Origin of the sequence: Oceanobacillus sp. Castelsardo, assembly GCF_001659985.1 — a bacterium.
In the GTDB taxonomy this organism is placed as follows: Bacteria; Bacillota; Bacilli; order Bacillales; family Amphibacillaceae; genus Oceanobacillus.
On record NZ_LYCS01000008.1, the window covers coordinates 57,672 to 115,342 of the forward strand.

The window sequence follows — 57,671 nt, forward strand, 5'->3', positions numbered from 1 at the left end:
CGGTTAATAGTAATCTTTTCATTTTCTATCTCCTTTATTAGTCTTGTCTTTCCGTTAATTACCAATGCCCCTTCAGTTTATCCTACTATTTTACGTTCTCTACATAAATACCTCAATATAAACACCTCAAATATATACCCTTTTTTAATATATTTTTATTAAACGCACTTATGCTAAATAAAAGATGTCTGCTATTGTAGCATAACAGACATCTCACGTGTATTTTCAATCCAATTTTAGTCTAGCAGCTTCTAATACTTTAACGACCTTTTTACTTCTTTCCATTGCTTGTTTATACATTGTATCGTCGTTCTCCGAAATCATTTGAATAAACTCCTCTGCTTCATAGACCATGTCTTGTTCTGCCTGTTCCACAGCAAGCTCATTTATTTGCTTATTTTTACGATCATAGTGGGAAATTTTACTAATAGGGGCAATATGATCAATGGTTATCGTTCCTTCTTCCCCCTGAATTTCGGAAGGTATGATTGCTTGTGTTATTTTGGAACAAAGAATGGTTACAATAAAACTCTTATAATCTAAAACTAAGGTTCCACTACCATCAACCCCATTACCCAACATAACTGGATAATAATCTAGGTTACTAGGTTCCCCAAACATATCGATAGCCATACTTAATGGATAAACTCCTAAGTCAGTAAGAGCTCCCCCAGCAAATTCCTTTGAAAATACATTTGATTCTTTGCCCTCTTTTAATGCATCATATCGTGAAGAATATTGATTAAAATGAAGAATACAACTACGTAATGCCCCAACTTTTTCTATCGTCTTTTTAAATATTTCATAATTAGGAGAGTATAAATGTCGGTATCCTTCAAATACAAATACATTTTCCTGTTCAGCTAAGTCTGAAATAATTTGTAGCTCTTCTTCCGTTATCACCATTGGTTTTTCACAAAAAACATGTTTTTTTGCCTTTAACACTTTAATAATCTGCTCAAAGTGAACCGTATTTGGAGAAGCAATATACACAAAGTTGGTATCTTCCTTTAACATCTCATCTAATTCGGTATACCAACGTTCTACTCCATTTTTCGCTGCAAAAGACCTAGAGCTCTCCTCAGTTCTAGAGTAAACCGAAGAAAGCACTGCCTTTCCTGTTAGGTTAACTGCTTCAATAAATGATTCGGTAATCCAACTTGTCCCAATTGTAGAATAAGAAATCACGTATTATCCCTCTCTTCATTTTCATTTTGTTTATCTTCATCCGGGAGCGGATCAATTGTATGTTTATACGCATACCCCTTATTAACTTGAACAATTGCTAGCACTAAAATAAGGATGACAATAATGACAGATACAATAGTAATAATTGTTAAGGTACTCATTTTCAATCCCCCTACTTCACATATCTAAGTATAAATTATAATACCATTCTTTTCTTTCTAAATAAGAGTTTCCCGAACAAATTTTTAGTATTTAAGAGAATAACAGATTATTTGCTAGGATATCTTTGGATACACCATTTGTTCTCGTTTAATAAAAAGTATTCACTAATAATCCAGTATTTTCAGAAAATACGGGGTTTGAATCCATTTATTAACACTACTATCATTATAATCAGTAATATTTTTTAATAATACCCCCAGCCTTTTTACTCATTTTGCCTGAAGTTTTTCATTTATCCTAACTTTTTCTTGCCATGAATCCAGTGGTAAAAGTTCCAAGTGAACCATTTTCTTTATATAGAAATATGAATACACATACTTAATTTGAATTTAAAAGGGGAGGTCATTTAGAATTGAAGAAATTTTTATTAACTTTTGTAACAGTATTAGGTTTAATCGTCTTAGCTGCATGTGGTGGAACAGAAGATGCTGCTAGCAATGGTGATTCTGGTGAAGATGGGGGAAAAAGTAAATTAGAACAACTGCAAGAAAAGGGAACTGTAAAAATTGGTTTTGCCAATGAACCACCTTACGCATATGAACAAGATGGAGAATTAAAGGGGGCGGCCGTTGATATTGCAGCGGCGGTATTCAATGAACTTGGAATTGAAGAAATGGATTCACAACTTGCTGATTTCAGTCAACTAATTCCGGGTTTACAAGCGCAACAATTTGATGTCGTAACGGCTGGTATGGCAATTAATCCTGACCGTTGTGAAAATGCGTTGTTTGGGGAACCTGAAATGCAATATGGAGAAGGATTAGTCGTAGAAGCTGGAAATCCACTAGATTTACAAAGTTATAAAGATATTGCCGATAACCCTAAAGTAAAAGTAGTGGTTATGGAAGGTGCTACAGAAATTGAATTTTTAAAATCAGAAGGGGTAAGTGAGGACCAAATCACGACAGCTCCAGATATTCCAGCTACATTCTCTGCTGTTCAATCTGGACGTGCCGATGCAACAACGGGTACAGAAATGACAGTCAAAATGGCACTAGAATCTGCTAATACGGATGCTTTAGAGTTTGTTGAAACATTTGAACAACCTGATATTGAAGGAGTACCTAGTTACGGTGCTGCTGCATTTAATCTAGAAGATCAAGAACTAGTAGACGCATACAACGAAAAACTAGCTGAACTAAAAGAAAATGGAACAGTTACTGAATTACTAGAGAAAAATGGTTACAGCGCACAAATGAATGTCGTTCCTGCTGAAGTAACAACAGAAGCTGTTTGCAACGGGGAATTTTAAGAGCAAAGGCGGAAGCGCCCGTTTAGCAACGTACAAACTGGAGCACTCCGCAATGAGATAAAGGAAACACGACGAGGTACGAGTCGATGTTGACTTATCGTAGTGGAGGAGTGTGAAGTTTGCTAGTTGCTGGGCGCTGGAGCCGGACGTGGCCTTTCTAATGATAAGATTTAATAAGCTAACTTTGTATACTTTGCTTATCTTAAAATAAAACGATGACTCCATAGGGTCCGGTTCCCTCACCTAGGGGGCCAGACCCTATATTTTTTCCATCCTTATAACTAGACCTATAAAGGAGTGATGAAAATTAATGCAATCATAGATATTTTTCCGCAACTATTGAAAGGACTGGGCGTCACTGTTACCGTACTAATTGCATCCGCACTTATTGCTTATTTCATGGCTTTTATCGCTGGATTATGCCGCCTTTCTAATAATATAATCATCCGTAAAATCACAGGATTTTATGTAGAGGTATTCCGCGGAACATCTCTAATCGTGCAGTTATTCTGGTTGTTTTACGCCATACCAATGCTTTTCGGAATTCAGTTAGGTTCCAATTGGTGGACAGGGGTTATTGCAATTGGTTTAAATTATGGTGCCTATTTATCAGAAGTTGTACGAGGTTCAATACAGTCAGTTGCCAAAGGACAAACAGAAGCGGCTATTGCATTAAATATGTCAAGATTCCAACGAATGCGGATCATTATATTTCCGCAAGCCGTTCGGATGATGCTTCCCGAGTTTGGTAACTACACGATTCAAATGTTAAAAGGTACTGCGTTAGTATCCTTAATTGGTTTAAAAGACGTACTTTATTATGGCGATATTATGCGAAGTACAAATCTTTCCCAGGCACCACTTATTTATTTATTAGTTTTAGTATTTTATTTTATTCTAGCTCTCCCACTTATCTGGTTAACCAGGAAAGGAGAAAGCATATCTAGGAAAGGGGTGGCTAGTGGATGAATAGCACTTATTGGAGTTGGGATACATTCTCCGAGGCTCTCCCTATAGTTCTAAAAGGTTTAGGAATCACAGTAGGATTAACCATTACAAGTTTTTTATTCGCTTTAATTTTCGGTTTTGTTTGGACATTTTTACGAAGAATTCGAAATAAGCCGTTAAACTGGATTATTACTTGGGTTATGGAATTCATTCGCTCTACTCCGCCACTTGTACAACTTTTCTTTATTTATTATGCTTGGCCAATGATTCCTGGAATTGGTGTTACACTTAGCCCCTTTACCAGTGCGGTTATCGGTCTAGGTATTCATTTTAGTACGTATATCGGTGAGATCTATCGCTCGGGAATTGAAGCTGTAGATAAAGGCCAATGGGAAGCTGCTAAGGCACTTAATTTCTCTACAGTTGATAAATGGAGAAGAATAATATTACCACAAGCACTACCTCCAACCATACCAATGTTAGGAAACTATTTCATTATTATGTTTAAAGAGGTCCCTTTAGCATCGACTATTGGGGTTGCAGGTATTCTGTTAATGGCAAATACGTATGGGGCACAAAATTGGGCCTACCTAGAACCATTGACCATTGTTGGAATTATTTTCTTATTATTAAGTTACCCATCCGCTATTCTTATTAAAAAATTAGAAATAAAAATGAATACACGTTTTGATAAAAAAGCAACATTGGAAAATACGAAAAAAGGGGCGGTGATGTAATGGTAGAACCTATTGTAAAGTATCGTAATGTTCATAAAGCTTTCGGTGACTTTAAGGTCCTTAAAGGCATCGATTTAGACATTTTTCCTGCTGAAAAGATTGCAGTTATTGGTCCTAGCGGTTCGGGTAAAACGACTATTATTCGTATGCTAATGACTTTAGAGGAACCAACATCTGGCGATATCATTGTTGATGGAACGAATTTATGGAAAATGGAAAAAAACGGGGAATTGATTCGAGCGAATGAGAAACATTTAAGAGACGTTCGCGGAGATATCGGAATGGTGTTCCAGCATTTCAACTTATTCCCTCATATGACTATTTTAGAGAATTGCATGTCCGCTCCAATCCATGTTAAAAAAGAAGATAAAAATGAAGTACGTGAACGTGCCATTCAAATGTTGGAAAGGGTCGGTCTTGGTGACAAGCTAAACAATTATCCTAATCAGCTTTCAGGTGGACAAAAACAGCGCGTTGCTATGGCACGAGCATTAGTGATGAGGCCAAAAATTATGCTATTCGATGAAGTAACATCCGCTTTAGACCCCGAACTAGTCGGAGAAGTGTTAGAAGTTATTCGTGATATTGCTCGTAATGATGATATGGCAATGGTTCTCGTCACACATGAAATGGACTTTGCGCTAGATATTGCAGATAAAGTATTATTCTTAGATGAAGGAGTAATTGCTGAGCAAGGCACAGCAAGCGAAGTCATCGAACACTCTACCAATGAACGATTACAAACATTCTTGCATCGATTTAGAAGTGTGTAGAATTTAAAAAGTGTGAAATCCAACTGAGGAATTTAATATGTGGTTGTCCTAGCTTGTATGGTCGCTCATTAGAATGAGTGACCATTTTTTCTTGCTTTTTTAGCTTGTACGGTAACTCATCAACCTTATGAGTTGCGGTTTGATTGATTTTCCCACTTGCTCCGGCACTCATCAACCTTATGACTGCCGCTTTGTTTGATTTTCCCACTCGTTCCGGCACTCATCAACCTTATGAGTGCCGCTTTGTTTGATTTTCCCACTCGTTCCGACACTCATCAACCTTATGAGTGCCGCTTTGTTTGATTTTCCCACTCGTTCCGACACTCATCAACCTTATGAGTTATCACCTATCTATTCCCAACAAAAAAACAGCATACCGACCATTGGGTATACTGTTTCGCTTGAATAAAGCACTTCATTTTTTATTTATCTTCTCCAATAATTCGAACTTCACGTTCTAGAGCTACACCAAATTTATCTTTTACTGCATTTTGGACAAAATGAATTAAATCGATGTATTCACTTGCGGTGGCATGATCGATGTTGACGATAAATCCGGCATGTTTACGAGAAACCTGCGCTCCTCCAATTTGTTTTCCTTGTAAATGACTATCCTGAATCAATTTACCTGCAAAATATCCAGGTGGGCGTTTAAATACACTTCCACAAGAAGGATATTCTAAAGGTTGCTTTGATTCACGTCTGTAAGTCAAATCATCCATAATTGCTTTAATTTCATCGAATTTCCCATTTTTCAATGAAAATTCTGCTTCAAGAACAATATAGCTATTATCTGGAATATTACTTTTTCGATAAGCTAAATCCAATTCGTCAGCTGAAACTGTAAGAAGTTCCCCTTCTTTTGTAACGACAACTGCACTTGTTAATACATCTTTAATTTCACCACCATAGGCACCAGCATTCATATATAATGCACCACCGACAGATCCCGGAATCCCACAAGCAAATTCCAGACCGGTTAGTCGCCTTTCTAAAGCGTGTCTAGAAACATCAATAATTCTTGCGCCGCTTTGCGCAACGATGACATTTTCATCTGTCTTAATTTCATTTAACTTTTGTAAATTTAATACGATGCCGCGAATCCCACCATCTTTTACAATTAAATTAGAACCATTTCCTAATAATGTAAAAGCAGTATTTTCACGGTTAGCAAGTTTTACAATATCCTGTACTTCTTTATAGTTTTCTGGAGTAACGTAAAAGTCAGCATCTCCACCTAATTTCGTATACGTATGATTCCTAAGTTCCTCATTTACTAATACATTTTCTTTTGAAGTAATCTCAGTTAATTTATCATAAAGATGATGATTGATTTCCAAAAAAATCATTCCTTTTATTTAATAAATAAAAAAGTTTAACATTCAGCTTATTAAACCTTGTCATAAAGAAGGCCACGGGCGCTTGCGCTTTTGCTTCTACATTTTAACTATATGTTAAAAGTATTTAAAAAACCACCAAAGTATTTGGTGATTTTAAAATAGATAATTTCCTTTTATATTGTAAGTCATTGTGGCTCTTCTTGCCACAAAAAAGAATGAATAATTTGATCTACTTCCAGGCTTTCATGTAAATCACTATGTCCTAAATCATCATCCTGTATTATAATTTCCGTAAGTTGATTTTCAGGAACGATATTCCGGATTGCTTTCACACTTTTAGGATGGGCAACTAAATCACCTGTACTACCAATGTTCAACACTTCAACTGTATGGGGAATTCCCCCTTGGTAAAGCATTCTGAACGCTAGTGAATTTGGCTTCAAATCATCTGCAGCTGGATCCTGATGCTTTATAAAATATTCCTCATTATAAATACCATCAAATGGACTTCCAATCGCTACAAATCGTTGTACGTTAGGATAGGCTTCCGTATTATATTGTTGCATATAATAGACGGAAATGATACCTCCCATGGAATGTCCAACTAAATTAACCCCATCTACATTGTAATTATCCTTTAGATGGCGTAATGCATCAGAAAGCCATCTGGCACTATCTGAAAAATTAGCACGATTATTTTGCAGTATAATTTGAACAAACGTTTGATTAGGCTGTACCCCATTCACTTGATAATCCAAGATCCGTCCATTTGAAGAAATAAAATAGACCAAGCCTTTTTTTCCCCAGCCATTTCTTTCAAAACGTTCAAGCATCATATTGAAGGATTTTGCTGTCCCTTTATAACCATGTATAAACACAGTTGGTACACTATTTGTTGTTTCTGACCTTGCTTGATTAGGTATATAAATATATGCAGAAATTCCAGTTAGAAAAAGGATAAACAGAAATATACCGATAACTGGTCTAATTTTATTTTTCAAATTCTTCCCTCTTTAGGCGTGAGTTCAAAAGGAGGATAAAAGGGACCGAGAAGCTAGCCAAAGCTTCTTTAAAGGAAAGCCGTCTAAAAGCAGGCTTTGCGCCTAGATTACGCCTCCTCTTTTGAAGGGCATGTCATTTTTATCGGACTTTTTGAACTCCCTTTCAAGTTGTATGATTCTGTAATGTTTTTTGTTTTAAAATAAACCAAGTAAAGTATGCAGCGATAAGTAATAATAGTATTTTAACAAAGATTAACGGAACAACGAAGATAACTGTATATAACATTGAAACCCAAATCATCGTTACACCTATCACCTTTGCCTTTAAAGGAATCCCTTTTCCTTCTCGGTAGTCTAAAATATATTGACCGAAATGTTTATTCGTAATTAACCAATGATAAAGTCTTTTTGAGCTTCGGATATAACAAGCCGCTGCAAGTAAAAGCAATGGTGTTGTTGGGATTAATGGTAAAAATATCCCTATAATACCTAAGCCCAATGAAAAAGAACCGACAGTTATTAAAAAGAATCTTTTAATGGATTGCATATCTTACACCTTCTTTTTAAAGTGGTCTCCGTCCATTATAACATTTTTAATAACTATCAAATCCCTAATGTTTAGAACATTTTATGACTTCTTAAGATCGTTTCATCTCGGAAATCGAGTTAAATATTGGTTGTCCATCTTTAAATGTAGTAATGTATTTAAAACCAATTGATTCTAATAGATCAAGTGATTCTTTGAATTTGTATGCTAGAGTTGTTTCTACGTGAGAATCCGAACCTAATGTAATTATCTCTCCACCACATTCCTTATATAGGGATAAGATATCAGGACTTGGCATTCCAGCTTCAAGGCCATATCTATATCCAGACGTATTTAATTCCATTCCTTTTCCAGCCGGAATAATTTCTGCAAAGATTTCACGAATAATCTCATGAAAATTATTTTTACTTCTTTCTTTTGTATAACGCTTAACTAAATCAAGGTGACCCAAAATATTAAAGCCTTTAAAATGTTTGACACATTCTAGTAATTCCTCATAATACATTTCATATGCCTCATCCACGGTTTTATCTTTAAAAAAGTTTCCAGAATGAAGATCTTTTTCTTCTGTTGAGTGCATAGAACAAATAACAAAATCAAACGATTCTTCTTGCATTAACTTTTCATATTTGCCCAATAAGCGCGGTTCTACCCCAATTTCTACGCCCTTTTTTATTCGGATTTGCTTACGGTAAATTTTTTGTAAATCCTTTATCTTTTTATCATATTCCGTTAAATCAAACTCGAAGATCCATTCTTTATCCGGATAATCATAATCAATATGTTCAGTAAAGCAAATTTCCTCTAACCCAATTTCAATTGCCTTTTTAACTGTCTTTTCCATTTTTGTATCACAGTCTGCAGAAAAATCACTATGTATATGATAATCAAACATGTAAAAACGCTCCTTTTTTGATTGACTTTTATTCATTCCTTCTTTATAATACAATATAACTTTAATTAGATAAAGTAATAAAGCGATAAAGTTTTGTAATATATACCTTTTTCAAATATAATAAACTATTATTAAAATAGATGGAATTGAAACTTGTTAAAACCTTTAACGAAAAGGAGAATTCTCATGCAGAGATACGTGATGGATAACAATAAAAATACAAATGTGAAAGACTTTCAAATTAGAGATGAACTTATTAATAGTTTAAAAAATAGATTTACTACTTATGGATATAAACAAGTTCGAACTTCCACATTTGAATCCTATGACATGTACTCCAATATTATTGGAACCGTGAATAAAGACGAAATGATTAAAGTAATCGATTCTTCAGGGAAAGTCCTTGTATTAAGACCAGATGTTACGATTCCATTAAACCGAATGACTACATTAAATGGTCTTAATGAAGACAATCAACGCGTTTTTTACGTATTAGATGTTTTCCGTCAGTCTAATGAACAAGCAGATCAAAAGGAAAGTACACAGGCTGGTGTGGAGTGTTTTGGTGATCAATCAGCTGAAACTGATGCTGAAATCATTATGATGGCTATTCACACATTAAAAGATTTAGGCTTCCGTAATTTCAAAATAGAAATTGGTCATGCTGGTTTCTTCAAAGAATTAATTCAGCAAACAAACTTAACTTCAAATGAATTAGATGCTTTACAATCATTAATTCATTCAAAAAATTTAATTGAAATAGAACCATTTCTAACACAATTAGATATCGACGAAAATGTAAGAAAAGCGATTCAATCCATCCCAATGCTATATGGCAATCCCGAAATAGTTACGGAACAGGCAAAATCTATCATCCAAAACGAATCGATGCAATCTATTCTTCAAAGTCTTATTGATATTTATGAATTAATAAAAGCCTATGGAGAAGAAAATTCAGTAGTTTTAAACCTTGGTCTTATTAATAATATGAACTATTACTCAGGGGTTATATTCCAAGGATTTGTTGACAGTGTAGGTAAGCCTGTATTAATGGGTGGTAGATATGATCATTTAAGTGAACAATTTGGTCAACCTAACCCAGCAATCGGCTTTGCCTTTGAAGTAGATTTATTAATTCATGCACTGAAACAACAGGGACTAACTAATAATCAATCAACCGTAGCGGATATTATTATTCAGTATGATAAAGATGTACAAATAGAAGCACTTCGTTCAGCATATCTCCTTCGTGACTATGGATATCAGGTACTTACCTATTCCACTAACAGCAACAAGAATAGTAGTAATCTAGGGTCGAAGTTCACCATTGAGTTTTCTTCTGAGACATATCTATTACACGGGCAAGGAACAAAACAAGCTTTTTCCAACCAGGAAGAGCTAATGTCCTTGTTACAGAAGGAGGAGTTATAATTGGAGCCAATTACACTAGCATTAGCAAAAGGGAGACCAGCTAAAAGTACGATAGAATTGTTAGAAAAAACAGGCGAGCATTTTGTTGAATTACATGAAGACAGCAGAAAGCTTGTATTCTATAATGAAAATAAATCGATTAAAGTTATTTTCGTTAAAGCACTAGACGTACCTACCTATGTTGAAAAAGGAGCAGCGGACATTGGTATTGTCGGAAAAGATAACATTATGGAGTCCCAGGCTGATGTTTATGAACTACTCGATTTAAATATAGGGAAATGTAAGTTTTCTGTCGCCGGAAAGCCCAATCATGCTATCAAAAATAGTCGGAATATTACCATTGCAACCAAATATCCGAATGTAGCAAAAAAACACTTTCAGAAAAAGGGCCAAGTAATCGAAACAGTGAAATTAAATGGATCCGTTGAATTAGCACCTATTATCGGATTATCGGATTACATCGTTGATATTGTAGAAACTGGAAGTACGTTAAAAGAAAATGGATTAGTAGTATTAGAAGATATTGAAAACATTAGTACAAGATTAATCGTTAATAAAGCAAGTTTTGCAACGAAAGCAACAGAAGTTCAGAATTTCATTAATCAATTACAATCGGCAATGGAGTGATATAGATGAAGATAATAACATCCGAGGGTTTTTTCACTGAGAAAAAAAATACCTCCTCCACACAAATGAATGAGGAACAACTAGATCAATCCGTTTTAGAAATCATAAAACAAGTAAGAAAAGATAAAGATGTCGCTTTATTCCGTTATACAGAACAGTTTGACAATGTTAAGCTCGAAAACTTGCTCGTATCCGAAACAGAATTCAAAGAAGCGAGAGAAAAGGTAGATACTCAGTTTATCAAAGCAATTCAGGAGGCTAAACAAAATATTCATACTTTCCACGAGGCTCAAAAAGAGAGGTCATGGTTTATGGAATCGGAAAATGGGATTGTATTAGGTCAAAAAGTAACTCCCCTTGAAAAAGTCGGCGTTTATATCCCTGGAGGAAAAGCAGCATATCCTTCTTCTATTCTCATGAATGTGATACCAGCACAAATTGCAGGTGTGGAAAAGATTGTTATCACAACACCACCTCAAAAGAATGGGAAGATCAACCCATATGTATTAGTTACTGCTGAAGAAGTTGGTGTAACTAATATTTATAAAATTGGTGGAGCACAAGCTGTCGCTGCATTAGCTTATGGAACGGAAACGATTGAAAAGGTAGATAAAATAGTCGGTCCGGGAAATGCCTTTGTAGCAAGGGCTAAGAAATGGGTATACGGGGACGTTGCCATTGATATGATTGCAGGGCCTAGTGAAATTTGTGTCGTTGCTGATGAAACCGCACCAGCAAACTATGTTGCCGCCGACTTACTTTCCCAAGCAGAACACGATGAATCTGCTAGTGCCATTTGTGTAACAACGAATAAGGAATTAGCTAAGGAAATTAAAATTGAAGTTGAAAAACAACTAGAAAAACTAGATAGAAAAGCAATTGCAGAAGAATCTATTGAGCAAAATGGTAGAATTATCATCGCCAATGATGAAGAGGATGCATTCAGAGTAGTTAATGAAATTGCTCCAGAACATTTACAATTAATGATTCAAAACCCAACCGAAAAGGTTAATAAAGTAAAACATGCGGGCGCGATTTTCTTAGGTAATTATTCACCAGAACCATTAGGGGATTATTTTGCTGGACCGAACCACACACTTCCTACTAGTGGTACAGCGCGATTTGCTTCTCCATTAGGTGTTAATGACTTTGTGAAGAAATCAAGCATTATTCACTACTCACAAGATGCATTGTTAGAAGCAACGAACAAGATTGCAAAAATTGCTAACGTGGAAGGATTAACTGCCCACGCAAATTCAATAACGATAAGAAAGGATCATCCAAATGCGTAGTGCTAGGGTAACTAGAAAAACAAGTGAAACTGATATTAAATTAGAGTTAAATATTGATGGAACTGGGAAACCAAATATTAATACAGGTGTAGGATTTTTTGATCATATGCTGAATGCTGTGACAAAGCATGGATTATTTGACCTAGATGTGAAATGTGACGGCGATTTAGAGATCGATCAACATCATACAGTTGAAGATATTGGAATTGCTTTGGGACAGGCATTTTTGGAATCATTGGGAACAAAGGAAGGGATAACTCGCTATGCAACCGTAACGACTCCAATGGATGAGGCTTTATCAACGGTATCCATCGATATTAGCGGGCGCGCTTACTTAGTATTTAACGTGGAGGGGATGAAAGACAAAGTTGGAAATTTTGATACAGAACTTGTACAGGAATTTTTCCAGGCATTTGCTAGCAACGCAAAAGTAACTTTGCACATTAATCTTCAATACGGAGAAAATACACACCATATGATTGAATCTATTTTTAAAGGATTTGGTCGTTGTCTTGATCAAGCAACATTAAAGAACCCGCGCATTCAAGGCATCCCATCCACCAAAGGAGCGCTCTAGGCACCTAGAAAGGGGAAACCATAATGATCGCAATCATTGATTATGATGCTGGTAACATTAAAAGTTTACAATTTGCATTAGATAAATTGAAAGTTGAATCTGTATTAACAAAAGATCCTGCAACAATTAAAAATGCTAGCTCTATTATCCTTCCCGGTGTTGGTGCATTTAAAGATGCTATCACCTCTTTAAATAAATTAGGAATGACAGAGATTATTCGCGAAGAAGTGGCTAACGGAAAGCCTATTTTAGGTATATGCCTTGGTATGCAATTATTTTATGAAACTAGTTATGAAGATGGAGAATGGAAAGGAATTGGTTTACTAAAAGGGAGTGTCAATCGAATTCCTGATATCGTTAAAGTTCCACATATGGGTTGGAATACATTACAAAGACATCAAGAAAGTCCTTTATTCCAAAATATTTCTGATGATCCTTTTGTATACTTCGTTCATTCTTATGCAATCGGTGGCCCATATGAAAAGGAAACACTTGTCTCCAGTTCTGAATATGGAATGACAGTCCCAGCGATAGTACAAAAGGGAAATGTGACTGGTATGCAATTTCACCCAGAGAAAAGTGGAGATGTCGGGCTGCAATTACTAAAAAATTACCGGGAGATGATTTCATGATTCTTTTTCCAGCTATTGATATTCGTGGTGGAAAATGTGTCCGCCTAATACAAGGTGATTATAATCAAGAGAAAGTTTACAGTGATGCTCCAGCAGATATGGCAATCGAATGGCAAAGTAAAGGAGCAGATTTCTTACATGTGGTTGACTTAGATGGGGCAAAGACCGGAGATTCAATCAATCAATCTGTCATTAAATCGATTGCGGAACAAGCAAATATTCCTGTTCAAGTAGGTGGAGGAATTCGCTCCATTGATGTAATTGAAAAATACATATCTGCTGGAGTAAACCGTGTTATTATCGGTACAGCGGCAATTAAAAACAAGGATTTTTTAAATGAAGCTGTATCAACTTACGGTGATAAAATTGCGGTTTCTATTGATGCCAGAAATGGTTTTGTAGCAACTGATGGTTGGACAAAAGAAAGCAATATTAAAGCAACAGACTTAGTTAAAGAATTGGAAGCAATCGGTGTGAAGACGATCGTTTATACAGATATTCTAAAAGATGGAATGTTAAAAGGCCCGAATTTCGAGGAGCTTCAAATTATAAATCAAGCTACTACAATGGATGTAATCGCCTCTGGTGGGGTGTCAACGAAAGAAGACATTCAAAAATTAAGCGAACTTAATATGTACGGCGCTATTATCGGTAAAGCGTTATACGATGGTACATTGAAATTTGAAGAAGCATTGGAGGCGGAAAGTAGTGTTAGCTAAACGTATCATCCCATGTTTAGATGTGGATAAAGGTCGTGTTGTAAAAGGGAAAAAATTCAAAGACATTCAAGATGTTGCAGATCCAGTTGAACTAGCCAAACGCTACAATGATGCCGGTGCTGATGAATTAGTATTCTATGATATTACCGCCTCCAACGAAGAAAGGAATATTTTTCTCGATGTTGTCGAAAAAGTTGCTCGCGAGATATCTATCCCTTTTGCCGTTGGCGGAGGTATTCGTTCCATTGATGATATCAATAGCGTCTTACGCTCAGGTGCAGAGAAGGTTTCTATCAACAGCGCAGCCATTAGCAACCCTGAATTAATCAGTGAAGCTGCAACTAAATTCGGTAGCCAATGTATTGTACTCTCTATTGATGCCAAAGAAACGGATTCTGGAAAATGGGAAGTAGTCATTAATGGTGGACGTAAATATACAGGTATCGATGCAATAGAATGGGCGAAAAAAGGTGAAAAGCTTGGAGCTGGAGAAATCGTTATTAATGCGATTGATACGGATGGAGAGAAAAGCGGTTATCATTTAGAATTAACTAAAGCTATTGCCGATGCTGTGAATATTCCAATTGTTGCAAGTGGTGGAGCTGGTACGCTTGAACACTTTTCGACCGTACTAAAGGAAGCCAATGCTGATGCAGCTTTAGCCGCGTCTGTATTCCACTATGGGGAAATCCCTATACCTGAATTAAAGGCCTATTTAGAAAAAGAAAACATTATTGTTAGGAGGTAATCTAGTGGAAATAAACATTAAGAATCTATCCTTTGATCAAAATGGACTTATTCCAGCAGTCGTTCAGGATGCCGGAACCGGAAAAGTATTAACATTAGCATATATGAATAAAGAATCCTTACAGAAGACAGTAGAAACTAATGAAACATGGTTTTTTTCACGTAGTAGACAAGAGCTTTGGAATAAAGGGGAAACTTCAGGAAATAAACAAAAAATCAATAAGATAAGTTATGATTGTGATGCAGACGCCCTTCTAATACAAGTTACACCACTTGGCCCTGCTTGTCACAAAGGGGAAGAATCTTGCTTTCACAATGATTTATACGTAAATCAAGCTCCTTCACAGGAAATCATTCCTCAAGTTATTGCGAAAATAAAAGAACGCCGTGAAAATCCTGTGGAAGGCTCTTATACCAATTATTTGTTCAACGAAGGATTAGATAAGATTCTAAAGAAAATTGGCGAGGAATCGACCGAAGTAATCATCGGCGCAAAGAATAATGATAAACAAGAAATAACAAATGAAATTGCAGATTTAACTTACCATACACTTGTCTTAATGGAGTTACTTAATGTATCTGTTGAAGATATTAGAAACGAATTAAACAATAGACACGTAGAAACAGACAAAAAAAATAAAGAAGACTTGGTTTAGTGGAGTTTTAACTTTACCTAAAACTTAGTCGCCCTTATATCGAAGCTTGGCAGCACTTATCTCCCGCCTGTAGAGGTGGGAGTTTTAGTAACGCCGCGTAGATAAATCATAGAAAAAACATCTCCGTTGCGAGATGTTTTTCTATGAAAATACCTGAATTATATAAGCTGCTCTATTTCCGCTTTTTCTTTTAGTTCCGCTAATCGAGATTTAAGTTGATTTTTTAGCAAGAATAATTTAATATTTTCCTTCATTTCTTCTAACTCAGGGATTTCTTTATTTTCCTCTTTTAATTGATTATAATATTCCTCTACTTCTTTATCCGTAACTGCAAATTCATGTTCCATATATTTCTCTGTTGTTAAATCTTCTAAAAGTTGTTTTTCAAAGTCTTCTTCATTCATATTAAGTTGTTCTAAAATAGCAGAAAACTGATCTCCCGTTTCTTCTTTGATTGTTTCTAATTCTTTGCTTGCATCTTCTTCTTTGACTTTGATACCTTTATTCAATACTTCTTGATTAATTAATTCTTGTTCGATAAGGGCCGTTAACGTCCGTTCTTTTATTACATCTGGATTACTAACATCTTGACCACTTTGGTACATGATAGTTTTGATTTGTTTATATACTTGATTGTATTTCTTACCATCTAATTCTTGTCCATTTACATTCACAACTAAAGTTTCTGCATCAACTATTTCTTCATCCAAAATTTCCAATGATTCTTGGGTCGTTCCTTGATTTTCCTTTTCATTCGCTTTATCATCATCCCCACAAGCGGTTAAGAATAACAATAAACAAGATAAACATAATATGATACCCTTTTTGACCATGACATTCCCTCACTTATTTCATTGTCTTTCTTCATTCAAACATAAATAACAATGTTTTATCAACTATTACAATAATAAAAAAAGATGGAGATTAATATGTTATCTCCATCTTTTTTATTATTTTATTTTTTTTACCCTAAACTACTTTAGTTCATTTAAAATTTCTTCAACTTTTGCAAGTTCAGATTCCAAACCGCCACCACTTAAGTACCATAATGCACCATCCAAATAGATAATACGGTTATTTTTATTAGCAGTAGTTTTTTTAATAATATCATTTTCCATATCAGCTTTAATATTTGAATCTCCACCAACAGCAGCCGTACGGTCAATTACAAATAATACTTCTGGATCAAACTCTAAAATTGCCTCAAATCCAAAGTTTGAACCATGAGAGGAAGACTCAATATCTTCAGTCACTGGTTTGAAACCATAAATATCATAAATGTAACCAAAACGAGAGTTTGTTGAAAAACCAGATAGCTTACCTTCATTGTACATAGTAACTAGACTAGTTTCATAATCTCCAGCTAAAGCATTGACTTCTTCAATAGCTGAGTCAATTTTAGCAAGGTGTTCTTCAGCTTCAGCTTCTTTACCGAACATTTTAGCTGCAATATCTACAGAAGCTAAGAATGTATTCCAATAGTCATCTTGTTGTGTGCCTACAAATACAACATTTGGAGTAATCTCTTTCAACTGGTCATAAAATGTTGCTTGACGACCAGAAATAAAGATTACGTCGGGTTCTAGAGCTGCGATATCTTCAAGTAATGGTTCTTTTAATGTTCCGATATTTGTATACTCATCAGCTGAGTAATCTTCTAGGTGAGACGGTAAAGTAGAATCTTTAGCAACCCCTACAACCCCTTCGACACCAAGTGCATCTAGCGTATCTAAGAAACCATAATCAAATACGACAATTCTTTCAGGCATTGATTCAAAAGTTACATCCTCATAAGTATATGTTGCCTCCCCATCTCTGCTTTCACTTGAAGCAACTGTAGGTGAGACTGTCATTGGATATGTCGAATCAGCTTCATTATTCTCATTTCCAGCCTCTTCTGTATTTTGATCTTCATTAGCAGCATTATTACCCTCATCGGTAGATTCATCCGATCCACCACATGCTGCAAGAACAAAGATTAACATTGCAAAAATTAAACTAAGAAATTTCCAATTCTTCATTATGTATACTCTCTCCTTTTATTGTTAATTAATAATGATAATCATTATCATTTGTAACTATTTTCATTATAAACAGCTAATTGTCTTTCGTCAATACTGAAATGATAAGTTTTGCAAAACTTCTATCTATTTTATTAAATAAATAAACGCCTTAAACAAAAAGCCAATTAATATAACTCCTTGATTAAGACGTTTACATTTTATTCTATATTAATATTACGCATGGGAATTAAAATATACACAAATGCGACATCCATTTTGTTCTTGAACCGGAATATGCATATCATATATTTCACGGAGTGAAGCAGAATTAATAATTTCTTCTGTAGGACCATTTTTCAATAATTTTCCGTCTTTCAAAGCAACGATACGGTCAGAATAAACAGATGCAAAGTTAATATCATGTAAAACAATAATCACTGTTTTTCCAAGCTCATCTACGAGCTTACGCAAAATTTTCATAATTTGAACAGAGTGCTTCATATCCAAGTTGTTTAATGGCTCATCCAGTAATACATAATCGGTATCTTGTGCGATAACCATCGCAATAAACGCACGTTGTCTTTGCCCGCCTGATAGCTCATCGATAAACTGATCCTGCATATCATGTAGGTTCATATAATCAATGGCTTGATCCACATGTTTTTCATCGAGATCTGTTAGGTGACCTTTGGAATACGGATAACGACCAAATGAGATCAGTTCTCGAACAGTTAAACGTACATTCGTAAAGTTTGATTGTTTTAAAATCGATACACGTTTTGCAAACTCATTGGATTTCCACTTTTTCACGTCATTTTGATCAAGCAATACTTCACCTGTATCTGCTTCTAATAATCGACTCACCATTGACAGTAATGTTGATTTACCAGCACCGTTCGGACCAATAAATGATGTAATCGTTCCAGGTTCAATTGTCAATGAAACCTTTTCCACAACATTTTTTTTACCAAATCGCTTCGTCAATTTTTTAATTTCAATCATCCTGCAGACCTACTTTCTTTTAGTAATAAATAAATGAAGTAAATGCCCCCGATAAAGTTGATAATAACACTTAACGTCGTACGTAATTCAAAAACATGTTCTACAAGAAACTGTCCCCCCACCAAAGCAATAATACTAATTAAACTTGCACCTAAAATTAAAATAGAATGCTTGTATGTTACTAGAAACTGATAAGATAAATTTGCTACAATCAATCCTAAAAATGTTATAGGACCAACCAATGCTGTCGATGTGGCAATCAGTACTGATGATAAAATTAAAATATTCATTACCATGCGGTCATAGTTAATACCAAGATTGATCGCATTATCACGACCAAGTGACATAACATCTAGCTTACCCATAATGCGATAGCCATAAATAAACGCCATGACTAATATCACAATAGCAATATATAACAGCTCTACCTTAACCTTCGTAAAACTTGCAAATAGCATCGTTTGTAGGCTTAAATATTCTACAGGGTCAATTAATACTTGTAGGAATGTTACTAAACTACCTAAAAGCGTCCCAATTATCATACCAATTAATAGTAGTAGATAAATAGGATGCTTCTCGGAACGGAATAGAAAACGATATAAAACAAGTGCAAATAAAACCATTGCAATAATTGCCACACCAAAATTTAAATATCTATTTACAACCCAAATTGACATCGAACCCGCAAAGAAGTAAATCAAGGTTTGTACTACTTCATACATGGAATCCATTCCCATTATGGAAGGCGTCAATATACGGTTTTGGGTTATGGTATGGAACACGACTGTAGAATATGAAATAGCAATTCCCGTCACGACCATAGCTGCAATTTTTACGACACGTCTAGGAAACGCATAATCAAAGCCGCCTTTAATATCATAAAATCCGTAAAGTAGTACACAAATAACAGCTAATACAAACAAAAAGATCAATTTTGTACTATTTTTGCGCATATGCTCTCCCCCTAAATAACATAATTAGGAAGATCGCACTTCCGATTACGGCCACTGTTACGTTTACTGGTATTTCATACGGATGGATGATGATACGGCCGATTATGTCACATATTAATAGGAATACAACTCCAAGTACCATTGTATGGGGAATTGTTTTCCGTAAATTATCACCCATATAAAGAGAGACAATATTCGGTACAATAAGACCTAAAAACGGTATAACACCGACAGTCAGTACGACTGATGTTGAAATGATTGCGACAAGTACAAGCCCGATATTAAGTACAAACTTATAACTTAATCCTAAGTTTTTAGCAAAATCCTCACCCATACCAGCAACCGTAAACTTGTTCGCATAAAGGTAAGCTAATATAACAGCCGGAATACTTATATATAACAGTTCATAACGACCGGCAATAATGAGTGTAAAACTCCCCATTAACCAAGATGAAATGTTTTGGAGAATGTCTGCTTCGTACCCAAAAAAGGTAGTGATCGCTGACAAAATGTTCCCATACATAATTCCTATTAATGGAACGAAGATGGCGTCTTTAAATTTAATACGATCTAGAATTTGCATGAAAATTAATGTTCCAACTAAAGCAAATGCAAAGCTAAAAATAACTTGCTGTGTATACGTTACATTCGTAAAGAACATCATTGAAATTAAAATCCCTAGTTTTGCAGCGTCTAATGTACCAGCAGTCGTTGGCGATACAAATTTATTTCGACTTAAAGACTGCATAATTAAACCAGCAATACTCATTCCTGCTCCCGCCAATATAATCGCCATTAAACGTGGCACTCGACTGATTAAAAAAAGTTGAGTCTCATCCGAATCCAAATTGAGTAAGTCACTAACCTTGATATCAATCGCACCTATAAAGAGCGATACACACGACAGGACTATAGCTACAATTATTAACATCCATAGTCTCATTTGTAATCCTCATAATGTGTTATTCTCAGCATGAACATTGAAAGTGCTGTCATCCTGAGTACTAATTTGATCAGAAAAACAAAAAACTGATTAGAAAACTTGGCATTCACCAAACCTTTAGATGATTACCTTAGTTTCACTTATGCAAGAAGAAAGTTATATACAATCCAACCTTCTAAGTAATCTAAAAGGTAGATATTTTACCGATGACATATGTATCATTTTGAAAAATGGATGAAGCAAGTCTTGGAGATATTTTCCTCTTTTCCTACTATCCATCACATTCCTAGATACTATAACACTTACATAGGGTTTATAAGGGGAAGATAATAACACCATTAAATATTATCTGAAACAAATCTTGCTCCTAAAGTGAAACTTATTTTCCCAAAGAATTTTCTTTTATATTCATAGTGCAAATAAGAATAATTATTACCTTTTATACATTCTAATTAAGAATGAGATTCATTATCAATTAGCTTCTCAATTACAAGTATAACAGATTTGTAGGTGCAGTCAATAACAACTAGCCCAAAAAGTAAAATAAAAAACATGCTACCAACTTTCGTGTAGGTAGCATGCTTTTTAGGTCTAATAATTATTTTTCAATATTACACCCTTCATCCGTGCAATACGATGTTTCCGATTTATTAGGATTTAAAGATTGCAAGATTGGTTTTTTACTTTCTTCTTCCCATACTTTACTTAAAACTTGTGTAAATACTTCCTCTGGTTGTGCACCGGAAACTGCGTATTTTTCATTAAATACAAAAAACGGCACACCTTGTACACCTATTTGCCGAGCCACATTTATATCTTCACGGACTGCTTTCGCATAACGGTTAGATTCTAATATATCTCTTACTTCATCTTTGTCTAATTCAACTTCTTCGGCAAGAGAAATAAGTATTTCAAAATCACTCATTAATTTAGATTCAGTAAAATAAGCATGGAGGAAACGTTCCGTAACTTCCTTTCCCTTTCCTTTTTCTTCCGCATATTTGGCAACACGATGTGCATCAAAAGTGTTCGCATATTTCATCGTATCGAAGTTATAAGTTAACCCTTCAGTTTTTGCTTGTTCACCAATTTGTTGGTTCATCGCCTTCACTTGTTCCAACGGCATACCTTTTAATTCCGAAAATGTTTCATAAAAGTCTTTACCTGGAATGTGCTTTGCATTTGGATCTAATTGATAACTCTTATATTCTACAACAACTTTTTCTTTGTTTTCAAAGTTATCCAGTGCATGTTCAAGTCTTCTTTTACCAATGTAGCAAAATGGACAAACAAAATCAGACCACACTTCAATTTTCATACTATCCACCGCCTTTTTTCAAATATTGTAGCATAGCTTAATCTTGATTAAAAAATGATGTGCTTAACACTTGACACTTAATCTTCTAATAAAGACTTACCCATGACTCGAACACGCTTCGTATTTTTTAAATCATCTAAGTTTTTTGCACCAATTCCGAACATCGTCATTTTTAATTCGAATTCAACTTGCTCCATCGTTTCCATTACTTTTTCCGTTGACTCGGTGGCAGATTTCAATAAATGACGGGCAAAGCCAATAATATCCGCTCCTAAAGTAATAGCCTTTGCAGCATCCACACCCGTTTTCATTCCTCCACTCGAGACTAGTGGGATATTTGGCAACTTGTTTCGAACGGAAACGATACAATCCTTCGTTGGAATTCCCCAATTATTAAATGCCTCTGCAGCCGCTCTTCTTAATGGATCTTTAGAACGCAATTTTTCAACCTGACTCCAAGATGTTCCACCAGCTCCTGCAACATCAATATAGGATACACCCGCATTATAAAGTTTTTCCGCAACCGTTCCATCAATACCAAAACCAACTTCTTTTGCTCCAACCGGGACATTTACTACTTTGCAAAGTTCCTCAATTTTAGGAAGTAAATTATCAAAGTTAAGGTCTCCCCCATCTTGCACAACTTCCTGTAAACTATTTAAATGAAGGACGATGGAATCGGCATTCGTTAAATCCACAATTCGTTGTGCTTCCTCCGCACCATATCCATAATTTAGTTGAACTGCACCAAGATTAACGATAAGCGGGACATTTGGTGCATAATCTTTTATTAGAAAGGATTCTTTATGTGCATCACTTTCAAGCATTGCGCGGGTCGATCCTAATGCCATAACCCAACCTTTTTTTTCAGCTGCACGTGCAAGATTCTGATTGATAGTCGTTGCTAATTCCGAACCGCCTGTCATGGAACTAACCAAAAATGGCGTTTTTAAATCTTTTCCTAAAAAGCTCGTATTTATTTCTATATCATGAAAGTTAACTTCTGGTAATGCATTATGTATAAAGTCAATTCCCTCAAGACCTGTAGACTTATTAACTCCTTCTACATCCCCAGTCATACATAGGCGAATATGTTCAGTTTTCCTTTGGTTAATGCCTTTTTCCATTCGAATAGGTACCTCCAGATTATGTGATTAATTTTGTGTGTACAACCTTTAATAGTAATTGTTAATAGTTTACCCATTAACAAATAAAATTGAAAGCAAATAGGATTTTTGATTATATTTTTTATATACTAAAGGTAAAACATTTTACAAGGACGTGTTCATTTGATTGAAAAGGCAAGAGCATTTGCTACAAAGGCACATAAAGGTCAAACACGCAAAAATTCTAATAGCCCGTATGTTACTCATCCGATAAGAGTAGCTAAAAGATTACAGGATGCAGGCTTTAATGATGAACTAATATGTGCCGGCTTCCTCCATGATGTGGTGGAGGACACTTCCTATACTATAAACGATATCGAAGAAACATTTGGCCCAGTCGTTACAGAGCTAGTTGCAGCTCACACAGAAGATAAAACGAAATCTTGGCAAGAACGGAAGCAACATACGATTGATACCGTTAAAATTGCTCGTAAAGAAGTTAAGTATCTTATTGTAGCGGATAAATTAGATAATTTACTAGGTCTTGAAAAAGATTTACAAGAACAAGGGAAAAGAATTTGGAAAAACTTTAATGCTGGGTATGAAAAACAAAAATGGTACAACGACGCGATTGTTAAGAATATGTATGTTGGATTAGATATAGAGGATATTCCTGATTACTTTTTTGAATACGAAGAAGCAGTGAAAAGGTTTTTTCATTAATTAGATTTGTAGGGATTTAAAAAATACCAGATGAAACTTTATGTTCATCCGGTATTTTTCTTATTTATTATGAAATTCACTTGGTTTATTATTAATTCTAAGATTCTTATCTAATTCCGCAATTTTACCCATATCGGATTCATTCAGTTCAAAGTCAAACACATTTATATTCTCTTCAATCCGTGAAGGTGTAACAGATTTTGGTATGACAATAACTCCTGATTGTAAGTGCCAACGTAAGATAATTTGTGCAGGTGTCTTTCCATATTGTTCCGCGAGCTCTTTAATTAGTTCATCATGTAAAATGTCTCTTCCATTCATAAGTGGACTATACGCTTCTAACTTAATCTGATGTTGGTCACAGAATTCCTTCAATTCTTTTTGCTGTAAGTATGGATGGTATTCTACTTGATTGATAACTGGAACCACATCACACTCTTTTAAAATACGCTCTAAATGTTCGATATCAAAGTTACATACACCAATCGCTTTTACCCGTCCATCCGCATACAGCTTTTCAAGTGCTCTATACGTCTCAACATATTGATCAAACTTTGGCATTGGCCAATGAATGAGATACAAATCCACGTAATCAAGACCTAATCTTTCAAGACTTGCATCAAATGCCTTTAATGTATTTTCATAACCATGATCAGCATTCCATACCTTCGTTGTGATAAACAACTCTTCTCTAGGAATGTTTCTCTTAGCAATCGCTTTACCAACGCCCACTTCATTCCCATAAACTTTAGCGGTATCAATGGAACGGTATCCCGTTTCCAGAGCCTTTTCCACGGCAGGGGTCGCTTCTTCATCCGGTACTTTCCAAACCCCAAATCCTAATTGCGGCATAGTAAGTCCATTGTTTAATGTAATATGAATCATAATTTCACTCCTTTTAGAAGATGTTTAAAAAGTCCGGTAAAAATGACACTTCGAATTTCTTCGTTGGCTTGCTTTTCGGATACTCACGTATTTAGTGCATACGTTCCGTTCCTCAAAGCTTCGCCGCCTCGAACTTCTCGGTCCTTTTTATCCTCCTTTTTAAACACGCACTTTTAATAAATTTCTTCCTCATCTAATTCTATATCATTTTCATCGTAAGAAATCCAATCACTAAAACTACCCGGATATAGTTTGATATTTTTATATCCTAATGATTTTAGTGCTACAATATTTGGACAGGCTGAAACACCCGAACCACAAGAAACAATAATCTCCTTATCTTTTGGTAAAGAAGAAAAATGGTTAGATAACTGTTCTTTGTTCTTCCAGGAACCATCGGCGTTGAAAATATCTTTCCAAAAATAATTAACGGCGCCAGGAATATGACCAGCTTTGCTATAAAGTGGTTCCCATATACCTAAATACCTATCCTTATCTCGTGAGTCAATTAAAATCGCCTTTTTATTTTCAACTTTTTCTTTTACTTCCTTCATCGAAACCGTTTCATTCCCACGAATTTTCGCAACGAATTGTTTCTTTTTTAATGAAGGTGGTTCAGCTGTCACCTGATTTCCTTCTTCCATCCACTTTTTATAACCACCTTCTAAAATATAAACCTTTTCATGCCCTAAATAGTGTAACAACCACCACATTCTTGCTGCAAACATGTCGTTTTCCTCATCATAAATGACAACTGTTGTTTCATCATCAATACCAATATTCCCCATTTTAGCTGCAAATAACTTCATGTCTGGCAATGGATGTGCACCGCCATGCTTTGCTGCTTTGCTAGCTAGATCATGATTCAAGTCCAAATAAACTGCACCAGGAATATGCTCATTTAAATACAACTTTCTTCCAGCATCCGGTTCTGTTAATACGAAACGTACATCCACAATTACAGTACTATCCGTTTTATTGACCATTCTTTCTTTTAGCTCATCTATCCCCATTAAGAATGACATAGTAATCCCTCCAATTGTATCCCTTTCAAAATTATATACGACAAATGACATGTATATCCTCCATTATTTCAAAATCAAATCTATTTTGATAAGATATTAATAAGTTCAATTCGGTTTAAACTAAAACGTAAAGGAGCTAAGAAAATGAAAAATGAATTAATCAAGCGGTTTACATCCTATGTAAAAGTGGATACCCAATCAGAAGAGAATTCAAACACCACTCCTTCCACACCTGGCCAATTAAAACTTGCTGAAATACTGTCTAAGGAATTAAAGAATATCGGAATGACGGATGTTGAAATAGATGAAAATGGTTATTTAATGGCAACTCTCCCTTCCAATATGGATAAGGATATTCCAACAATCGGATTTTTAGCACATGTTGATACAGCTACAGATTTTACAGGCAAAGATGTGAAACCCCGGGTCATCGAAAATTTTGACGGTGAGGACATCGTATTAAATAAAGAAAGAAACGTTGTATTATCTGCTAAGGAATTCCCAGAATTACCTAGTTATAAAGGGCATACTATAATTACTACGGACGGCACAACTCTTTTAGGAGCAGATAATAAAGCAGGAATAGCTGAGATTATGACTGCGATGGATTATTTAATCCAACATCCAGAAATAAAACATGGAAGAATTCGTATCGCTTTTACTCCGGATGAAGAAATTGGTCGAGGTCCTCATAAATTTGATGTTCCAAGATTTGATGCTGCTTTTGCATACACCATCGATGGAGGCCCATTAGGGGAATTACAATATGAAAGTTTTAACGCTGCAAGTGCGAAAGTAACTTTTAAAGGAAATAATGTCCATCCCGGAACAGCAAAGAATAAAATGATAAATTCAGGTAAGATTGCTACCGAGTTTATTAATAAATTTCCGGAAAAAGAAGCTCCTGAATATACAGAAGGCTACGAAGGTTTTTACCACCTTATATCCGTCAATGGCGATGTAGAGCAAACAGAAGTTTACTATATCATCCGCGATCATGACCGAAATAAATTTGAAGAGCGTAAAAAGACAGTTGAATCCTATGTTCAAGAAATAAAAGAAAAATACGGCAAGGCTAACGTTTCATTAGAATTAAAGGACCAATACTATAACATGCGTGACAAAATCGAACCCGTGAAGGAAATTGTTGACCTTGCGGAAGATGCCATGAATAATTTAGATATCAAACCGATTATCGAACCTATTCGTGGCGGTACAGATGGTTCTCAACTTTCCTACATGGGACTCCCAACCCCTAATATCTTTACCGGTGGAGAAAATTTCCACGGAAAATACGAATATATTTCTGTTGATAATATGGAAAAGGCTACAAAAGTTATCATTGAAATTTGTAGATTATTTGAGGAAAGAAATTAATTTATCTATTGTCCTGGTTATTTGAACCTAACTATTTTTATTAAGGGAAAGCTTGGCATTCACAATTAGTTTGGTGAATGCCAAGTTGCACTTAAGGGAATATGGAGTTTTTAACTTCCTTAATTGCAAAAACATTCCAGGACCTTTAATCAATCATTTTTTAAAATTGCTATTGTTGCACCATACCTTCTGTGAGAAAATAAAGTGAAACTTATTAAAAGGAGAAGCTATTATGTTTAATAACAAAGCTTTATTATTCTCTATTATATTAATTGTTTTTCTTTCCGCATGCTCTTCTGCTTCTAATACAGAAATAAATGATCCAAATAATGAAGCTATCGAAACATCAACAAATAATAGTGAGGAATCTATTATTTCTGCTCCAGATGCATTTCTTCAAAAGATGGATGAAGGTGAACAAGTAGAACTGCTCCAGCAAGCTTTAAACAAAGCAGGATATGATATAGAAGTGAACGGTATTTATGACGAGGCCACTACTTGGGCAATTACAGATTTTCAATTACAAAATGATGAGCTTATGGCCGTTGGGGTTTATGATAAAAACACGAGACAGGTTATTAACCTATTTTTAGAAGATAATAAAACGATAGAACCTGGAAAAGAATTACCTTTTGTTGAGGAAGCCGTTTCTGATGATTTAGATACAAAGATTTTATCCAATCCGTACGATGTGTTAGCGATTGTTAATAAAGAATTTGCTTTACCAGAAAACTATGAACCTGAAGATTTAGTAACACCAAATGTTCGCTTTCCTTTTACGGAGGAATTGCCAAAAAAACAAATGCGCAAAGTTGCAGCAGATGCCTTAGAAAAAATGTTTGAAGCAGCTGACAAAGAGAATCTTGAATTATTCGCTCAATCTGGCTATCGTTCTTATGATCGACAAAAAGCCATTTTTGCTTCTAATGTAGAAAAACACGGAGAAAAAGAAGCGAATGTATTTAGTGCACGCCCTGGAGAAAGTGAACATCAATCTGGACTAACAATGGACGTTACTAGTCCAGAGGTTAATTTTGATTTAATTGTTGAATTTGGTGAAACAGCTGAAGGTAAATGGATAAAGGAACACGCCTCAGAATATGGTTTTATTATCCGCTACCCTGAAGGAAAAGAAGAAATTACAAAATATCAATATGAACCTTGGCACTTACGATATGTTGGGGAAAAAGCCGCAAAAGAAATAATGGAAAATAATTTAACTTTAGAAGAATATATTTTAAAAAATTAAAGAGGTTGAGACATAACTAAAAAATTTAACCTAAAAGACGAATAATGCACTATTTAAGCGTAGGAAATATACGTAGACTCCTACGGGAGGAAAGGCCTAGGTGAGACTACGTAGGGCAATAGCCCGGAGTAGGCTCAACAGCCGCCCGCGGCAAGGTAGACACTGCGAGGTCTTTTCGAGCAGATGTCGCCCCTGTACTGGATGTGAAAGCGAAGTATATTTCCGAAGCGATTATTCGCTCAATCATGTTAGGATTTCATGTGGTTAAAAAACTTTTGTCCCAGCCTCTTCTTTTAAAAGCGTGTGTTCATAATGGACCTATTGAACATCCTCTAAAACGGTTTTAATATCATCAGTGCAATAATGATAAGAAAAATAATATTTTCAATATGTTCTACAAAGAAAAGTTTTTTGGATAGTTGATTATATTCTTCTGGAATGTCTTCCTCTTTATATTCCCGAAGTAGTTCTTTTATAGGTTTTGATCTGGATTTAAGCAAAGTTGGTCCAAAAGCTAACGCAACTAAAAATAGAAATAGACTGCTTACATACCATCCTTGAGAAAACCAATACGTATTCAAAAACCCCATCCATATTCCAGTAATAAGCAGTAAGGTTCCTCCTACCATTGTTATAATATGCAATTTATTACGAATAGCAAAGGAATGCCTTAATTCCGTCATATTACTAGGGTTTGAGCGTGTCACCACAAAGCTCATTACAAAACCAGGCCCCATACCTAAAATAGCAGAAAAAATATGGAGAAACACAAGAAATTCATAGAACGTCATATTCTTACCTCCTACCTATGCCTATTTTACACCAAAAGACTATAGACAAGGTTGTGATTCTTATCACATCTCTCCTAAATATTTAATATATGGATAGTAGCAAGTGTTATAAAGAAGACTTGGTTTAGGTGGAGTTTTAACTCCACCTAAAACTTAGTCGCCCTTATTTCGGAGCTTGGCGGCACATATCTTCCGCCTGTAAAGGCAGGAGTTGTAGTAACGCCGCGTAGTTAAACGGGCATTATTTGCTTTTGCTAATGTATTTGAGTAAAATCTATGGTTAATGAACTCACTAGGGGGAAATAAAATGGAGAAAGAAAATGCATTGCTTCATATCATTCGTGAACGCCGCGCAATTAAAAAGGGATATACAGATAAGAAAGTAACAGAAGAAGTTGTTCGAGATTTATTAGACTCTGCAATCTGGGCGCCCACCCACGGGATGCGTCAGCCTTGGAGATTTATTTTTGTTGGCGAGGATGAATTGCCTACTTTTGCCAAGGAAGTTGCATCAACGTATCCAGAAGAGCGTAGACAGAATCGTGAAGATTATTTAAATGAGCCAAATGCAATCCTTGTTGCTATTATGGAAGACTCAGAAATCGAAAAAACAAGGGATGAAAACTTCGGCGCAATTGCATCCATGATTCAAAATTTCTGGTTATTAGCTTGGGAAAAGCAACTTGGTGTAGTTTGGAAAACAAATCCACATATCTATGATCCAAAGGTGAAAGAATTGCTCCACGTTGAAGATAATGAAAAAATTGTCGGGTTTATTCATTTAGGATATTTTGACCAAGCACCAGAAAAGAAAGAACGAATCTCTTTAAATGAAAAGTTTATTCGTTTTAACGAATTAAAAAAATAAAGCTGAGGGTTGCCTTAGCTTTATTTTTTATCCACAGTTAGAAATAAGTTAAATATTATCCACATTATCCACAAAATTACTCACAACTATCCACATATTACTGTGCATTATTATTTACTTTTATTATTATGATATTCCTATTTACCCACAACACTTTAATTTATGTGGATAATTATATGGTGATAACTTAATACTATAAAGAAAAAAAGATGTACGGAAAGAATTTTCAAACAACTATTGACAATTAAGATAATTTATTCTAAGATAAGCACAATCAATTAAATTATTAAGCAATGACGAAGAAGAGTAATCTATACTGACTCTTAAGAGAGCTGGTGGTTGGTGTGAACCAGTGTGATCATGTAGATGAATGGGCTTCCGAGCTTCCAAACCGAACCGAATTGACCGCAGTAGGCTTTGGCGATTTCGTCTCATCGTTACCCGAGACAATACAAAAGTTATAGTGCGTGTTCAAAAAGGAGGATGAAAAGGACCGAGCAGTTCGAGGCGGCGTAGTTTTGAGTACCGGAACGTATGCAATTAATACGTGAGGAACGGAAAAGCAAGCCAACGAAGAAATGCGAAGTGTCATTTTCACCGGACTTTTTGAACAACCTTTTATATTAACTTTGTATTGCTAAAGTTGAGCTACTTAGCTAATAAAGGTGGTACCGCGGTCCTTCGTCCTTTTAGGATGTGGGGCCTTTTTGTATTTAAATAATAAAATTGTTGAATAAGAGTAGTAAGCAAAATCATCGTGAAATAGAGAACTGGTGCCGGTGGAAATCCAGTACACGATCTTTGCTGAATGGACTTATGAGAGGTTTCCTGAAAGAAAGTGAATGTTCAAAAGAAGTCATTGGACTCTTTGAACAACCTTTAAAGTAGGGAAACACGTAATTCCGACGTTACACGGAAAGAGTGGAAAAGAGAGCTTCTTTTCAACTGGGGTGGCACCGCGACCAAATTCGTCCTCAGGTAAACATTACGAGTTGTTTACCTGAGGATTTTTTTATTTTAAGAGGTTGTTCAACGCGCATTTTAAATTAGAAAGGAATGACTAAATTGAGTACACCTACTTATAAATTAATAAAAATAAAAGCTAATTCCTTAACACCTACTGATATTTACAGAAAATTAACCGGGAAAAGAAAGTTTCTACTGGAGAGCACATTTCAACATGAAAAGAAAGGGAAATATTCGTTCATAGGAGAAAATCCTTACGAAGAAATTATCGGATATCACGGTCAAACAACTATCATCAATTATGATTCTCACTCACAAAAAGAAGTAGCACAAAATGCTCTAACCTATTTAAAAAATCATCTACCAAAATTAGATTTCCCTATTACCCTCCCCTTCTATGGCGGAGCAGTTGGTTACGCTGGATATGATGCCATTCGTCAGTTTGAAAATATTGGTGAAACATTACCAGACAATCGGAGCATGCCAGACATCCATTTTATGGTTTTTCGAAATACTATTATCTTTGACCATAACAATGATGAGATCTATCTTATTACGATTAACACGAAAGATGAGTCTGACTTTGTACTTGATAAGCGTTTAGAGACATTAAAGGAAAAGTTATATAGGAAAGTTAATATTAACGGAGCGAATGATGCTCCAATGAATTTTACACCAGAAATTACGAAAGAGGCTTTCATAGAAAAAGTAAACATAGCAAAAGAACATATCCAAAAGGGAGAGATTTTCCAAGTAGTATTATCCCAACGCTTGGTTGCTGATGTGGAAGGAGATGCTTTTATATTTTATAAAAAATTAAGAGAAGCGAATCCATCCCCTTATATGTTTTACATTGACTTTGAGGACTACCTACTTTTAGGCGCTTCACCAGAAAGCCTTGTACAAACACAAGGCGATGAAATAATAACAAATCCAATAGCTGGAACAAGGGCTCGTGGGAAAACCGCTCAGGAAGATATGGACTTAATGAAAGAACTACTTGAAGATGAAAAGGAAATTGCGGAACACAAAATGTTAGTGGACTTGAGTCGAAATGACCTTGGACGCGTCTGTGAAGCTGGCACGATTTCGATTCCCACTTATATGACAATAGAAAAATACCAACATGTCATGCATATTGTTTCTGAGGTGAAAGGAAAATTAAAAGCCAATTATTCTAGTATCGATGCATTAATTTCATGTTTACCTGCAGGCACTGTTTCCGGAGCGCCCAAAATCCGTGCCATGCAAATTATTAATGAATTAGAAGAAAAGAAACGTGGGGCATATGCAGGTGGCATTGGATTTATCAATTTTAATCATGACATTAACATTGCACTAGCTATTCGCTCACTTATTGTAAAAGACAATAAGGCTTACTTGCAAGCTGGGGCTGGAATCGTATTCGACTCTAATCCCGAATTGGAATATGAAGAAACATTAAATAAAGCCAGATCCTTAATGGAGGTGAGTAAGTATGATTTTGTTAATTGATAACTATGATTCTTTCACCTATAACTTATACCAGTATTTCTCAGAAGCTGACGTCGAAGTAATAGTGGTTAGAAATGATGTCATTACAGTACTTGAGATTGAAAAAATGAATCCTGAGGCCATTATCATATCACCTGGTCCTGGATTACCTAAACAAGCTGGAAATTGTCTTGAAATCATCCAACACTTTTATAAATTGATACCGATTTTGGGAATTTGTTTAGGACATCAAGCAATTACAGAAGCTTTTGGAGGTTCATTAAGAACTGCAAAAGAAATAAAGCATGGAAAAACATCTTTAATCACACACAATGGAAATGGGATTTTTAACCAGCTACCTAATCCTTTAGAGGTCATGCGATATCATTCTTACGTTTCACATGAGCTTTCAGATGAATTAGAACTAGTTTCCGTTTCAATTGAAGATGACGAAATAATGGCAATTAAACATAAGGAATATCCTGTTTTTGGAGTTCAATTTCATCCTGAATCGATTGGTACTAAAACAGGGAAATCAATGATTCTTAACTTTTTAGAGGAAATTCAAAAAGTCCGGTAAAGGAGACTATTCAATGAAAAGCTATTTAGAAAAGTTAATTAATCGTGTGGATTTAACACTTGAAGAAATGAAAGAAGTAACAGAATACTGTTTAACAGAAACCGTAACGGATTCAGAAATTGCCGCACTTTTAACGTCCCTACACAGTAAAGGGGAAACTGCGGAAGAAATTGCGGGGATTGTAGAAGTTATTCGTTCCAAATCAACTTTCCATACAGCACCAATCCCAGATGCAATTGATAATTGTGGGACAGGTGGAGACAAATCATTCAGCTTCAATATAAGCACAACATCTGCCTTTGTTCTAGCTGGTGCTGGAATTACGGTTGCTAAACACGGAAACCGAAGTATCACGAGTAAATCCGGGAGTGCGGATGTGCTAGAAGCATTAGGCGTCTCCCTAAGCTTAACCAAAGACCATGTGGAGGAGCTACTTCACGAGAATAAAATTGCATTTTTATTTGCACCAAATGTCCACGGGGCGTTAAGACCATTTACAAAAGTGCGAAAAGATTTAGGTATCCGAACTGTCTTTAATGTTATTGGCCCATTAACGAATCCAATTCCATTAGATACACAGCTTCTAGGTGTATACAACAAAGAGTTATTACCTGTTCTTACTGAGTCATTAAAAAAATTAGGCCGGCGTCGTGCTGTTGTTATTAATGGTGCTGGAAATGTAGATGAAGCAACATTATCCGGGGAAAACAACCTTATGGTCTTACATGAAGGACATATTGAAAGACTCACCTTAACCCCTGAAAGTGTTGGATTACCCACCTATACGAAAGAAGATATTATGGGCGGCGATGCTAAACAAAATGCGGATATTTTATTAAGTGTTTTACAAGGAAAAAAAGGCGCTTATTATGACACGATTCTTCTTAATGCAGGAATCGGCATTTTTACAAATGGAAAAGCAGAAACCATTCAAGATGGAATTGAGTTGGCAAGAGAAAGTATCGATTCAGGAGCAGCTTTAGAAAAATTAGAACGACTCATACAATATAGTAAGAAAAGATCAGGCGCCCGTTTAGCGACGTACGGACTGGACTGAGCCGCAGGAGATAAAGGAAACACGACGAACGGAGTGAGTCGATGTTGACTTATCGTACGGAGGTGAAGGAAGTCTCGCTAGTCGCTGGGCGCTGGAGCTAGACAAAAAAAATTCCAAGCGGGGTGTATTAAATGACTATTCTAGATAAAATTTTAAGAGAAAAGGAAAAAGAAATACAAAAATATTTTAAACAAACGTTTGATTCAATGGAATATGAACCTACTATTTCATTTAAGGAAAAAGTTCAATCATCTGATTCCATGTGTGTCATCTCAGAAATTAAACGCTCCTCCCCTTCAAAAGGAAATATTAATATGGAGGTCAATCCTGTTCAGCAAGCTAAGCAATATGAAGCTTCAGGAGCCACAGCTATTTCTGTCTTAACCGATCCGGCGTTCTTTAATGGAACAATGGATGATTTACGAGAAGTAAGGAAAGCAGTCAACCTCCCTATTTTGTGTAAGGACTTTATTATAGATACGATTCAAATAGACCGCGCTAAGGCAGCGGGTACAAATATTATTCTTTTAATTGTTGCTGCACTGGATGATACAAATTTGGAAAAACTTTATCACTATGCAAAGGGCTTAGATTTAGAAATTCTCGTCGAAGTGCATAATCAAGAAGAAATGGAACGTGCGTTAAAGTTAAATCCAGAAATTATCGGGATTAATAACCGAAACTTAAAAACATTTGAAGTTAATATAGCTACTACCGAAGAGCTAGCATCAATGGTAACCAATCCTGACACTATTCTAATCAGCGAAAGTGGCATGAAAACACAAAAAGATGTCATTCGCGCGAGAGATGCTGGTGCAAAGGTAATTTTAGTCGGAGAAACACTAATGTCAGCCGATAATATCGATGAAGCATTCCAAGAATTAAAAGTTCCCCTCCTATTGAAAGGGGCTAAATAATTCATGCTTGTTAAAATATGTGGCATCCAAACAAAAACCGCTGCAGAAGTTGCCGTTAAGAGCGGGGCAGATTTTATTGGCTTCGTTTTTGCTAAAAGTAAGCGAAAGATAGAACCGGAAGCAGCTGCTACAATTGCTGAATCCATTCCTGACTATGTGAAAAAAGTTGGGGTGTTCGTTAATGAATCCATCGATAGAATGATAGAAATCGCTGAAATAGTCGGGCTAGATTATATCCAACTACATGGAGATGAAACAGCTGATATCGCACGTAAACTTCCATATAAAGTGATTAAGGCCTTTGCCGTTGAACCTAAAAACATTTTTACTATTTCCGATTATCCTTGTGATTTTTACCTATTAGATAGTCCTAAGGGAAAGTATCGTGGTGGAAATGGAAAAACATTTAATTGGAAATTAATACATCAACTTACGATAGATTCGAGTAAAGTTTTAGTTGCAGGTGGACTATCTAGTGAAAATGTTCAAGAAGCGATAACTCTAGTCAATCCTGCTGGTGTCGATGTATCAAGTGGAGTTGAAACAGACGGCGTTAAAGATTATAAAAAGATAAAACAATTTATTCAGCTAGTAAAGCAAACTGGAAAGGATGAGAACATTGACAACTTACACCATGCCTGATAACAAAGGACGTTACGGAGAATTCGGAGGACAGTTTGTACCAGAATTATTAATGCCTGCTTTAATTGAATTAGAAAAAGCCTATGAGGAAGCTATGGTTGATCCTTCTTTTACAGAGGAATTAGATTACTATTTAAAACAATATGTCGGAAGAGAGACACCCTTATATTTTGCGGAACAACTTTCCAAACAACTAGGTGGTCCAAAGATATTTTTAAAACGAGAAGATCTAAATCATACTGGAGCACATAAAATCAATAACACGATTGGGCAGGCATTACTGACTCTAAGAATGGGTAAGAAAAAAGTGGTTGCAGAGACCGGTGCTGGACAGCATGGAGTTGCAACTGCTACTGTTTGTGCTCTTCTCGGACTTGATTGTATCGTATTTATGGGTGCAGAAGATATTAAACGTCAAAAGCTAAATGTATTTCGTATGGAATTACTAGGTGCAGAAGTACGTAGTGTTTCACAAGGTAGTTCCACCTTAAAGGATGCAACCAATGAAGCATTACGCTACTGGGCTAGTCATGTGAATGATACACATTATATTCTTGGGTCAGCTGTTGGACCGCATCCATTCCCTAAGATTGTCCGTGACTTACAATCTGTTATCGGTAAAGAAACGAAGCTCCAAATTATCGAACAAACCGGGAAGTTACCTGACGCTGTTGTAGCTTGTGTTGGCGGTGGTAGTAATTCCATCGGCATGTTTCACCCATTTATTGAAGACGAAAAGGTAAAACTATATGGGGTAGAAGCTGCTGGATTAGGAGTAGAGACAAATGATCACGCAGCTTCATTAACAAAAGGAAAACTCGGAATCTTTCACGGCACTTTATCTCACCTACTACAAGATGAAAACGGCCAAGTAAAAGAAGCATTTTCTATCTCAGCAGGATTAGATTATCCAGGAATCGGACCAGAACACAGTCATCTACACGATACAAAACGGGCAACCTACAAACCAATTACAGACGAGGAAGCACTAAAGGCATTTCAATTTTTATCTAAAACGGAAGGTATTATCCCAGCTTTAGAGAGTTCTCATGCTGTTGCACTTGCAATGAAGCTAGCAAAGGAAATGAGTGCTAAAGAAACACTAGTAATCTGCCTTTCAGGTCGTGGGGACAAAGACGTTGAACAAGTAAAATCTAGATTGGAGGCAGAATAAGATGGGGAGTCTTAAACTAGAACAAGTATTACAACAAAAACAAGCAGCCAATCAAAATTTGTTCGTACCTTATATTATGGCTGGTGATGGTGGTTTAGATATTTTGGAAGAAAGAATTAACTTTTTACAAGAAAGTGGAGCTTCGGCAATTGAATTAGGTATCCCTTTTTCCGACCCAATTGCTGACGGCCCAACCATACAAGAAGCAGGAATTCGTGCTTTAGCTAACGGAACGTCATTAAAATCTATTTTAGAGTTTTTAAAATCTACGAAGGAAGACCGCTCCATTCCGATTATTTTAATGACCTACGTAAATCCAATCTACCATTATGGAATGGAACAATTTGCTGAGGACTGTGCAGACTCTGGGGTGGACGGTATAATCATTCCTGATGTTCCCATGGAAGAAGAAGGACCGATTGCTACTCACTTATCAAACGAGAAAATAGCCTTTATTCGCCTTGCTGCAATGACTAGTCCTGAGGTAAGATTAAAAGAAATCGCTCGTAAATCAGAAGGTTTCCTTTATGCTGTAGCTGTGATGGGGACTACAGGTGTTAGAAGTTCCCACAGTGACAATGTTAAGGGCTATTTAGAGAACCTAAAAAAATATAGCTCCGTTCCAGTATTAGCAGGATTCGGTGTATCTAGTGTAGAACAAGCACATGAGCTAAGTTCCCATTGTGATGGGGTTATCGTCGGAAGTAAAATTGTAGATCTTTTATATCAGGGCAAACATGATGAGGTTAGAAATTTGATTCAAAGTAGTGTTAATTCTAAAGTTCAAGTTTAAACGTATAACTGAGAAAGCAGGTAGAAATAGTTCTACCTGCTTTCTGTATTCAACTACATGACAAGTATTTAATTTAATGCTGGATACCCTAACTTTTCAATCGTTTCTTTAATCTCCTCCACTTTTACTGATTCTTCATTAAAAGTTGCTTTTACCTTGCTTGAGTTAAACATAACTTTTACTTCTTCTACACCATTCATTTTACCTAGTCTAGTTTCAATCTTTTTAATACAAGATGGACAAGTTAATGGCTCTAATTGTAATTTTATTGTTTTCATATATATCTCTCCTTTGTTTTATTCTACCTTTATTATAAAGTGCTTATTGTTTCCTTTCCTTGACCTAAGTCAAATTTTGAAAGTTTACCTTATACTTCTGCCACTTGCACTTGTCGCTCCCTTTCGATATTTCTATGATTAAAACGAATGAGACGCATGGCATTTAAAATAACTAATAGGACACTTGCTTCATGAATGAACATTCCTGATGCTAGATGTACGGATCCCGCTAATACTCCGGCTAATAGAACAAACACAGTACCTACCGCGAAAAATGTATTTTGTTTCATATTACGAATGGTAGCTTTAGATAAAGAGTATGCATGGGAAAATTGCATTAGTTTATCCGCCATTAAGACAACATCCGCAGTTTCCATCGATACATCTGTACCACCTTCTCCCATCGCCAAACCAATATCTGCTGTAGCAATCGCAGGGGCATCATTAATTCCATCTCCAGCCATCGCAACAACATGTCCTTCTTCCTTTAATTTCTTAACCCATTCCACTTTATTTTCTGGAAGTAATTCTGCATGGAATTCATCTAATCCTAATTTTTTCGCAACTAGTTCTGCTGTGTGTTTGTTATCCCCTGTAAGCATGATCATTTTCTTAATTCCATTTTTGCGCATCCTGGTTAATGCTTCTACCGCATCTTCGCGAATTTGGTCAGCGATAGAAAAGATTCCAACAATCTTCCCGTCAATAGCTGCAAAGATAGCTGTATTCCCTAATTTTTCTCGTTCAATGGCATACGCGCTTACCTCGTCCTTTATATGGATTCCGTCTGCATCCATTAATTTTTTATTACCTATTGATAAATGATTGACTCCTATCGTTACATGAATACCATTTCCTTTCATAACTTCAACATTTGTCGGTTTAATGGACAGTTCCATACCTTTTTCGTTTGCTTTTTTTACAATCGTTCTACCTAAATGATGTTCAGAAACAGTTTCTGCCTGAGCAACTAATCGTAATACATCCTCTTCCTCATATTCACCAAATACTTTAATATCTGTTACTTCCGGCTTTCCTTTTGTTAATGTACCAGTTTTATCAAATACAATGGTATCCACTTTGGAGAACTTATCCATTACTTCTCCACCTTTTACAAGAACACCATTTTTAGCGCCATTACCAATTCCCGCGACGTTAGATACTGGGGCACCAATAACTAAAGCACCTGGACAGGCAACGACTAAGAAAGTAATCGCTATGTGTAAATCCCTTGTGATGAGGTACACAAGTACAGACAGAATAACAACTGCAGGTGTATATACATTGGCAAACTTATCAAGGAATTTCTCTGTTTTGGATTTAGAATCCTGTGCTTCTTCCATTAGCTCAATAATTTTAGCAAAAGTTGTGTCATCTCCAACCTTCTCTGCTATTATCTCCATGTATCCACTATCCACAATTGTTCCACTAAAGACCTTATCATCCTTACTTTTCATTTTTGGTACAGACTCTCCAGTAACTGCCGCTTCATTTAAAGACGCTTGCCCAGAAATGACACTTCCATCAACCGGTACCTTCCCACCAGAGCGAATAATGACGTGATCCCCTACTTCTACCTTGTCAATTTCAACTGTAACTTCTTCCCCACCTCTCCAAACAACCGCTTCTTGAGGAGCCATATCGATTAGCTCTTTTAACGATGAACGTGTTTTCTGTAATGTACGTGCTTCGAGATAGTCACCGAATAAAAATAAGAATGTAACAACTGCGGACTCAACATATTCACCGATAAACAATGCTCCAATTACAGCGATTGCAACGAGTAGTTCAATACTAAACACCTTCATTCGCAAAGCTTGAAATGCCTTTATGAAAATTGGAATTCCTGCTATCACTGTGGTGATAAGTAATGCTGCTTGTTTTAAAACGGTCAAATCCATAAAATGCGTAACTAACGCTAATACTAATAAGAAACCTGCAATTGCTGTAATATGATTTTTAAATTTGTTTATCTTTAATAACATGAAACCTCACCTTCCCTTTCTCTTCTTTCTAGTTCAATCATAAATCAGATGAGGGAAAAAGAACTTGACACCGGTCAAGTTTAGAGAGGTATTTTTATATTCATAAAAAAAAAAAAAACGGGAAAGCCAAGAAAATCTGGCCTTCCCAATATGAGAACGAATCATGGATCAAAGGAAATTACATTCTAAACAAATTCTTGTCTAGATGTACTATATTTATATTCATTTAAAAACTGCTTGTATAGTTTGTCTCCCCTAAGATATACGTACAATTTCCATTAAATCATATAGATTGATATACTAAATTCTAACGAATGAGGTGAAGAAATGGGGGAATTTGAAAATTTAACTAGTTTGGATAAGGTTGATACATTTATTCAAAGCTCCGAATTATCCTTTATATATATTTCAAAAAACAACTGTAGTGTTTGTCATGGACTTCTTCCTCAAGTACAAAATCTAATGAAAAAATACCCAAACATTACATTAGGTCATGTGAATGTAGATACGGTAGGAGAAATTGCCGGTCGATTTAATATTTTTACAGTTCCAGTGCTATTACTCTTTGTTAACGGCAAAGAGTATATAAGGGAAGCACGAATTGTTCATATGGATTTATTAGAACAAAAAATAGATAAAATATACAAAAATGTGGTTGGTCCATAACCAACCACATCCCCTTTATTCAAAAGCTAGGTCATTTAAATCTAGGTATACATTTTCCAATTCTCTGTCTGCGCTCAATTTTCCTTCATAAACTAGCTTTCCAGTCTTTTCGTCTAACACAAACAAGTTGTTTCCTTCTTCACTTGAATTAGGGATAAATATTTTTCCATCATGGAAAATCACGTTTGTATTTCCTTCATTTAGATTTAATGTAGTCGGAACTTCAATCGTATTTAATTCCCCATCATCCATTTGATAACGAATAAACTCAAATCCACTTTTCGTTTTATTCAAGAAATAAACGACCCCTCCATGAACATATGCAGTTTTCTCCACAAATAATCGTTCATTCGGTAAATTCATCTCTTTTAATTCATTTGTCTCGAAATGATAAGCGAAATAATCGGAACCATCCGCTTCAAATCCATATTCTTTTTCTTTCATATGATCCAATCGGAAGACAAAATAGTCCTCTTTTCCGATTTCCATATCATTATTTACTTCAATTAACTCAGTCCATCCTTTATCGGAATGATCTACTTTATTTTCATAAATGATTTCATCACCAATTAAGGACCCATTTTCTATATTAATACGGTATACATGGAAACCCTCTTCTGTTTCAGATTCATTTGGATTATGCGTATAGAAGTTTCGTGTAGTGATGATAACTTCCTTTTCATCCGCTTGAACATCTACCACATTCATATAGTTAATGTTATTTTTAGGTATCTCCACTTGAAAGTCTGTCGTTTCATTGACTTCTTTATCCAACATTTCGATTCTAAAACCTATGTCAGATTCTATACCTAATGACCCTGCATAGATTAACCGTTTATCATCCTCAAAGAAAGCTGATGAACCCTCATTTTTTCCACGCATGAATTTGCGATAATCTGATTGTAATCTTCTTATCGTTGAGTCTTGGAAAACTTCTGTTAAATAATCAAAATAAGAAAGTTCACTTTGATAAATAGTATCTTCGGATGTAATCTTAACATTTTCCCCAATCTCTTTGTAGTTATCAAAATAGTTTCCCATAAATGTTAAGCCATTCACGACATCCTCATCACCGCCCACCTTCTCTAAATGAAATTCTGGGTAATCAGAATTAGCAAAGGCATTTTGAATATAATAGGTTCCAATACCCAAGATAACAATTGCCGCAAGTACAATTACTTTCCAATAACGCATTTATCTCGCCTCCTTTACACCGTTACTTTACGATTTAGAAGATAATGACTAACCCAAATCGAAATCCCTGTTACAATAATGCCTAAAATAACTTCTATAATGAATAATTCCTCTGGATAAAAATAGCCAAATTCAGAAAACACCATTTCTAAACTAGATGGTAATAAAAAGATAACTAGTGCAATAATACAGTAAACTACACCAAAGATAATTCCTTTTATGCGATAACTTCTTTCAAAGAGAATGGCAGTAAACAATGTAAATACCGTCATAAAGCCAATTCCGTAATGGGCAAAAAATTGAACTAAGCTATTAGGTAGAAGCATTTGTAAACTTGCGAATCCATTAGAACTATTAATTACCTCCCTTATAGTCATATCCACTCGTAAATCTAAGGGCACAATCGTCTGAAATATGATATTTTCAATTGGTAGAAGGATTAATTGAATGCTTACTAAGCCTAAAACCATTAAGAAAATAGCACTTGCTTTTGCTAACAAAATGTTAATTCTTGCTGTCGGGAGCATTAGTAAACGATAGATAAACGTGTTTTTTCCAAACCAATCACGGTACCAAATAAAGAAGCAGTAAAAGATTAAAGCTGCTGCACTCAATCCCACTGGTAAGATAAACCAACCAGAAATCAGAATACGAGACATGGTTAACGGCCAATACATTTCTAAAAATTGGGTTAAGCTCATAGATCCCTCAAACATCTCTCTGTTTGCCATGTCCATAAATTGGTTGGATTCCACAATAACACCAACTATTTGTGAAATGATAACAATCCCAATTAAAGTTAAATAGATCTTCATAAATCGCTTCAACTCAAAATCAACTAACTTTACATAGTTTCTCATCTCTGATAAACCTCCCTCATTACATCCACGACGGACTTCCCTTCCAATTCCCGAACTTCTTCTGTACGAAATTCCCTTAACACTTTTCCATCATCAAGAAGTACGGCTTTATCAATTAAATGTTCAATGTCATTGATTTCATGTGTTGTAATAATGACCCCACGATCCTCTACTAAATGACTGGTGAATACTTCCGTAATCTGTTCCCTACTAAAAATATCAATTCCCGAAAATGGTTCATCCATTAATAAATAATCCACATCAAGCCCAAGACCCAGTAACAGATTGACCTTTGCTGTGTTTCCCTTTGATAAGCTCGATATTTTCTCTTCTTCTTTCAAACGAAAAAATGAAAGTAACTCTTTAGCACGTTCTTCATTCCAACTTTTATAAAAGTCCTTCATAAACTGTAACGCTTCACCTATCTTCATTTGTGGAAGCATCGTAATAGCATCAGGAATAAACGTAATCTTTTCATACGTCTCTTTTGTTAACCTTTCGCTATCAATTAATATTTCCCCACCTTTTATCGGGGTGAGATTCATAATAGCATTCATAATTGTCGTTTTCCCCGCGCCATTTATTCCGATTAAACAAGTGATTTCTCCCTTGTTAGCTGTAAACGAAACTCCCTTAAGTACTTTTTTCAGCCCAAAGTTTTTCTTAATATCCTTTACCTCAATCATATTCCTACCCCCTATCCTTCTACATATTTTTCTTTGAGTAATCCAATAACTTCATCCAATGAAGCATTAATTGGCCGAATAGCTGTTACAAAATTATCAATTGCCTCTGAAATCAATTCATCACGTATTCTACCAATCACTTCCTCATTCTTCGTGATTTTGCTTGGACTATTCCCCTCCGTAAAAATCAAACCAGCTTCCTCCATTTCTTTATACGCACGTTGCGCAGTATTAGGATTAATTTTCAATTGATTGGCTAATTCTCTTCTAGATGGGATTTCCTGTCCTGGTTCATAATGTCCTGATGCTATTTGTTGTTTAAAATGCCGAATAACTTGAATATAAACAGGATCCCTTTTATTAAATTTCATAAAAACATCTCCTAAGTATGTTTTAGTTTTAATGTATTATCCTCTTAATACACTTCATCCGTAAAAAATGTATTAAACGATTAGTACACTATAACGAAACTGATGTATTAGACACTTAATACATCCCTGTTGTGTATTATATGATTAATACACTTTCCTTGTCAACATTATTTCCATAAAATATTTCGACATAATATTGCCCAAGAAATATTATTTCAACAATTTATGATCATTCCCTATATTACCTTCATTCCATCATTCTTAATTGTGTTAAAATGTCTAATAATGCCTGTTCAAAAAGGAGGATGAAAAGGACCCAGCAGTTCGAGGCGGCCTAGCTTTGAGGCAGAAAAAAGGCATTTCTGCATAAGTGCAACTAAGGCATTCGCCGAAGAACATGGCGAACGCCAAGTTTTCTAAGAACGGAACGTATGCAATTAATACGTGGGTACGGACTTGCATAGGATGTGCTGACTTCTACGTTGCCCACAGAATAAGGAAAGCTTCCGCGGTCATACACCGCACGCAGAAAAAGCGTTTTTCTTTTTCAAGGACGTGGGCGTTCTTAGTAGAAGTCCCGCTATAGCCAACGAAGAAATGCGAAGTGTCATTTTCACCGGACTTTCTGAACAACCACTAATAGCTTGAAGGCAAAGGAGAGTTAATTGAATGAAACTAGTTTCATGGAACGTAAACGGATTACGCGCCTGTGTAAGAAAAGGATTTTTAGATTATTTCGAGCAAGTTGATGCAGATATCTTCTGCTTACAAGAAATAAAACTACAAGAAGGACAAATAGACCTTGAATTAGATGGTTATTATCAATATTGGAATTACGCTGAAAAAAAGGGGTATTCTGGAACAGCGGTTTTTACTAAACAAAAACCATTGTCAGTTTCCTATGGCGTTGGTGACAATGAAACAGAAAATGAAGGTAGAATCATTACGTTAGAATTCGATACCTTTTATTTAGTAAATGTATATACACCGAACGCTAAAAGAGATCTATCTAGATTAGATTACCGCTTGGAATGGGAAGATGAACTATACCATTATTTAAAACAATTGGACGAGAAAAAACCGATAATATATTGCGGAGATTTAAATGTTGCTCATCAGGAAATTGATTTAAAAAATGACAAAACCAATCACGGTAACTCTGGTTTCACAACTGAAGAACGTGGAAAAATGACGCGTTTATTAGAATCCGGCTTTACTGACACGCTTCGTTACTTTTATCCAGATAAAGATGATATATACACATGGTGGTCCTATATGAAAACCATTCGTGAGCGGAATATAGGTTGGAGAATTGACTACTTTATTGTTTCCGAACGAATGAAGGACCTTTTAAAAGATTCCCATGTTCATTCTCATATATTAGGAAGTGATCATTGTCCAATTATGTTGGAAATTAAGTCTTCAAACCAAGATTAGAACAATTAGAAAAAAGGATACTGTTAATGGAGGTTGAAAAAAATGAAAAAACTTATTCCGCACGTTCGCATTGAAAATTGTAAAGAAGCCATTGAATATTATCAACATATATTTGGTGGGGAAATTAAGAATACACAGTTAGCAGATGGAATTGAAATGTTTAAGGGACATGAAGGGAAATACATCCACGCAGAATTACACATGAATAAAGATTGTATTATCTATTTTGCAGACTCACTAGGCAAACAAATGATAAATGGAAATAACATTCTCTTCGGACCTGATTTAGAAAGTGAAGAGGAGATAAATAAAATTTACAATGATTTATCCCAAGAAGGTGAAATCCAAATGGAGTTACAAGACACCTTTTGGGGCGCTAAACATGCAATAGTGAAAGATAAATACGGAATCGCATGGGAATTAAACTATACGAAAAAATAATTTGGAAAAGCACTCAATTCTTATTCTTGAGTGCTTTCATTTATCACTGTTTTATTTTTTGAAAATAATCAATGATTCCTAAAGCACATACCTGCATATCTAAGTTGATAATAATATATACTTCATGTTCATCAGGAATCCCTAATTTTCTTAACTCAAGCTTAATTTTCCCTAATAACCTCCGAGCTAGAACATCATAACCCTTTCCTTCAGCTATAACCTGTTCCCCTTCCTCTACAAACACTTCCAACCAATGCGATACCTGACTTAAAGCATCATCTACTTTTTCAGACCAACTAAAATGGCTGTAATAGATTCGGCTAACGTTCATTTCTTTTATCTTATTAATTGACTTTTCCATTGCGTCTGGATCGAAATGATTCGGTGATGTAGATGGTAAGAAAAAGTCAATACCTAATGGACTAAGTTGTTCATACCGAATTCCAACTGTATCTCCAGTAAATATCCCATTACTAACAGGATCTAATATACTAAAGTGATGTTTGGCATGACCAGGTGTATCGAAAAATTCCAATATACAATCAGGGCCTATTTGTAACGTATCCCCTTCTGTTTTGACAATAATCTTATCTTCAGGAACAGGTATAATGGGATCGAATAATTCAGAGAAACTGTCACCATACACTGCCCTAGCCCCTGCAGCTAATTTCCTAGGATTAATTAAATGACTTTTGCCTTTTGGGTGAACGACTACTTTTGCATTCGGACAATCCCTAATTAATAAACCCGCTCCCCCTGAATGATCAAGGTGAATATGTGTGACTATAATATATTTTACTTGATCAAGTGCAAACCCAAGTGATTCCAATCCTTTTTTGACATATTTAATGGACGGACTTGGCCCTGTTTCAATAAGAGTAAGTTCTTCCTCATCTATTACATAAGTTCCCGTTCGATTCTCAATATCCAAATCAAAACCATCAATAAGCGAAATTCTGTCATCTATTCGAATTGGATCTTTTTCTTTCATCAACCTTCCCCCCATTTTACATTTATCTAGCCTTTATGTTAGCACAAAAACACGTATACATTTACATTAAAACCAATTTTTGTATCTATTAGCATTTTTAAAATCGAATAAGTCTTCCTTGTTCGTTAATAATAATCGTGACTAAATTCAAGGAGGTCATTTTATTGCATACTCAACAAAACCAAAATCTACAGGGTTCATCTCAAATTCCAGATCAGTTTAGTCATGGTGGGCATGAACTTATTGAGGCCCACGGAGCTATCGGCGGAATACTTGGGGGAATGGAACAGTACATGCTTTATCAGCAACATGTACAAGATCCCGAATTAAAAACGATGATGACAAAGCATAAAGCGTACCTCACACAAGTTTACAATTCACTAGTGCAAGCTTTGAAGACAGGGCAAGAACCAACAATCAAGACACAAACGTATAATTTTAGTCAAACAAGCAATAACACTATATACGGTATGCAACCATCCCAACCTAAAACCCCGGCACAATCTGTCAATGAAATTAATGATCAATGTGTAACAGGGTTTATGATGGGGATCTTAAAATCTAATGCCTCTGCCTTTACAATGGCTGCCCTTGAAGCTACAAACCCTGTAGTCCGTCGAGTTTTTGCCGATAGTGTACCAAATATTATTGAGATGGCTTATGAATTATTCCTATATGAAAACAGAAACCAATATTACCAAGTCCCACAACTAAGCCAAGAAGATATGCAAATTTATATGAACAGTTTTGGAGTAGTTCAAAGTCAAACTCATTAACAGAAAAACGTGCACTCTATTATTAGAGTTGCACGTTTTTTTAGCATAAAAGTATTTTCGCTAAAACCCAGTCTTTTCGTCACTTATATGCTGATAAATGCCGAAACACGGAAAAAATCCTGTCCTTCTGTTACTCATAGGGCTTATGAGTGACGATATGCAGAAAAAAATCAGTCTTTCCGTCACTCATAGAGCTGATGAATGCCTGAATGCAGGAAAAATTTCATCATTCCGTCACTCGTGGGATTGATTAACACTAAGCATTTCCTCAAAAGCTCGGCGACGACAAGTTTCAAAGTTTTTGAATCCTATTTCCATAGTAAAACGTATATAAAGTAAATAAAATTAAGGGGATGAAATGTAAATATGAATAACCATGAAATTGACTATAAAATATATGGGGATGATATGCAATTTGTTGAGGTTGAACTTGATCCAGATGAAACTGTAATTGCTGAGGCTGGTAGTTTAATGATGATGGACGACTCCATCAAGATGGAAACCATTTTTGGCGATGGTTCCTCTAATCAAGGAAGTGGTTTAATGGGGAAACTTCTAGGAGCGGGGAAACGTGTTTTAACAGGTGAAAGCTTATTTATGACAACTTTTACTAATTCAGGAGTAGGGAAAAAACATGTTTCATTTGCATCACCGTATCCTGGAAAAATTATTCCAATGGATTTAAGTCAAATAAACGGGAAACTTATCTGTCAAAAAGATGCATTTCTTGCGGCAGCAAAGGGAGTTTCTGTAGGCATAGAATTCCAAAAGAAACTTGGAACGGGTTTCTTTGGCGGGGAAGGATTCTTAATGCAGAAATTAGAAGGCGATGGAATGTCCTTTGTGCATGCGGGTGGTACAATTCATAAAAGAGAATTATCCCCAGGAGAAATGATTCGAGTAGATACAGGATGTCTTGTCGCTATGACAGGAGATGTCGATTACAATATTGAATACGTTGGTGGAATCAAAACAGCATTATTTGGTGGTGAAGGATTATTCTTTGCGACCTTACGTGGCCCAGGAACCGTTTGGATACAATCCTTGCCATTTAGCAGACTAGCTAGTCGTGTATTTGCTTCTGCTCCTCAGCGTACAGGATCCAGTTCTAAAGGGGAAGGAAGTATTGCTGGAGGTTTATTTGATATTTTAGGCGGAGACCGAAACTAATAATACCTTGTTTACCATAATGTGTCGCCCTTTTTAAGGTTTAGGAACAGACCATTTACACATACTATCTTTGTAAGATCCTTTAAGAAGGGTGGAGTTATCATGGGTGGAAGAGACGATCATAACAGCAACAGTAAAAATTTCTTAGCACAAACTCCAAAAAATCAAATATTAGATGGTCATGATATCGAGTTTTCACAAGAATTAGCTGATGCTGATGATGTGAAAGCACAAGAAAGAAGTAAAGCTGCTCACCAAAGAGCAAAACAAAGAAAAAAATAACTTAGCTACATTTAGGCGGTTCTATTTTGAATCGCCTTCTTTATTTAGTAAAATAGAAATAAATACGACAATAGAGGCGATAAACAAAATGAGTTCTAAAGAAGTAAACGATTATCTTACAGAAGGAATGTACGGTACACGATTACCAAAAGAAGAAGAGAGAAAAAAATATTTAGGTACGTTAAGGGAAAGAATCGTGCTAGCTCTTACAGTTGGACAAGTCATGTCCGATAAAGGAATCAATAAATTGGAAGAAGCAATGAAAGCAAATAAAGGGGCAAAACTTTTAATCAATGGGCATGTTTCTACTCGATTCATGACAGAGGAAAAGGCACTAGCAAACAAGTATAACATTCCCTATACAATCATTACGGATGAAACAAATGAAACGGATATTGGTGCAGTTTTAACATTTGATTATGCTGTTGATAAAAAGGATATATTTATTAAAGATACACAAGAGGAAGATGAAAGTAATAAAGTAGAAAAGAATAACTCTCTTTTCTCAAAAGTGAAGAATTTGTTTAAATAATAAGTCTGTTCCTATTCCTAAGGGACAGACTTTTTTCTAATATTTTTCCCATAATGAGAAATAATATTTAAAGGAGGTGTTTTGTAATGAGTCAAGCTTACCGTTGTCCTAATTGCAAAACAAACAGATCGCGTTTTAATTTAATTGAACAAGTTCCAAAACCAGTAAAATTAGACGCGAACACTGGTGAGGTTTTAAATGATTACTCAAATGACCATGTAGAAGTATTTCATAATCTATATAAAGGTCCTAAATACCGGATTCAATGTGCATATTGTGGATTAATAGAGGATGAACACACTTTTATACAGTACGCTAAGTATGATGGACAATAAAAGCTATTATCAAACATTGCTCATAAAAAAGCAATGTTTTTTCATGTAGACATAATATCATATTAATCGAATTAATAACGATAGTTTGATACACTTAAGATAAGTAATCATTTAAGGGGGAAAAAGATGCTTCTTAAGGATAAAAAAGTCATAGCACTCATTGAAGATGATTTTGAAGATCTTGAACTTTGGTATCCCGTGCTTCGTCTCAAAGAAGAAGGTGCAACGGTCCATTTAGTAGGAAATGAAGCAAATAAAAAATACATCGGAAAATATGGTGTACCAGCTGAATCTGACTTTGCATTTGAAGATGTAAACGCCGATGATTATCAAGCTATTTTAGTACCTGGTGGCTGGGCGCCCGATAAATTAAGACGCTATCCACAAGTACTAGAAATGGTACAGAAGATGGATAAGTCCCAAAAGGTAATTGGACAAATTTGTCACGCTGGATGGGTTCTTATTTCTGCAAATATCTTAAATGGAGTAAAAGTAACAAGTACACCAGGAATTAAGGACGATATGACAAATGCCGGAGCAGAATGGTTTGATGAAGCTGTAATTGCGGATAATCACATTATCTCAAGCCGTCGACCTCCTGATTTACCAGACTATATGAGAGTTTTTATTGAAACACTAGCTAATAAGTAATCTTACCTTTAGCATTTTTATTTTCCATAAACATATTATTTAGTAGAGGCAACTAGGCATTCGCTCGTATGATAAGCGTGTGCCTAATTTTTTTATTAGACTTTACTCCATATCGTTATATATAATAATTATAAATAGTCGAATAATTCCATGGAGGAGTGATTAAATTGAGCACAATTAAAGAAGGAACTCTATTATGGGAACCTACCGAAAAGCAAATAGAGAAAGCTAATATTACTAAATACATAAGCTGGTTAAAGTCACATAAAAACTTAAATTTCACTAATTATCAATCGCTTTGGCAATGGTCTGTCAATCACATTGAATCATTCTGGGCATCAATTTGGGAATACTTTCAGATTCAATCTAAAAATCCATATGAAACTGTTTTAACAACCCATACCATGCCGGGTGCAAAATGGTTTCCTGAATCTCTTATTAATTACACAGAACACATTTTTAAAAATAGAAGAGATGACCAAATCGCTATTATTCATACCTCTGAAAATAGAGAGAAAGCCGAAGTAACTTGGAAGAAGCTTTATGAGGATACAGCAAAAGTGCAGAAAACATTAAGAAGGTTAGGTGTAGTCAAGGGTGATCGTGTCGTTGCTTATATGCCAAACATTTATGAAACCGTAGTTTGTTTCTTGGCAACAGCAAGCCTCGGAGCAATTTGGTCCAGCGCTTCTCCTGATTTCGGAACCCAAAGTGTTATTGATCGCTTTAAGCAAATTGAACCTAAAGTAATGATAGCGATAGACGGATACGAATATGGTGGTAAGACATTCAATAGAATTGAAACCGTTGCCAAAATTCAATCTGAACTAACATCACTTGAAGCGACCATCGCTATTCCGTACTTAGATAATTCGAATGCTAATTTTAGTTCTTATAAAAATCCTATTCATTGGAACCAAGCTGTTTCATCTGACGAGGAAAAGTTGGTGCTCACCTATGAATATGTCCCTTTCAACGATCCACTTTGGATATTATTTTCCTCTGGGACTACTGGTAAACCAAAACCTATTGTTCAAAGCCAAGGTGGTATTTTATTAGAGCATTTAAAAGCATTAACATTCCACGTAGATCTCGGTAATGATAGTCGCTTTTTTTGGTTTACAACGACAGGTTGGATGATGTGGAATTTCCTTATAGGAGGGTTACTTACTGGCAGTACCATTGTTCTATACGATGGTAATCCTAGTTATCCCGATAAGAACCGACTATGGAAGTTAGCAGAGGAAACAAAAACAACTGTTTTCGGAACAAGTGCTAGTTATATTTCCGCTTCTATGAAAGATAATATGAAACCAGGAGAATCCTTTGATTTATCATCCTTAAAGAGTATAAGCTCGACAGGCTCCCCTCTTCCTCCAGAAGGCTATCAATGGTGTTATGATTATGTTAAGAAAGATTTATGGATAGCTTCTGTGAGCGGAGGGACAGACGTCTGTTCGGCATTTATTTTAGGTTCGCCCATTCTTCCAGTTCATGCTGGTGAATTACAATGCCGTGGTCTTGGCGCAAAAATTGAAAGTTTTGATGATAATGGTCTAGGGAAAATAGATGAAATTGGGGAACTTGTTTTAACGGAACCTTTCCCGTCCATGCCAATCTTTTTCTGGAATGATAAAGATGGATCACGTCTACATGAAAGCTATTTTGATGTATTTCCAGGAATTTGGCGACATGGTGATTACTTAAAGATTACGAATCGGGGTACTTGCGTCATCTACGGTCGCTCTGATGCAACGATTAATCGAGGGGGAATTCGGATTGGAACAAGTGAAATATACCGGGCAGTTGATCATGTTGATGAAATTGCTGATAGTTTAATGGTAGATGTACCAAATCAAAACGGAGACTCCACCACCCCACTTTTTGTTGTGATGAAGGATGGTAGTATCTTAACAAATGAATTAAAACAATCCATTAAAAAACAAATTCGTACTCAATGTTCACCAAGACACGTTCCTACAGGCATCTATGAAGTACCCGATTTACCTAGAACATTAAATGGTAAAAAACTAGAAGTGCCTATTAAGAAGTTATTAATGGGGAAATCAGTAGATCAAGTAGTCAATAAAGGGTCTTTAGCCAACGCAAAGGCATTAGATTACTTTATAGAGTTTGCAAAGAATTATGTAAGGAACTAAATCTTGAGATTTAGTTCCTTACCTTTACAAGCTCAACCGTTCCTTTCCATACATTAGACTAAACCCTATGTAAGCAATAAAAGATAAAAATAAGGAGGTTACAACAGTGTGCATTCCTAATGGATCTGGATTAAAGGTTTGAAATAGTACATAAGAAGCTATACCAACGACCATCGATGCAATTGCTCCATATTTATTTCCCTTTTTCCAATAAAGTCCCATAATAATCGGCCACATAAATGCGGCTTCTAGTCCCCCTATTGCAAAGAGATTCATCCAGATAATTAAATCTGGTGGATTTATCGCCATTAAAAACACAACAATCCCAAGTATTCCTGTTACCCCCATACTTAGCCGCTGTACATTTTTTCTAGGGGCATCTGGTTTAATATAGTTAATATAAACATCTTTCACTATGGTTGAACTTACCAATAATAATAAGGAGTCCACAGTAGACATAATCGCCGCTAGCGGGGCCGCTAACACAATACCAGCTAACCATGGAGGTAAGACTTCCAGTGCAATTAACGGCATTACCGTATCTCCAATTTCAATACCAGGCAGAATAGAACGCGCGAACACACCAATTAAATGCATATTTAACATAATAAACCCAACCACAATTGTTCCAATAATAAGTGCGCGATGAAGGGATTTTGTATTTTTATAAGACATCGCACGGACAGCAATTTGCGGAAGTGCTACTACACCAACTCCGACCAAAATCCAGTAAGAAGAAACATAGGTTGGTGTTAATGTTCCATTTGCACCAAATGGTGTAATAAGGTTCGGATTCTCCATTCGTAAATCCTGAATAATATTAGAAATTCCTCCACCAGCCCAAACAACAGCAATTAATAATATTAACGTTCCCACAAGCATAATTATTCCTTGAACCGCATCTGTTAATGTTACCGCACGAAATCCTCCAAATGTAACATATACTAATACCGTAAGAACAAAAATAAATAATGCCGAAGTATAAGGTAATCCGGTAAGAGACTCAATTAAGCGCCCTCCCCCTATCCACTGTGCAGCCATTGTAGAGAAAAGGAATACAACGATACTGAATGCGGAAAGTAACACTACCCACTTGGATTGATACCGTTCTTTTAGAAAGTCTACTATGGTAATTGCTTTGTATTGGCGAGTTATAATGGCGAAGCGTTTTCCCAATATCATTAAGGTAAAGTAACCAGTTGCCACCTGTGTTACCGATAAAAGCACCCAGCCTAATCCATCATTATAGGCAACACCTGGACCACCTATGAAACTACTTGCACTTCCATATGTAGCCGTCATCGTCATAGCTAAAACAAAGCCACCTAAACTACGCCCACCTAAGTAATAATCTTGTAGAAATGATTCCGATGACTTTTTTTGACGACTAGCAAATAACCCAACTAAAAATATTAAAATTACTGTTCCAAATAGAGTAATGGTAGCTTGCCAATTCATTTATTTTTTAACTCCTCATCCTCAAATGGTATATCTTTAAAGAAACCTTTTACAATGATAAATACTAATATAGACATGACGATAACTCCAAGTACACAACTATAAAAAAACCATGATGGAAATCCAAAAACATAGGAATACTGGGAGGGATCTTTACTACCCAGCCCATATGCAAAGGCAAACCACCATACAAAATTGAATAATAATAATCCCACACCAATTAAGGCTTCACGATTGCCTATTTTTATACGATAATCTCCCTCTTGATTCTTATTATCCTTACTCAAGGTTCATCCTCCTAATAAATATATATTCTATATAGTAATGCAATACTAAGATAGATGTAAATCATTTAGGCTAATTATTAAATGGATATTGAAATAAATAGTATTCCCATATATAATGGTAATAAATCGGGGCATTAGCTCAGCTGGGAGAGTGCTTGCATGGCATGCAAGAGGTCAGGGGTTCGAGCCCCCTATGCTCCATATAAGGATAGGATAATCGATAAATATTTCAATCGATTATCTTTTTTATTTTCTCTGTTTTTTTAATGTTCCCACCGTCATAACCTTTATCCTTTATACAAATAAAAAATAGCAAAGGGGCAAGGCCTATTTGCTATTTTTTCTAGTCATATTTTTTATTTTGGATCATTTCGGTCAGCATATACAGCCATCGCATCCCTCATAAATGCCGCAAGTCCTTCTCCAAACTTATCAATATTTTTAGTAAATCTTTCATCATCCACATACATTTGTCCAAGTCCTCTGAAAGCATCAAGGGAGTAATTACCAATTTTGTTTAAATAGATGTACCATAAATGAATCTTTTCCTGTGCTATATCTGAATCAGGAGACTCATTACGAACCTCAGCTAGTTTTCTATAAATATCATTAAATTCCTTTTCTAATGTTTCTTTCTCATACTTAGATAGTTTGTTTATTGTAGCATTAGATTCATCTACAACATTATCTCCCCATTTTTTTCTAGCTTCATCCTCATATGGGTTATGACTAAAATCAAACCCCTCAAATTTCTCTTTATCTGTCATCTTAATTTCCCCTTTCTGGTGTTGAATAGTCTTATCTATCGTTTGAATCATGTCATCAATGCGCTTTCTTTTTTCTATCAACATCCCTCTCTGAATCTCCAGCGCTTCTTCTTGCTTATAAAAAGGGCTATTCATAATCTCTTTTATTTTCTTTAAGGTAAATCCGATCTCCTTAAAAAATAATATCTGTTGTAATCTTTCCAAATTCTCTTCCGTATAAACACGGTATCCGGTAGTAGATATTTTCTCCGGACTTAACAAACCTATATTATCGTAATGATGGAGCGTACGGATACTTACTCCAGCAAGCTCGGATACTTTTTTTACATGCATTGTCTGGCCTCCCCTTAATCACACTATAAGGCATTACGTAACGTTAGGGTCAACTCTTTTTAAATGACCTTGTTATGGGTTATGGCCCAATCTTCACTATAACTATATCCATCTAGACTTTTCCCCATATAATGTAAAGAAATAATTTTAGGGGGGAATAGATATAATGAACCATTATCATCCTCATCAGCATTATTCACCATATTTTGATGATGAAAGGCAATTTAATTTACCATGGTTTTTATTTAATCAAATGTTTGGAAACACTGGGGGATACCCTGGAACGGGACCGGGATATCCCGGAGCAGGACCAGGATATCCTGGTGGAGGATTCCCGGGGGCCGGACCTGGGTTTCCTGGTGGAGGTTCTCCAACTGGCCCTGGACATTTCCCAGGACAACCAAATACGCCGGGTCAGGGAGAACAAGCAGGACCACCAACAGCACCACCACCTAATTTCACTCCTCAAAAATCGCAAACCCAGGTCTTTGCAATAGATCCTGGTGGAATACGTGGTTGCTTATATCGTTTCACTTATGTTTGGTTAAGAAGAGATGCTTTCTGGTATTACCCAACCTTTGTTGGAAGAAGATCTATAGCGGGTTGGAGATGGAATGGTTGGAGATGGGTATACTTCGGAATAGACCTTGACCACATAGAATCCTTTCAGTGTTTTTAACTAAATAGGAAATAGTTATTGGTGCAATCAAATTCCCTCCTTATTCATAACTTGGATTAAAAGGAGGGATAACCATGAACATTTTAGCCCTTTTATATTTAGCTGCAATAGCTGCTGGTTTTTCACTAATTGGAATAACAATGGTTACTTCACTCTTTACTGGTTCGTTTGCAACCTTAATTGTGTGGATTGGGGCAATTACAGTAATCGTATTTTCATTGGCTATCATTTTTCTCGGACTCCGCGCGCTCTTAAAAAAACACTTTTAATCTAGGTTATTTTAATTAGAATTAATAAAAAACCTTCACCTATTCCAACTTCGGCACAGGTGAAGGTTTTTTATATTTTAATATCTATTTACTTTCTTTCTCATTTCTCTTTCCCATATTAGACCTTGTTGTAGGGCCATTTTTCTAGCAATTCGTGGTGCGTTCCATAATGGCGGTAATATAAGAAGTGATACAGGTACTGCTGTTATGACTATCGAATTTTGAATAGCTGCAATACTGTTCTCTCCAATAGTCAAAATCATTACAGTAGTAAGACCGAAGATAACTGCCCAAAATACACGAAGCCATTTTTTCGGATGATCGTTACCTTCTAACGTTGCAGCTACGGTATAAGCCATTGTATCCGTTGTTGTTGCAACAAAAATAATAGAAACTAATAAAAAGGCTAGCCCAAATAATGTCGGCATTGGCAATTGACTCGTTATTGCCATTACTGCTGCCTCCATTCCACCTTCACTTAAGGCAGTAGAGATAACTCCCGGATTTTCGATTTCAAAGAACACTCCTGTTCCACCAACAATGGAGAACCAGAAGTTTGTTACTAATGGTGCAACAATAGAAACAGCAATAATTAGTTCTCGTATCGTTCTACCGCGAGAAATTCGGCTAATAAAAACAATTAACATAGGTGCATAACCGATAAACCAGCCCCAGAAGAAGATAGTCCATCCACCTAACCAATCATGATCACCACGATATAAACTCATTTCAAAGAAGTTTTGAAGATGAAACCCTGTTCCACCTATAAAGGCATCGAGGATGAAAGCTGTTGGACCAATAACAAGTATTATAAGTGCTATAAGTATAGTGAATTTAACATTATAATTACTTAAAATATAGATTCCACGATCAACCCCTGTTGCAGCTGAAATCCCAGCAATTGTTACTAAAATTAAAACAACAAGGATACTTATCGTTAATGTATTAGGAATACCAAATAGGTGATTTAAACCATACGATATTTGTAAACCTAAAAAACCTAAAGGTCCTAGAGTCCCTGCTACCGTTGCAATAATAGAAAAAGCATCTGCTGCGGTACCAATTACACTTTTATGATAAATTTTCTCTCCAAAAATCGGATACAATAATCCTCTCGGTCGTAATGGTAATTTCTTTGTGTAGTGGACGTACATCATTACAATTGTAGCTAACGTACCTAGAATCGCCCAAGCAGTAAAACCCCAATGTAAATATGATTGCGCAAAGGCTGAAGGAATATTGTTAAATTCACCGCCGCCAAATAATGGTGGTGTTTGCATGTAGTGGTTCATCGGCTCTGAAGCAGCCCAAAACACACCTCCACTAGCAAGCAACGTAACTAATATCATCGAAACCCAACCAAAAAAGCTATACTTGGGCTTATCCATATTCCCTAACTTTACTTTTCCATATTTAGAAAAGGCAAGCCCTAATCCAATAAGAAAGTTTAATAGAAGTAAAACTTGCCAATAAGCTCCAAAGAATTCAGCAGAAAGAGAGAATAATTTGTCTATCCCGCTTCCAACCATATCACTATTTATAAACGATAAAACGATAAATAAAATTAAAAATCCACCACTTAAAATAAATACAGGCCAATCTAGTTTTTGTTTTGATTTCACGTTTTTCCTCCTA

General features: G+C 35.7%; 63 protein-coding genes, 1 tRNA gene and 2 other annotated features (1 of these 66 only partly in view). Of the genes, 35 read left to right on the top strand and 29 right to left on the bottom strand.

Annotation, left to right across the window (positions count from 1 at the left end):
• The 3 genes from A9178_RS13660 to ytzI all read right to left on the bottom strand — a co-directional run.
• Positions 1–22, bottom strand: partial view of an ABC transporter substrate-binding protein gene (locus A9178_RS13660; protein ID WP_068676206.1) — the 5' portion only. The gene continues 1,571 nt to the left of window position 1, outside the view; the window shows 22 of its 1,593 coding nt (coding positions 1–22); the start codon lies at positions 20–22; its stop codon lies beyond the left edge, outside the window.
• A 203-nt stretch (positions 23–225) separates the two neighbouring features.
• Complete coding sequence (locus A9178_RS13665; RefSeq protein WP_082918201.1) at positions 226–1,188, bottom strand: Gfo/Idh/MocA family protein; 963 nt, start codon at positions 1,186–1,188, stop codon at positions 226–228.
• Positions 1,185–1,349: a YtzI protein gene (ytzI, locus tag A9178_RS18705; RefSeq protein ID WP_082918202.1), complete on the bottom strand. Its 165-nt coding sequence runs from the start codon at positions 1,347–1,349 to the stop codon at positions 1,185–1,187. The genes A9178_RS13665 and ytzI overlap by 4 nt, the downstream gene beginning before the upstream one ends.
• Positions 1,350–1,762: 413 nt before the next feature.
• On the opposite strand from ytzI, the gene ehuB reads away from it, so the two are divergent.
• The 4 genes from ehuB to ehuA all read left to right on the top strand — a co-directional run bounded on the left by ehuB (position 1,763) and on the right by ehuA (position 5,120).
• Positions 1,763–2,662, top strand: a complete 900-nt coding sequence (gene ehuB, locus A9178_RS13670; RefSeq protein ID WP_068676208.1) for an ectoine/hydroxyectoine ABC transporter substrate-binding protein EhuB — start codon at positions 1,763–1,765, stop codon at positions 2,660–2,662.
• 300 nt (positions 2,663–2,962) lie between these two features.
• Complete coding sequence (gene ehuC, locus A9178_RS13675; RefSeq protein WP_068676210.1) at positions 2,963–3,631, top strand: ectoine/hydroxyectoine ABC transporter permease subunit EhuC; 669 nt, start codon at positions 2,963–2,965, stop codon at positions 3,629–3,631.
• On the top strand, positions 3,628–4,347 hold the full coding sequence (gene ehuD / locus A9178_RS13680; protein WP_068676212.1) for an ectoine/hydroxyectoine ABC transporter permease subunit EhuD: 720 nt from the start codon (positions 3,628–3,630) through the stop codon (positions 4,345–4,347). Before ehuC ends, ehuD begins: the two co-directional genes overlap by 4 nt.
• A complete protein-coding gene (ehuA, locus tag A9178_RS13685; RefSeq protein WP_068676214.1) occupies positions 4,347–5,120 on the top strand; it encodes an ectoine/hydroxyectoine ABC transporter ATP-binding protein EhuA in 774 nt (257 codons plus the stop codon). The genes ehuD and ehuA overlap by 1 nt, the downstream gene beginning before the upstream one ends.
• A gap of 422 nt (positions 5,121–5,542) precedes the next feature.
• On the opposite strand, the gene murB is transcribed toward ehuA, so the two are convergent.
• From murB to A9178_RS13710, 4 genes are all read right to left on the bottom strand, one after another.
• Positions 5,543–6,460 (bottom strand): UDP-N-acetylmuramate dehydrogenase, encoded by a 918-nt coding sequence (gene murB / locus A9178_RS13695; RefSeq protein WP_068676217.1) that lies wholly within the window; start codon positions 6,458–6,460, stop codon positions 5,543–5,545.
• 185 nt (positions 6,461–6,645) lie between these two features.
• Complete coding sequence (locus A9178_RS13700; RefSeq protein ID WP_068676219.1) at positions 6,646–7,461, bottom strand: alpha/beta fold hydrolase; 816 nt, start codon at positions 7,459–7,461, stop codon at positions 6,646–6,648.
• 163 nt (positions 7,462–7,624) lie between these two features.
• Complete coding sequence (locus A9178_RS13705) at positions 7,625–8,008, bottom strand: YbaN family protein (RefSeq protein WP_068676221.1); 384 nt, start codon at positions 8,006–8,008, stop codon at positions 7,625–7,627.
• Between the two features lie 91 nt (positions 8,009–8,099).
• Positions 8,100–8,903, bottom strand: a complete 804-nt coding sequence (locus A9178_RS13710) for a histidinol-phosphatase HisJ family protein (RefSeq protein WP_068676223.1) — start codon at positions 8,901–8,903, stop codon at positions 8,100–8,102.
• Between the two features lie 186 nt (positions 8,904–9,089).
• Here A9178_RS13710 and hisZ point away from each other — a divergent pair, with 186 nt between their 5' ends.
• The 8 genes from hisZ to hisIE are packed head-to-tail and all read left to right on the top strand — an operon-like array spanning position 9,090 to position 15,584.
• Entirely contained in the window at positions 9,090–10,334 is a 1,245-nt protein-coding gene (gene hisZ / locus A9178_RS13715; protein WP_068676225.1) for an ATP phosphoribosyltransferase regulatory subunit, read from the top strand.
• Positions 10,335–10,961, top strand: a complete 627-nt coding sequence (hisG, locus tag A9178_RS13720; protein ID WP_068676227.1) for an ATP phosphoribosyltransferase — start codon at positions 10,335–10,337, stop codon at positions 10,959–10,961.
• 5 nt (positions 10,962–10,966) lie between these two features.
• A complete protein-coding gene (gene hisD / locus A9178_RS13725) occupies positions 10,967–12,253 on the top strand; it encodes a histidinol dehydrogenase (RefSeq protein WP_068676228.1) in 1,287 nt (428 codons plus the stop codon).
• Positions 12,246–12,830, top strand: coding sequence for an imidazoleglycerol-phosphate dehydratase HisB (gene hisB / locus A9178_RS13730; protein ID WP_068676230.1), 585 nt, complete (start codon positions 12,246–12,248; stop codon positions 12,828–12,830). The genes hisD and hisB overlap by 8 nt, the downstream gene beginning before the upstream one ends.
• A gap of 23 nt (positions 12,831–12,853) precedes the next feature.
• Positions 12,854–13,462, top strand: coding sequence for an imidazole glycerol phosphate synthase subunit HisH (gene hisH, locus A9178_RS13735; RefSeq protein ID WP_068676233.1), 609 nt, complete (start codon positions 12,854–12,856; stop codon positions 13,460–13,462).
• Positions 13,459–14,181 carry a 1-(5-phosphoribosyl)-5-[(5-phosphoribosylamino)methylideneamino]imidazole-4-carboxamide isomerase gene (gene hisA / locus A9178_RS13740; RefSeq protein WP_068676235.1) on the top strand — a complete coding sequence of 241 codons (723 nt, stop codon included), beginning with the start codon at positions 13,459–13,461 and terminating at the stop codon, positions 14,179–14,181. The genes hisH and hisA overlap by 4 nt, the downstream gene beginning before the upstream one ends.
• The gene (gene hisF, locus A9178_RS13745) at positions 14,171–14,929 is read left to right on the top strand and encodes an imidazole glycerol phosphate synthase subunit HisF (protein WP_068676237.1); all 759 of its coding nucleotides are present in this window, start codon (positions 14,171–14,173) and stop codon (positions 14,927–14,929) included. Before hisA ends, hisF begins: the two co-directional genes overlap by 11 nt.
• A 4-nt stretch (positions 14,930–14,933) precedes the next feature.
• Positions 14,934–15,584 (top strand): bifunctional phosphoribosyl-AMP cyclohydrolase/phosphoribosyl-ATP diphosphatase HisIE, encoded by a 651-nt coding sequence (gene hisIE, locus A9178_RS13750; protein WP_197482200.1) that lies wholly within the window; start codon positions 14,934–14,936, stop codon positions 15,582–15,584.
• Positions 15,585–15,742: 158 nt separating this feature from the next.
• On the opposite strand, the gene A9178_RS13755 is transcribed toward hisIE, so the two are convergent.
• The 7 genes from A9178_RS13755 to fni all read right to left on the bottom strand — a co-directional run bounded on the left by A9178_RS13755 (position 15,743) and on the right by fni (position 22,930).
• Positions 15,743–16,417, bottom strand: coding sequence for a SurA N-terminal domain-containing protein (locus A9178_RS13755; protein ID WP_068676239.1), 675 nt, complete (start codon positions 16,415–16,417; stop codon positions 15,743–15,745).
• A 141-nt stretch (positions 16,418–16,558) separates the two neighbouring features.
• Positions 16,559–17,605: a siderophore ABC transporter substrate-binding protein gene (locus A9178_RS13760; protein WP_068676241.1), complete on the bottom strand. Its 1,047-nt coding sequence runs from the start codon at positions 17,603–17,605 to the stop codon at positions 16,559–16,561.
• A 216-nt stretch (positions 17,606–17,821) separates the two neighbouring features.
• Positions 17,822–18,589, bottom strand: a complete 768-nt coding sequence (locus tag A9178_RS13765; RefSeq protein ID WP_068676243.1) for an iron ABC transporter ATP-binding protein — start codon at positions 18,587–18,589, stop codon at positions 17,822–17,824.
• On the bottom strand, positions 18,586–19,542 hold the full coding sequence (locus A9178_RS13770) for an iron chelate uptake ABC transporter family permease subunit (RefSeq protein ID WP_068676245.1): 957 nt from the start codon (positions 19,540–19,542) through the stop codon (positions 18,586–18,588). The genes A9178_RS13765 and A9178_RS13770 overlap by 4 nt, the downstream gene beginning before the upstream one ends.
• Positions 19,529–20,485 carry an ABC transporter permease gene (locus A9178_RS13775; protein ID WP_068676246.1) on the bottom strand — a complete coding sequence of 319 codons (957 nt, stop codon included), beginning with the start codon at positions 20,483–20,485 and terminating at the stop codon, positions 19,529–19,531. Before A9178_RS13775 ends, A9178_RS13770 begins: the two co-directional genes overlap by 14 nt.
• 598 nt (positions 20,486–21,083) lie before the next feature.
• On the bottom strand, positions 21,084–21,803 hold the full coding sequence (locus A9178_RS13780; protein WP_068676249.1) for a DsbA family oxidoreductase: 720 nt from the start codon (positions 21,801–21,803) through the stop codon (positions 21,084–21,086).
• Between the two features lie 77 nt (positions 21,804–21,880).
• Positions 21,881–22,930, bottom strand: coding sequence for a type 2 isopentenyl-diphosphate Delta-isomerase (gene fni / locus A9178_RS13785; RefSeq protein ID WP_068676251.1), 1,050 nt, complete (start codon positions 22,928–22,930; stop codon positions 21,881–21,883).
• A 162-nt stretch (positions 22,931–23,092) separates the two neighbouring features.
• Here fni and A9178_RS13790 point away from each other — a divergent pair, with 162 nt between their 5' ends.
• Positions 23,093–23,632: an HD domain-containing protein gene (locus tag A9178_RS13790; RefSeq protein WP_068676253.1), complete on the top strand. Its 540-nt coding sequence runs from the start codon at positions 23,093–23,095 to the stop codon at positions 23,630–23,632.
• A gap of 60 nt (positions 23,633–23,692) precedes the next feature.
• On the opposite strand, the gene A9178_RS13795 is transcribed toward A9178_RS13790, so the two are convergent.
• Both A9178_RS13795 and A9178_RS13800 read right to left on the bottom strand, forming a co-directional pair.
• On the bottom strand, positions 23,693–24,517 hold the full coding sequence (locus A9178_RS13795; protein WP_068676255.1) for an aldo/keto reductase: 825 nt from the start codon (positions 24,515–24,517) through the stop codon (positions 23,693–23,695).
• 173 nt (positions 24,518–24,690) lie between these two features.
• Positions 24,691–25,593, bottom strand: a complete 903-nt coding sequence (locus tag A9178_RS13800) for a sulfurtransferase (RefSeq protein ID WP_231889854.1) — start codon at positions 25,591–25,593, stop codon at positions 24,691–24,693.
• Between the two features lie 93 nt (positions 25,594–25,686).
• Here A9178_RS13800 and pepT point away from each other — a divergent pair, with 93 nt between their 5' ends.
• Together pepT and A9178_RS13810 are read left to right on the top strand one after the other, a co-directional pair.
• Positions 25,687–26,919 carry a peptidase T gene (pepT, locus tag A9178_RS13805; RefSeq protein WP_068676257.1) on the top strand — a complete coding sequence of 411 codons (1,233 nt, stop codon included), beginning with the start codon at positions 25,687–25,689 and terminating at the stop codon, positions 26,917–26,919.
• Between the two features lie 232 nt (positions 26,920–27,151).
• Positions 27,152–28,168, top strand: a complete 1,017-nt coding sequence (locus A9178_RS13810; protein WP_068676259.1) for a D-alanyl-D-alanine carboxypeptidase family protein — start codon at positions 27,152–27,154, stop codon at positions 28,166–28,168.
• A gap of 332 nt (positions 28,169–28,500) precedes the next feature.
• On the opposite strand, the gene A9178_RS13815 is transcribed toward A9178_RS13810, so the two are convergent.
• Entirely contained in the window at positions 28,501–28,959 is a 459-nt protein-coding gene (locus A9178_RS13815; RefSeq protein ID WP_068676261.1) for a DUF2269 family protein, read from the bottom strand.
• 307 nt (positions 28,960–29,266) lie between these two features.
• Between A9178_RS13815 and A9178_RS13820 the strand changes: the two genes are divergently transcribed.
• The 8 genes from A9178_RS13820 to trpA all read left to right on the top strand — a co-directional run bounded on the left by A9178_RS13820 (position 29,267) and on the right by trpA (position 37,429).
• A complete protein-coding gene (locus tag A9178_RS13820; protein ID WP_068676263.1) occupies positions 29,267–29,827 on the top strand; it encodes a nitroreductase family protein in 561 nt (186 codons plus the stop codon).
• A 284-nt stretch (positions 29,828–30,111) separates the two neighbouring features.
• Positions 30,112–30,519 (top strand) — a binding site (T-box leader).
• 28 nt (positions 30,520–30,547) lie between these two features.
• Positions 30,548–30,806, top strand: a binding site (T-box leader).
• A gap of 77 nt (positions 30,807–30,883) precedes the next feature.
• Positions 30,884–32,287, top strand: coding sequence for an anthranilate synthase component I (gene trpE / locus A9178_RS13825; RefSeq protein WP_068676265.1), 1,404 nt, complete (start codon positions 30,884–30,886; stop codon positions 32,285–32,287).
• Positions 32,271–32,846 carry an anthranilate synthase component II gene (locus A9178_RS13830; protein WP_068676267.1) on the top strand — a complete coding sequence of 192 codons (576 nt, stop codon included), beginning with the start codon at positions 32,271–32,273 and terminating at the stop codon, positions 32,844–32,846. Before trpE ends, A9178_RS13830 begins: the two co-directional genes overlap by 17 nt.
• Positions 32,847–32,859: 13 nt before the next feature.
• Positions 32,860–33,903: an anthranilate phosphoribosyltransferase gene (gene trpD / locus A9178_RS13835; protein WP_068676269.1), complete on the top strand. Its 1,044-nt coding sequence runs from the start codon at positions 32,860–32,862 to the stop codon at positions 33,901–33,903.
• Between the two features lie 131 nt (positions 33,904–34,034).
• Entirely contained in the window at positions 34,035–34,820 is a 786-nt protein-coding gene (trpC, locus tag A9178_RS13840) for an indole-3-glycerol phosphate synthase TrpC (protein ID WP_068676271.1), read from the top strand.
• Between the two features lie 3 nt (positions 34,821–34,823).
• Positions 34,824–35,462 carry a phosphoribosylanthranilate isomerase gene (locus A9178_RS13845; protein ID WP_068676273.1) on the top strand — a complete coding sequence of 213 codons (639 nt, stop codon included), beginning with the start codon at positions 34,824–34,826 and terminating at the stop codon, positions 35,460–35,462.
• Positions 35,440–36,636 (top strand): tryptophan synthase subunit beta, encoded by a 1,197-nt coding sequence (gene trpB / locus A9178_RS13850; protein ID WP_068676275.1) that lies wholly within the window; start codon positions 35,440–35,442, stop codon positions 36,634–36,636. The genes A9178_RS13845 and trpB overlap by 23 nt, the downstream gene beginning before the upstream one ends.
• A gap of 1 nt (position 36,637) precedes the next feature.
• Complete coding sequence (gene trpA, locus A9178_RS13855) at positions 36,638–37,429, top strand: tryptophan synthase subunit alpha (RefSeq protein ID WP_068676277.1); 792 nt, start codon at positions 36,638–36,640, stop codon at positions 37,427–37,429.
• 68 nt (positions 37,430–37,497) lie between these two features.
• On the opposite strand, the gene A9178_RS13860 is transcribed toward trpA, so the two are convergent.
• Together A9178_RS13860 and A9178_RS13865 are read right to left on the bottom strand one after the other, a co-directional pair.
• Positions 37,498–37,707 carry a heavy-metal-associated domain-containing protein gene (locus A9178_RS13860; protein ID WP_068676279.1) on the bottom strand — a complete coding sequence of 70 codons (210 nt, stop codon included), beginning with the start codon at positions 37,705–37,707 and terminating at the stop codon, positions 37,498–37,500.
• Positions 37,708–37,796: 89 nt separating this feature from the next.
• Positions 37,797–39,692 carry a heavy metal translocating P-type ATPase gene (locus A9178_RS13865; RefSeq protein ID WP_068676281.1) on the bottom strand — a complete coding sequence of 632 codons (1,896 nt, stop codon included), beginning with the start codon at positions 39,690–39,692 and terminating at the stop codon, positions 37,797–37,799.
• Positions 39,693–40,019: 327 nt separating this feature from the next.
• Here A9178_RS13865 and A9178_RS13870 point away from each other — a divergent pair, with 327 nt between their 5' ends.
• Positions 40,020–40,358 (top strand): thioredoxin family protein, encoded by a 339-nt coding sequence (locus A9178_RS13870; protein ID WP_068676283.1) that lies wholly within the window; start codon positions 40,020–40,022, stop codon positions 40,356–40,358.
• A gap of 15 nt (positions 40,359–40,373) precedes the next feature.
• Here A9178_RS13870 and A9178_RS13875 read toward each other — a convergent pair whose 3' ends face one another.
• The 4 genes from A9178_RS13875 to A9178_RS13890 are packed head-to-tail and all read right to left on the bottom strand — an operon-like array spanning position 40,374 to position 43,469.
• Positions 40,374–41,552, bottom strand: a complete 1,179-nt coding sequence (locus tag A9178_RS13875; protein ID WP_068676285.1) for a hypothetical protein — start codon at positions 41,550–41,552, stop codon at positions 40,374–40,376.
• 14 nt (positions 41,553–41,566) lie between these two features.
• Positions 41,567–42,412, bottom strand: a complete 846-nt coding sequence (locus tag A9178_RS13880; protein ID WP_068676287.1) for a hypothetical protein — start codon at positions 42,410–42,412, stop codon at positions 41,567–41,569.
• Complete coding sequence (locus A9178_RS13885) at positions 42,409–43,098, bottom strand: ATP-binding cassette domain-containing protein (RefSeq protein ID WP_068676289.1); 690 nt, start codon at positions 43,096–43,098, stop codon at positions 42,409–42,411. Before A9178_RS13885 ends, A9178_RS13880 begins: the two co-directional genes overlap by 4 nt.
• A gap of 11 nt (positions 43,099–43,109) precedes the next feature.
• The gene (locus A9178_RS13890) at positions 43,110–43,469 is read right to left on the bottom strand and encodes a GntR family transcriptional regulator (RefSeq protein ID WP_068676291.1); all 360 of its coding nucleotides are present in this window, start codon (positions 43,467–43,469) and stop codon (positions 43,110–43,112) included.
• Between the two features lie 669 nt (positions 43,470–44,138).
• Here A9178_RS13890 and A9178_RS13895 point away from each other — a divergent pair.
• Together A9178_RS13895 and A9178_RS13900 are read left to right on the top strand one after the other, a co-directional pair.
• Positions 44,139–44,906, top strand: coding sequence for an exodeoxyribonuclease III (locus A9178_RS13895; RefSeq protein ID WP_068676293.1), 768 nt, complete (start codon positions 44,139–44,141; stop codon positions 44,904–44,906).
• Between the two features lie 42 nt (positions 44,907–44,948).
• Positions 44,949–45,347, top strand: a complete 399-nt coding sequence (locus A9178_RS13900) for a VOC family protein (RefSeq protein WP_068676295.1) — start codon at positions 44,949–44,951, stop codon at positions 45,345–45,347.
• A 43-nt stretch (positions 45,348–45,390) separates the two neighbouring features.
• On the opposite strand, the gene A9178_RS13905 is transcribed toward A9178_RS13900, so the two are convergent.
• Positions 45,391–46,338 (bottom strand): MBL fold metallo-hydrolase, encoded by a 948-nt coding sequence (locus A9178_RS13905; RefSeq protein WP_068676297.1) that lies wholly within the window; start codon positions 46,336–46,338, stop codon positions 45,391–45,393.
• 164 nt (positions 46,339–46,502) lie between these two features.
• Between A9178_RS13905 and A9178_RS13910 the strand changes: the two genes are divergently transcribed.
• The 7 genes from A9178_RS13910 to A9178_RS13940 all read left to right on the top strand — a co-directional run bounded on the left by A9178_RS13910 (position 46,503) and on the right by A9178_RS13940 (position 52,243).
• Positions 46,503–47,114, top strand: a complete 612-nt coding sequence (locus A9178_RS13910) for a spore coat protein (protein ID WP_231889855.1) — start codon at positions 46,503–46,505, stop codon at positions 47,112–47,114.
• Between the two features lie 366 nt (positions 47,115–47,480).
• Positions 47,481–48,284 (top strand): TIGR00266 family protein, encoded by an 804-nt coding sequence (locus tag A9178_RS13915; protein WP_068676299.1) that lies wholly within the window; start codon positions 47,481–47,483, stop codon positions 48,282–48,284.
• A 102-nt stretch (positions 48,285–48,386) separates the two neighbouring features.
• Complete coding sequence (locus tag A9178_RS13920) at positions 48,387–48,566, top strand: YfhD family protein (RefSeq protein ID WP_068676301.1); 180 nt, start codon at positions 48,387–48,389, stop codon at positions 48,564–48,566.
• 88 nt (positions 48,567–48,654) lie between these two features.
• Entirely contained in the window at positions 48,655–49,098 is a 444-nt protein-coding gene (locus A9178_RS13925) for a YueI family protein (RefSeq protein ID WP_068676303.1), read from the top strand.
• An 86-nt stretch (positions 49,099–49,184) separates the two neighbouring features.
• Positions 49,185–49,433, top strand: coding sequence for a DNA alkylation repair protein (locus tag A9178_RS13930; protein WP_068676305.1), 249 nt, complete (start codon positions 49,185–49,187; stop codon positions 49,431–49,433).
• Between the two features lie 126 nt (positions 49,434–49,559).
• A complete protein-coding gene (locus tag A9178_RS13935) occupies positions 49,560–50,084 on the top strand; it encodes a type 1 glutamine amidotransferase domain-containing protein (protein WP_068676306.1) in 525 nt (174 codons plus the stop codon).
• Positions 50,085–50,251: 167 nt separating this feature from the next.
• Positions 50,252–52,243 carry an acetoacetate--CoA ligase gene (locus tag A9178_RS13940; protein WP_082918203.1) on the top strand — a complete coding sequence of 664 codons (1,992 nt, stop codon included), beginning with the start codon at positions 50,252–50,254 and terminating at the stop codon, positions 52,241–52,243.
• A 24-nt stretch (positions 52,244–52,267) separates the two neighbouring features.
• Here the strand turns inward: A9178_RS13940 and panF are convergent, their stop codons facing one another.
• Positions 52,268–53,701 (bottom strand): sodium/pantothenate symporter, encoded by a 1,434-nt coding sequence (gene panF / locus A9178_RS13945; protein ID WP_068676310.1) that lies wholly within the window; start codon positions 53,699–53,701, stop codon positions 52,268–52,270.
• Positions 53,698–53,988 (bottom strand): YhdT family protein, encoded by a 291-nt coding sequence (locus tag A9178_RS13950; RefSeq protein ID WP_068676312.1) that lies wholly within the window; start codon positions 53,986–53,988, stop codon positions 53,698–53,700. The genes panF and A9178_RS13950 overlap by 4 nt, the downstream gene beginning before the upstream one ends.
• A 128-nt stretch (positions 53,989–54,116) precedes the next feature.
• On the opposite strand from A9178_RS13950, the gene A9178_RS13955 reads away from it, so the two are divergent.
• Positions 54,117–54,189 (top strand) — tRNA-Ala (locus tag A9178_RS13955).
• Positions 54,190–54,344: 155 nt separating this feature from the next.
• Here the strand turns inward: A9178_RS13955 and A9178_RS13960 are convergent.
• Entirely contained in the window at positions 54,345–55,088 is a 744-nt protein-coding gene (locus tag A9178_RS13960; RefSeq protein WP_068676314.1) for a MerR family transcriptional regulator, read from the bottom strand.
• A gap of 166 nt (positions 55,089–55,254) precedes the next feature.
• On the opposite strand from A9178_RS13960, the gene A9178_RS13965 reads away from it, so the two are divergent.
• A complete protein-coding gene (locus tag A9178_RS13965) occupies positions 55,255–55,767 on the top strand; it encodes a hypothetical protein (RefSeq protein ID WP_068676315.1) in 513 nt (170 codons plus the stop codon).
• Between the two features lie 40 nt (positions 55,768–55,807).
• Here A9178_RS13965 and A9178_RS13970 read toward each other — a convergent pair whose 3' ends face one another.
• A complete protein-coding gene (locus A9178_RS13970) occupies positions 55,808–55,996 on the bottom strand; it encodes a hypothetical protein (RefSeq protein WP_068676317.1) in 189 nt (62 codons plus the stop codon).
• A gap of 117 nt (positions 55,997–56,113) precedes the next feature.
• On the bottom strand, positions 56,114–57,658 hold the full coding sequence (locus A9178_RS13975) for a BCCT family transporter (RefSeq protein ID WP_068676319.1): 1,545 nt from the start codon (positions 57,656–57,658) through the stop codon (positions 56,114–56,116).
• Between the last annotated feature and the right edge of the window lie 13 nt (positions 57,659–57,671).

What these genes read in the sequence shown, in the direction of transcription:
- ytzI (WP_082918202.1), bottom strand. Translation starts at nt 1,349, where the DNA reads ATGAGTACCTTAACAATTATTACTATTGTATCTGTCATTATTGTCATC.
- ehuC (WP_068676210.1), top strand. Translation starts at nt 2,963, where the DNA reads ATGAAAATTAATGCAATCATAGATATTTTTCCGCAACTATTGAAAGGA.
- ehuD (WP_068676212.1), top strand. Translation starts at nt 3,628, where the DNA reads ATGAATAGCACTTATTGGAGTTGGGATACATTCTCCGAGGCTCTCCCT.
- ehuA (WP_068676214.1), top strand. Translation starts at nt 4,347, where the DNA reads ATGGTAGAACCTATTGTAAAGTATCGTAATGTTCATAAAGCTTTCGGT.
- A9178_RS13705 (WP_068676221.1), bottom strand. Translation starts at nt 8,008, where the DNA reads ATGCAATCCATTAAAAGATTCTTTTTAATAACTGTCGGTTCTTTTTCA.
- A9178_RS13710 (WP_068676223.1), bottom strand. Translation starts at nt 8,903, where the DNA reads ATGTTTGATTATCATATACATAGTGATTTTTCTGCAGACTGTGATACA.
- hisZ (WP_068676225.1), top strand. Translation starts at nt 9,090, where the DNA reads ATGCAGAGATACGTGATGGATAACAATAAAAATACAAATGTGAAAGAC.
- hisD (WP_068676228.1), top strand. Translation starts at nt 10,967, where the DNA reads ATGAAGATAATAACATCCGAGGGTTTTTTCACTGAGAAAAAAAATACC.
- hisB (WP_068676230.1), top strand. Translation starts at nt 12,246, where the DNA reads ATGCGTAGTGCTAGGGTAACTAGAAAAACAAGTGAAACTGATATTAAA.
- hisH (WP_068676233.1), top strand. Translation starts at nt 12,854, where the DNA reads ATGATCGCAATCATTGATTATGATGCTGGTAACATTAAAAGTTTACAA.
- hisA (WP_068676235.1), top strand. Translation starts at nt 13,459, where the DNA reads ATGATTCTTTTTCCAGCTATTGATATTCGTGGTGGAAAATGTGTCCGC.
- A9178_RS13755 (WP_068676239.1), bottom strand. Translation starts at nt 16,417, where the DNA reads ATGGTCAAAAAGGGTATCATATTATGTTTATCTTGTTTATTGTTATTC.
- A9178_RS13760 (WP_068676241.1), bottom strand. Translation starts at nt 17,605, where the DNA reads ATGAAGAATTGGAAATTTCTTAGTTTAATTTTTGCAATGTTAATCTTT.
- A9178_RS13765 (WP_068676243.1), bottom strand. Translation starts at nt 18,589, where the DNA reads ATGATTGAAATTAAAAAATTGACGAAGCGATTTGGTAAAAAAAATGTT.
- A9178_RS13770 (WP_068676245.1), bottom strand. Translation starts at nt 19,542, where the DNA reads ATGCGCAAAAATAGTACAAAATTGATCTTTTTGTTTGTATTAGCTGTT.
- A9178_RS13775 (WP_068676246.1), bottom strand. Translation starts at nt 20,485, where the DNA reads ATGAGACTATGGATGTTAATAATTGTAGCTATAGTCCTGTCGTGTGTA.
- A9178_RS13780 (WP_068676249.1), bottom strand. Translation starts at nt 21,803, where the DNA reads ATGAAAATTGAAGTGTGGTCTGATTTTGTTTGTCCATTTTGCTACATT.
- fni (WP_068676251.1), bottom strand. Translation starts at nt 22,930, where the DNA reads ATGGAAAAAGGCATTAACCAAAGGAAAACTGAACATATTCGCCTATGT.
- A9178_RS13795 (WP_068676255.1), bottom strand. Translation starts at nt 24,517, where the DNA reads ATGATTCATATTACATTAAACAATGGACTTACTATGCCGCAATTAGGA.
- A9178_RS13800 (WP_231889854.1), bottom strand. Translation starts at nt 25,593, where the DNA reads ATGTCATTTGTCGTATATAATTTTGAAAGGGATACAATTGGAGGGATT.
- pepT (WP_068676257.1), top strand. Translation starts at nt 25,687, where the DNA reads ATGAAAAATGAATTAATCAAGCGGTTTACATCCTATGTAAAAGTGGAT.
- A9178_RS13810 (WP_068676259.1), top strand. Translation starts at nt 27,152, where the DNA reads ATGTTTAATAACAAAGCTTTATTATTCTCTATTATATTAATTGTTTTT.
- A9178_RS13815 (WP_068676261.1), bottom strand. Translation starts at nt 28,959, where the DNA reads ATGACGTTCTATGAATTTCTTGTGTTTCTCCATATTTTTTCTGCTATT.
- A9178_RS13820 (WP_068676263.1), top strand. Translation starts at nt 29,267, where the DNA reads ATGGAGAAAGAAAATGCATTGCTTCATATCATTCGTGAACGCCGCGCA.
- trpE (WP_068676265.1), top strand. Translation starts at nt 30,884, where the DNA reads ATGACTAAATTGAGTACACCTACTTATAAATTAATAAAAATAAAAGCT.
- A9178_RS13830 (WP_068676267.1), top strand. Translation starts at nt 32,271, where the DNA reads ATGATTTTGTTAATTGATAACTATGATTCTTTCACCTATAACTTATAC.
- trpD (WP_068676269.1), top strand. Translation starts at nt 32,860, where the DNA reads ATGAAAAGCTATTTAGAAAAGTTAATTAATCGTGTGGATTTAACACTT.
- trpC (WP_068676271.1), top strand. Translation starts at nt 34,035, where the DNA reads ATGACTATTCTAGATAAAATTTTAAGAGAAAAGGAAAAAGAAATACAA.
- A9178_RS13845 (WP_068676273.1), top strand. Translation starts at nt 34,824, where the DNA reads ATGCTTGTTAAAATATGTGGCATCCAAACAAAAACCGCTGCAGAAGTT.
- trpA (WP_068676277.1), top strand. Translation starts at nt 36,638, where the DNA reads ATGGGGAGTCTTAAACTAGAACAAGTATTACAACAAAAACAAGCAGCC.
- A9178_RS13860 (WP_068676279.1), bottom strand. Translation starts at nt 37,707, where the DNA reads ATGAAAACAATAAAATTACAATTAGAGCCATTAACTTGTCCATCTTGT.
- A9178_RS13865 (WP_068676281.1), bottom strand. Translation starts at nt 39,692, where the DNA reads ATGTTATTAAAGATAAACAAATTTAAAAATCATATTACAGCAATTGCA.
- A9178_RS13870 (WP_068676283.1), top strand. Translation starts at nt 40,020, where the DNA reads ATGGGGGAATTTGAAAATTTAACTAGTTTGGATAAGGTTGATACATTT.
- A9178_RS13875 (WP_068676285.1), bottom strand. Translation starts at nt 41,552, where the DNA reads ATGCGTTATTGGAAAGTAATTGTACTTGCGGCAATTGTTATCTTGGGT.
- A9178_RS13880 (WP_068676287.1), bottom strand. Translation starts at nt 42,412, where the DNA reads ATGAGAAACTATGTAAAGTTAGTTGATTTTGAGTTGAAGCGATTTATG.
- A9178_RS13885 (WP_068676289.1), bottom strand. Translation starts at nt 43,098, where the DNA reads ATGATTGAGGTAAAGGATATTAAGAAAAACTTTGGGCTGAAAAAAGTA.
- A9178_RS13890 (WP_068676291.1), bottom strand. Translation starts at nt 43,469, where the DNA reads ATGAAATTTAATAAAAGGGATCCTGTTTATATTCAAGTTATTCGGCAT.
- A9178_RS13895 (WP_068676293.1), top strand. Translation starts at nt 44,139, where the DNA reads ATGAAACTAGTTTCATGGAACGTAAACGGATTACGCGCCTGTGTAAGA.
- A9178_RS13900 (WP_068676295.1), top strand. Translation starts at nt 44,949, where the DNA reads ATGAAAAAACTTATTCCGCACGTTCGCATTGAAAATTGTAAAGAAGCC.
- A9178_RS13905 (WP_068676297.1), bottom strand. Translation starts at nt 46,338, where the DNA reads ATGAAAGAAAAAGATCCAATTCGAATAGATGACAGAATTTCGCTTATT.
- A9178_RS13915 (WP_068676299.1), top strand. Translation starts at nt 47,481, where the DNA reads ATGAATAACCATGAAATTGACTATAAAATATATGGGGATGATATGCAA.
- A9178_RS13920 (WP_068676301.1), top strand. Translation starts at nt 48,387, where the DNA reads ATGGGTGGAAGAGACGATCATAACAGCAACAGTAAAAATTTCTTAGCA.
- A9178_RS13925 (WP_068676303.1), top strand. Translation starts at nt 48,655, where the DNA reads ATGAGTTCTAAAGAAGTAAACGATTATCTTACAGAAGGAATGTACGGT.
- A9178_RS13930 (WP_068676305.1), top strand. Translation starts at nt 49,185, where the DNA reads ATGAGTCAAGCTTACCGTTGTCCTAATTGCAAAACAAACAGATCGCGT.
- A9178_RS13935 (WP_068676306.1), top strand. Translation starts at nt 49,560, where the DNA reads ATGCTTCTTAAGGATAAAAAAGTCATAGCACTCATTGAAGATGATTTT.
- panF (WP_068676310.1), bottom strand. Translation starts at nt 53,701, where the DNA reads ATGAATTGGCAAGCTACCATTACTCTATTTGGAACAGTAATTTTAATA.
- A9178_RS13960 (WP_068676314.1), bottom strand. Translation starts at nt 55,088, where the DNA reads ATGCATGTAAAAAAAGTATCCGAGCTTGCTGGAGTAAGTATCCGTACG.
- A9178_RS13965 (WP_068676315.1), top strand. Translation starts at nt 55,255, where the DNA reads ATGAACCATTATCATCCTCATCAGCATTATTCACCATATTTTGATGAT.
- A9178_RS13970 (WP_068676317.1), bottom strand. Translation starts at nt 55,996, where the DNA reads ATGATAGCCAATGAAAATACGATTACTGTAATTGCCCCAATCCACACA.